The sequence below is a fragment of the Archangium sp. genome (genome assembly GCF_045802675.1).
Lineage (GTDB): Bacteria > Myxococcota > Myxococcia > Myxococcales > Myxococcaceae > Archangium.
Genome location: NZ_JBJMQO010000121.1, coordinates 1 through 56819, shown reverse-complemented (window position 1 = coordinate 56819; position 56819 = coordinate 1). Strand labels below are relative to the sequence as shown.

Genomic DNA, 56819 nt, shown 5'->3' with positions numbered 1-56819 from the left:
TCCGTGGCCTGGTGGTAGTTGGGGTTGCGGAAGTTGGCGGTGTCGGTGAGGAAGAGCGCCTCGTGGTCCTGCACCCAGAAGGAGGCGTGATCGCTGCGCATCAGGTTGCCCGTCAGGGGCCCGGTGCCGTCGCGCGGGGCGATCAGCGGGACGACCTTCATGAGCTTCAGCGCCTCGTTGAGCGCGTAGACCTCGGAGGCCCGCTGGCTGGAGGTGTCGTTGGCGATCACCGCGAGGAAGTCACCCGCCGGAGGCGTGGGCAGGCCCGGCAGCGAGGCCTGCGAGCCCGGCCGCGAGTCGTAGTAGCCGAGGCAGTCGAAGACCATGGTGGCCACGATGCGCTCGGGCAGGTTGCCCTCCGCCTGGACGTAGCGGGCGCTGCCGATCAGCCCGAACTCCTCATGATCGAAGCCGACGAAGCGCAGGGTGCGCTCGAACTTGTATTGGGAGAGGACCCGGGCCATCTCCACCAACGCCGCCACGCCCGTGGTGTTGTCGTCCGCGCCATCGTGGAAGGCGTCGTAGTGGGCGCCCACCAGGATGATCTCCTCGGGGTGCGTGCTGCCGGGGAGCTCCGCGACGATGTTGGAGGTGGAGAACGGCGTGCCAGCCGTCTCCTGGCGCCGCACGCGCAGGCCGAGCTGCTCCAGGCGCGTCTGCAGCAGCTCCCCGGACCTGTTCCGGCTGAGGGCGCAGTGTGCCCTGTCGTGGCGCTCCGCCTCGACCAGCTGCGGACAGTCGACGGTGTCCATGTGGTGCGCGTCCACGAGCTCCGTGACGAGCCCCTTGAGATTGTCCTGGTTCACCTGGGAGGCCACCTCCGCCAGTGCTTCCAGGCGGGCCCCCTCCAGCACGGGCTTGGAGCAGGACAGCAGCCCGAGCATCACGGCCCCGAGCACACAGCACTTCACGCCACGCAGGGTACTCATAGCTCCATCCCCAGCCGCAGCAGGCCGAGCTGCGTGCGGATCGTCGAACCGATCACCTTGGCGTTGGTGCCCACCTGCAGCTCCAGCGCGCTCACGACGACCCGCCCGAAGTGCAGCCGCACCGGCGCCAGGTTGAACGCCACGTAGGCCGGGCCGAACCGGCTGTCTTCCACGTCGCGCAGCTCCTTCGTGGGCTGGGTGGCGTTGGCGTCGAGCTTGGAGAAGCCGCTCATGCCCAGCTCGGGGCCCACCACCGCCTCCCAGAGGCCGATGCGCGCCGCGAGCTGCACCTGGACGAAGCCCTCCAGCGGGAAGTTGCTGCCCGCGGGCATTCCGGTCCGCAGCCCACCGCCCAGGCGCAGGGCACTCCAGGGGCCTTCGCCGGCCAGGCGCCGGTGGAACGCCGCCTCCACGGTCATGAACCCCGGAGTGGGCCGGTTGTACGAGAGGTAGGAGAACGTCGTGGCGCCCAGCGAGAGCTCGTTGCGGCTGGCGGACTGGGCCAACGCGGGCGGGGCGAGCAAGGCAAGGCCCACCACGAGTGCTGGGAGAAGACGAGGGGTCATGAAGAGGCCGAGGGGGTGGGCCCAACCGGGGCCCAGGTTTCAAGCTGCCGCGAATCTACCGCTCTTCATCATCTTTCGGATAGATGCCCGGAGCGTCCTTCCACTCCCGGTGCGGGCCAGCCGAGGGCGTGGGAGGGCCCCCGGTCCGGCGTGGCGCGTCATTGGTCCCCGGGCGGCGGATCGGCGAGCTGCTTGCGGATCTCCTCCTCGCCCAGTTGATCCAGCTGCGTCACCATCGACTCGAGCTCCCCCTCGTCCACCTGGTCCGAGCGCAGCTGCAGGAGGTTGAGGGCCAGCTCCGCCACCGTGGGCGCTTCGAAGAACTCGCTCCAGCAGCGTGGAGGAGGGGGAGACGGGCAGTGCGCCTGCCCCGATTTCGTGGACACACCCAATAAGTCGGCTACACGGGAGGTAGTGTCCATGGAGCGAAGAAAGAGGCGGAGTTTCACCCCGGAGTTCAAGGCCGAGGCAGTCCGGCTGGTGCGAGAGGGCAGCAAGAACCTGCCCCAGGTCGCCAAGGACTTGGACCTCACCGAGTCAGCTCTGCGCAACTGGGTGACCGAGGCCGAAGGTGGTGAGAGCAAGGGCTCAGCAGGTGTGCTCACCACGGCCGAGCGGGAGGAGCTGGTCCGGCTGCGCAAGGAGAACCGCCAGCTGCAGATGGAGCGAGACTTACTAAAAAAGCAGCGGCCTTCTTCGCCAAGGAGGGCTCGACGTGAAGTTCGAGTTCATCGAGGGGCAGAAGGCCCATTTCCCCGTGGACTTCATGTGCCAGCAGCTGGGCGTGTCCCGCCACGCTCAGCCTGGGCATGTGCTGCTACTCCACGGGGTGGGGACGTGGTACTGCGGGGGAGGCTGTGAGGGGTCTTGAAGTGGGTACTTCGGAGGGGTGCAGAAGTGGGTACCCAGCGCGGTTTCAAGGTGGGTACCGCGTGGGGTGGGTACCACGGGCGCTGCGGAAGCACAAAGCGGGGCGTAGGACAGTAAGCTGTTGAAATTGCTGACGCACGAGTGGCGGAACTGGCAGACGCAGCGGACTTAAAATCCGCTGGCCCGAAGGGGCCGTCCGGGTTCGATCCCCGGCTCGTGCATTCCTAAGTGGTTGAACTCACCGAGGATTCTCTCCCGTCCCGCGCCATGTGCCGTCAGTGTGCCCCTCGAGCGCGCGCACGGCGTTCTTTTTCACGTCCGGGCTCAGGTGCGCGTAGCGCATCGTCATCTTGGAGTTCAGCGGCCGGGTGAAGCTCACCGACTTCGGCGTGGCGTACTCGCGGATGGCCGGACGGGTGGAGACGCCCTCCAAGGTGCTGCGGGCGGACCTGGCCTATGCCGCCCCGGAGGGGATGTGAGCCTGCGCTCCTGGGCTAGGTTTGCGAACCGCTGGAAGCGTATTCCGGCCTGAGGGTGCTCCTCCTACCACCAGGGCACGCCTTGCTCTCGCCAGAGTGTGTCCAGGAGTTCTTCTGCCTCGGCGAGCGAGCCGAGCCAACTAAGGGCGAGCGGGTTGTCCGGGCGTTCGCGAAGGGCGGACAGGATCAGGTCCGTATCCTCGGGGCGGACGCTGACGAAGTCCTCGAAGCTGTTCGCGAAAGTATATCCCCAGGGCATGGCTTCGAGCATGACGCGGTGGGCGGATGCCTCATCCACGCGTCGCAGCATCCCTTCGAACACTTTTCGCGCGTCGTCATAACCATCATCCTCGTCAGCGGCGGGGTCCTTATTGCCCAGGTGGCCCGCGATGAAGAGCAGGTGTTCGGGTAGCCGTATGTGACGAGCCGCCACCCGCCACACATCACGGTCATGTGCCATGAGCCGGGCCAATCGTTTAGCCTGGGTTCCATTCCCGAAGCGGATGATGGCTTCGGCGACCATGAGCTTCCAGCCGACAAAGTGATGGATAAGGGGGAGGGCATCGAGAGCGGGAGGCGGTGACTCCAGCAGTTGCACGAGCTCTTCGAGCACGCTGTCGCCTCCTAGGTGAACCAGGGCCGCGGCCGCCTCGCTCCCGGCTTCGGGTGAGTGTGTGAGGAAGGTACGGAAGAAGGGGAGCTCTGACTTGGACGCGAAGCGCCTGTAGAGACGCAGGATGATTCCGAGGGTTCGTGGCGGGAGGTCGTGGTCGTCCAGAAGGGAGCGGCAACGGGCAGCATCTCCATCATCTCCCAGGACGGAGAGGAGCGAGAAGGCAATCTCCCTCACCTCTTCCTCCTGAGCACCTTCCGATGCACGTCGCGCCCAGTCCAGCACCTCGGGACGGTTCAGGGCCGCTCGGTGCCTCCACCGGCTATAGATGAATCCTTGGAGGTGCTCGATGGTCTGGCGCCGGAAGGTTTCTGGAGTGCCGGGCTCCAGCCACGGGAGCAGCGCGGCGACACCATCGAGCCGCTCCAACTGGGAGATCACCCGCCTTCGGACCTCCTTGGCGGCGTAGCCGGAGGCGATGGCGGACTCATGCACGTACTGGTACGGGTCTGGTTCCGGACGCAGCCTGTCGGCCAGGGCTTCCTCTCGAAGTCGTCTGGCGGCTTCGGATGCGTGAGGTGTTCCTCTCAAGAGTTCGACCGCGCTCTCCAACAGACGGCCTCCACGCACAATGAGCGCGAGCATATCGGACACCGGGAGGTGCTCTCGCAACAGGACCATCGCGAATGGCACCAGATCCACATCCGTGAGGCCGGTCAGTAGCAGGGATTGATGGTGGGGCCGGTAGAGCTGACGCAGGCGCTTGAGGAAGGGCTTGCGCTCGCGATCGGACACGGACTCGATCGGCTCTTCGAATTCATTGTCCTTGAGGGAAGTCTCGCGTGCCTTCTGCTCCCGGTGATAGGCGATCTGTTCTTCGATGGAGTGGGGCAGCCTGTGCGTGGACAGCGCTTTCCAGAGGGCCTCGAATGATTCGAGGTTCTCGAGCGCTCGCGACTTGAGTATGGGTCGATTCCAGCGATCCTCGGATGGCTGACGCTCGGCCTCGTGGCGAGCCTTGTACTCGGCCTGCCTTCGCTGCGTTTCCTGCTGTTCCTCCAGGGACTGACGGGCCAGCCGGGCAACCTCCGGATCGGCGTCCTCCACGTAGGGCGCGAGTATTTCCGCCTGGCGTTGAGAGTGAAGCCGTCTGGCGGCGAACCGACGCTGGCGAGGGCTCTTCGTCTCGAGCAACTCCAGGAAGAAGGAAGTGGGGGGATTTCCGTACCAGGAGGGGATGAGCTCTTCCACGACCTCACCGTGTGGACCATCCATCAGGTCGGCGAAGGCTCGATAGCCATACTCCTCGAGTCTGGAATGAACCGCTCTGATGAGCTTCCCGTGGGCGTTCTCTCCAAGCTTGCGTACGGCTTCCTCCCAGGGAGTCTCGATCGGCAGCCAGCGGGAGTTGGAGGAAGATTCCTCGGAGGGAGACGTTTTCTCGTGCGAGAGCACCGCCAGGAGCAATTCGAGAGGGGCCGTCTTGAACAGGCCTGTTGCCTCGAATGCAACCCAGCGTTCGTGTTCATCCAGCGAGACGAGTGAGAGCCAGGCCTCGGCCGGGTCGAAGGCGTGCCCTCCCTCCGAGAGCAGGGCGAGCGCCTGGATGCGCACAGGGCGGAATTCATCATGGAGCGCGGCGCGGAATCGCTCCGGGCAGGTGGAACTCTCGAGGTGCTGGAGTGCGACGAGCGCGCGCCAGCGGGCGGGGCCACAGGGATCCTCGATGAACTCCGCATACAAGGGGTCGAGGCACTGGGCGCGAGAGGACACTTCACCGACGAGGCCGCACCCCCAGAGCTGCTCCCACTGCCGCAACCACTGCTCGGACGAGAGCGCGGCGGTCTTCCTGGCGAAGGATGCCTTCACGACCCAGTCCCCTTCGTTGTCCCTCTCTCCCAGCTCCAGCGAGTTCAGCGCCGCACGCAGCAGGGCCTCGCGTTTCTGTTCCGGGCGACCGTTCTTCTCGACCGCAGCGAGGAGGGGGGCGAGGGTGCTGGGGGCGTGCCGCGACAGCGCGTCCAGGCGTTCGAGCAGTCGCTTCTCGTCAGCCCGCTGCGCCCAGACAGAGGCCGTGATGGGCTCGCTGCCTGGGTAGACCTCGTCACCAGCGTCCATCAGTGCTTCGAGTTCCGTGAGCCAGGGCCCCATGGGTCGGGACATCAGCACGGATGACCCTTTCTCCATTCGGGTGAAGACCACCAGAGGCACCTCCATGCCGAGCGTCAGGGCGAGGCGCTCCGCGAAGTCCATGGAGGGGCTCAATCGGCGGCCCACCTCGTACGGGGGCTCGAGTGGAGGGGGCGGCTCGCCGCGAAGGAAGCCGCGCATGGCGGGGGGGCAGGCCTCCACCAGCGTGTCGGCGTGCGGACGCAGTGCCTGGGCCCATCGCCCGAGCGCGAGCCACATCTCTCCATCGTCATCAAGTCCACCGGGCAGGGCGGGCCAGTGATGGTCGAAGTCGTGGCTTGCGAGGCGCACCCGCCGGACGAGCACTTCGAGGGCCACCTCGGTGTCCAGGCGCCCCGGCCCGTTCGCCACCAGCAGACGCGTGGCGAGTGCGAGTGACGACAGGGGCCGGTGCGGGTTGCTGGTGAGCTGCCGGATGAAGGCCGTCAGCCGCTCGGGGTCCTGGATCTGTGCGGCGAAGTGGCTGGCTACTGCCTCCGCGCCCGGTTCTCCTACCCGGGAGAGCAGTTCCGCTTCCGCCTCGGGTCTCTGGTGGAGGTGGATCGCTGCGCACAGCTCGGCGAGGCTCTTATGTGAGAACTGGTACAGCTCCGTGCCGACGCGCTGGACGAGGTCGCTGTTGTCGAGCACGTGGTAGACGGCGTCCACCACTTCAGAGGGCCCCTCCATCTTCGTGAGGTCCTCGAAAGTGAGCTCCGACTCGCCCCGGCGAATCATCGACCAGGCCGCCGCGCCCAGGATGCCCAATCCCTGGTGCACCACGCGCCAGCGTATCGGCTTGGAGATGCGTTCGGCTTCCTCCGCTCGCTCGAGCAGGGTACCGATGCTGCGCCGGAGTACTGTCGGCACATCGAGTTGCTCTCCGAGCTCGGCCTCGGGACGCATGGCCAGCAGCGAGACGCCCAGTGGGGTCGAGCACAGGTCGGCGAGCATCTCCTTTCGGCGATCACTCGGGCGGCGCGAGAGATGGTCATATGACTTCTCCGCTACCAGCTCCCAATGGCCTGGTTTGTTCTCCAGCTCGAACAGCCGCTGTTGCTGGGCCTCGGACAAGGAGGCAACCCGGACGTGCGGAGCACCGCGCACTTCGTTGGGAAGGGGGCGGGCTCCCGTGATGGAGGGGCCGGGCCAGCGCGCCACCAGCTCGCGGATCTTGCGGCGATTCTCTGCCTGGACCTCGTCGAGCCCGTCGACGAGCAACCAGACCCCGCCGTGGAGGCCAGGTGCTTGTGCCAGCTCCACGAGCTGGGTGCACGTATTGTCATCGAGAAGCGGGAGCCAGGATTCGCGCAGGGCCTGCGCGATGGAGAAGCCAGTCTGGACGAGGTGGCGCGCCTCCACCCGCAGGGCGGGGCCGAGCAGCGGGTTCTCCTTGAGCAGGTGCGCGCACAGACGGCGCAGCACGATGGATTTCCCGCTGCCTGGAGCACCCTCGATGCAGGCCGGGTACGCGCGCCCGGAATGCCAACCCCGGTGGACTTCGGCCAGAAACCCGGCTTCGTCCAAGGTGCTGTGCTCGGGTGCGCCATTCCCACTTGGAGCAACCCACTCGAGCCTGAGGTCCAGGGTCTGGGACACGTCGAGGATGGCCCCATTCCAACAGGGCACCTTCAGGGCCGCCTGTCGCAGCTTTTCGAAGAGTTGCGTTTCCTTGCGATGCGGTGTTGCGATTCCGAGCCGCACGAGCAGGTCGAGCGCTCCCCGAAATGGCTGGAGGAGCTCTTCTCGCCTGGGCTTGCTAAATCGGTAGGATTCTTTCTTCGGGGCAGGGAGTTTCTCAAAGATGAGGCGGGCCTGCCGCCACTGGGTGTCGGGAACGAAGAGACGGCCCTCGGGGTAGCACGAGAAGAATTGACGGATCTTCTCCTCGAGCTCTCCTACCGGGACGGCTAGGCCCTCCGTGTCGAGTTCCCCGGTGAATCCGAGCGCGGGAAATTCGTCCCGGTCGCGCCACCCCGGGACGAGGCGCATGGCCGCCTCCGGCCACTGCTCGAGCAGGGCTCGAACGAAGAGGGCCGCCATCATCGAGCGGCCCGAGGGGGGGCGCTTCAGGTCGAGGGCCCACCGGGGAGCCCCCACGCCCAGGAAGCGCTCAACGAGGAGGGCCGTGTCACGGGCGGGCTCGTCCTGGCTGGTGGGACCTGGCCAGGTCGTGTGGAACACCCGGGCAGGGGCTTCATTCGCCAGTGGAACCAACACTCTCGGCCGGGACAGCTTTCGTCGGAAGGAGGAGAGATTGATGTCTCGTGGGGGAAGCTGGGGGTGTCTGGAAGGCACCGTTTTTGGAGGCAGCTCGAGGCAGAGGAGCTCAGCTGCCTCCTGACACCCGGCTCCAAGCTGGGGGGTCCCGAACTCCTCCTGCTGAAGCTGATCGGGCGCGAGCGCCAGCCACAATTTGGTCAACCCCTGACGGGCGGATTCCAGGTCCGTTCCCTTCGTACAGCGGAGGGCCTCGGCGGCGAGCGGCAGGGCCTTCGCGAGTGCACGCCGATGCGGCGGCGGCCTGGGGAAGATGCTCTTGCCCTGGAGCACCTCGAGGGCGAGCGCCTGTGCTTCCTCCGGTTTCATTCGGAAACCTCCTTCATGCTCAGCACCACGACCAGTCGCGGTTCGTCCATAAGGCCCTCTCGGCGCAATCTCTCGCGCAGCTCCTCGATCGTTCCGAGACGGGCGATGACCGCCTGCTCCGAGGCACTTTGGATGGGAAGAGACCAGGTGGCGGTGCGTTCGCGAGTACCCAGGTGCAATTCCACGTTGCCTGCTGCTTTCCGACCGGGAGGAAGCGCTACCAGGAGGTGCAACACCTCGCCTTCGAAGTAGATGTCCACGGAGCGTCCCGCGAACAGCTCTTCCGAGGAGTCGCGTGCGCTGGAGGCCGCCACCTTCCTGAGCAGGAGGAGGGGAGGTGCCGCCGAGACATCCTCCTCGATACGGTCATTCCGCGTCCGTAACTTCTTGAGCAGTCGTTGCCGCGAGAGCGAATCAGGCGCGGGGACGGCGGGGGGCAGTGCTTCCACCACGGCCTGTCCGGCGGCCTCGGCAATCGTGTCCCAGAGCACCCGGATGCTCGCATCCCCAGGAAGGGCGGCGAGCCGGTTCTCGGCCAGCTCTCCCAGGGCCCCGACGCGCTCGGGAGCGAGTGAGACGTAGGCATCCGCCATCCGCACCAGTTCGTGGGCGGCATCGACACGTCCCTCCGCGTCATCCACCGTCGCCGCATCATCCACCGCGAGCAGCACGCCGAGCAGCTCGCCGAAGGGATCGTCGTCACCCGCCAGCAGCTCTTCCAACTGGAACAGCAGTTGCCGTGACTCGGGGCGGGCCGCCACGGGAGCGCACCGGGCCGCCAGCTCTTCTAGCCTTGGCGGCAGCTCCACCGTCAACCCGGTTGCTCGTGCCTGATCAAGACGGGCACACAACACGAGGAACCGGTAGGCGCTCTCCGGGTCGAGCTCGTGTTCCGCGTGCTCCTGCTCGAGTTCGAGCAGTTCCTCCTGGGCGGAGGCCAGCCATGGAAGCGGTGTGCTCATGGGGATTCCGAGTCCTTTTCGTCCTGTTCACTGCCGGCCCGCGGCGCCTTCTTGGCCAGGGAGGTCATGTCCCGCCAAAGGCGAACGGTCTCGCGGACGAATTCCACGGGTCGCCGCTGCCCTGGGTTGGACAGTTTCTGCCGGTAGGCGGAGACGACCCTGGGAGGACGGCCGTCACTTCCGTCGGTCGAGATGACAAGGACACCGTTGTCTCCGACATGGGCCCGCCGATCACTCGTCTCCCCGAGCGTGCCGACACGCCCCAGGAGGGAGGCGGTTCGCACTGAGTGCATGTAGGCAGGGCGGTAGTAGGCGTCGTGGTCGGACCGGAGGAGCTTCTGACACTCCAGTCCGACACGTTCGTATTGCGTGGAGCCAGCCTGTACACGGTCGATGAGCTCACACCCCGCTTGGAGGGCACGCTCGCGCAAGCGAGGCGGGAGGCCTGGCACGATGAGGTCCCAGCGCTGGGCCCAGCGGTACAGGTGCTTGAGCACATGCCTTTCCTGGGGCCACCCTCGTCGCATGGGCAGGATTTCCTGGGGGGGGACCTGATCTGGAGCCGTCATGTCTCCTCCGGTGACTCGGCGGGTATGCCGAGCGCACGTCGCAGCTTGGGGTAGGCCCGGTCAATGAGCTTGTTGGTGCGGTCGTACGCGGCCTTTTCAGAAGGGAAGACCAGCCGTGCGATCGCCTTTCGCTCGAGGATGTCGGTGGGCCGGGTCGGTGGGGGAGGCGGGTGGCGTCGGGCCAGAGCCTCCCAGTCCTCATGGGAGAGCCGATCGGGCGCATGCAGGAGCAGCAGTGCCGCTCTTTCTTCGAGCCGGAGCCCGCGCAGGACGTCCAAGATCCGTTGGAGCTGCTGGGCCTCGTCCAGTTGGGCATCAAGGTCGGGACTGGGGTGGGCGTGGGTTCGCTCGGCGAGGGTAGTGGCGATCTCCGGTCGACGGGTGACTGACCGTTGCTTGAGACGGCGCAGCGCGTCCCACAGGCGGCTCTTGAAGGTCACGCGGGCGAAGGCGCGAGGTTGCCGGGCTCGCAGCAGCGGCGGTGGCTCACCGATGAGGAGGTATTCGAGAACCTCCACTCGGATGTTTTCGACCTCGGCATGTCCGAGGGCCCGGACGACCCCCTGGGGAATGGGCAGCCAGCGCTCAAGCCAGCCAAGGCATTCGCTGAGCGCCTGCTCGTCTCCCGTCAGGTGCCAGTGCTCGATGGCTCGAAGGATGGCCTGGTCATCCATTCATGTGCCCCACTTTCCGCCGCAGTCGGAAATTCGTGCTTGGGCCTCCCATATACCAAGGAGACGCGGCAGCACGTCGGGCGCGGACACCCCCTGAGGCGAATGAGCCGCGTCAGCAGGTGCTGTCCCCGGGGCGCACGTTCCGGGGGGCGCTTGGTTGCATCCCGGCCGAGGCATCGTTGAGCAGCCCGGTGAGACACCGGCGCCGAACCTCCTCGTCAATCGACAGTCTCGCCAGATGCTGAAGCAGGGTCCTGCGGGTGAGGGGTGCCCAGCCGGTGGTCTTGTCGAGCATCTCCTTCAACCAGGTCCCCACGGCCAAGAGGGGGAGCTCCGGGATTTCCTCCGCGCTTCGCTCCACCTGCCAAGCCCCCTCCCAGAAGCGCGCGGAGGGCACATACGCGCGCTCGCTGGCTCGAATCAACAGGGGGCGCAGCAGTTCCGGGCGGAGCTCGCGTTCACGCAGGGCCTGGAGATCCAATCGCAGGAGTGCATCCACCAATCCCAGCCCCGTATCCCTCAGTCCGAGCTGATCCACGGCGGCGAGGACCCTGCCGCTTCCGTGCCTGCGTGCCAGCACCATCCAGAAGGCGGCGGTGTCGTCCTTGCCCATCAGCCCGAGCAGCTCCGGGCAAAGCGCGCGGTCCAGGAGCGCGTTGGCTCGCAAAGGGTGGTGCTCACTGAGCCGCAGCAGCGCGTAGCCGAGCCACCGCGCCGCCATGGTGGTGTGATGGTGGGAGGCCCGTGGTGCTTGTTCGAAGAGGAGTTGCAATGGAGCCGCGACATCGACTCCCTGTGCCGCGGCACAGGCGATGACGAAGGCTTTGGCTGGCAGCCCGGGCCAAGCTCGGGCCCACGGATCTCGTAGCCCGTCGCCCTCGGCGGATGGCTCCGAAAGCATGCGTCGCTCGAAGCAGGCCAGCAGCCGTTGGGCTTCGGTTCCGTGATTGACGGGCAGCGACACGAGATCGGACAGGCTCCCTCCCTCCAGGTGCGGTCTCCAGAGCTCGAACACGAGTCGGAGCCAGACTTGGAGCTCTCCATCTGGGATGAGGGGGTCCTCGAAGAAGTGAATGTCTCCCAGGCGGGCGTTCCGCTCGACGCGGGCATACAGCGCCTCGCGGCCCGCGGGCCGCGAGAAAACCAGTCCCCAGAGCTTCATGCTGAGCGGTTGGGTGATGCCCAGCAGCTTGCTCATGGGAGGATCGAAACGGGGTTGTTCCGAGGATGAATCCAGGCACGCATCCGCCAACACGGAGAGGGCACTGGCGTCACCTTCGGCAAGGAGCCATTTCAAGGCTTCGGGTGCCTGCTGGAAGGCCAGTTGCCAGGGGCCCGTGCTGAGCGCCTGCGCGTTCACGGCGAAGACGCCCACTGGCTCATGCCGGTAGGGCTCGGGTGCCTGCTCGCGCTCACGGAACTTCCGGACGCACCAGCGTGCGATGGGGGCATGAGGGGCTCCGGCGGCAATCAGCGTGCGCCACCCCAGAGCGGGTTTGTCCATCCACGCTTCGATGCGCTCCGTCCATTCCGAGGCCGTCAATCCGAGGAGCCGCAGGATGGCGACATTCGTCCGGAACGGCTCTCCTTTTTCGTCGCCTTCGGTTCGGGGCCAGACGGGAAGGTATGCCTCGCGTAGCGCATGCAGTGCTCGCGGTTTCATGCCGAGCACTTCCAGCCGTTTCAGGCACTCCACCAGCAGTAGGTCGCGGAGTGCCTCGGTTGCATCGTCGAGGCCGGCGAGACGCAAGACGGCTTCCACCCAGGCCCGGCAAGATGCTTCCAACTCCACGGAGGTGAGCTGTATCCAGGCTTGGAACCATTCCTGGAGCAGACCGGTCCGGTTGAGAAGATAGCCTGCGGGGTGTCCTCCCTCAGGGAGAGCCAGCATGCGCACCGACGCCGTGCTTCCCCCGCGCCGGAGGGCCGGGATGCCATGATTCCGCATCCAGTTCTCCAGGAACGGCTCCGCCACGAGCGCTCCCACGCGACTGCGAGGTGAGAACACAGCGGTGAAGAACGTCGCATCCAGCAGGCCCCGCCGGGCCGCTGGAAGTGGCGCGCACAAGGCGGCGATGACGGATGCCTCTTCTGGAGAGAGCCGGGACGGGAACTCCAGTGCGGAGAGCAGCGCCGCTAGTGGGCTCGGCGCCCGAGGATGCATGTCACGCTCGAAGCGCAGAGCCAGTCCCGCGTCGAGAATCCACGAGGCCTGAGCGAGGTCCAGAACACAGCGGAGCCAGCGCTCTCTGGGCAAGAACCAGGGGGAGTCTGGCTCGCTCTCTCCAATGTCGTTCGTGTGCCGTGGCGCGAAGGTGGCGAGTGCCGACACACAGAGGGCGTAGGCTCGTGCCATCTCCTCCGACGCAGCCGTGCGAGGGGGCGTCGCACCGAAGGCGGCACATGTGACCACCACCCGCTCGATCAGCCGGAGTGGATCCTGCTCCGTCAGCACATGGTTCGCCCAGGAGGCGAGATCATCCCCGGCGGAGATCGCCATCCAGGCGGCCTCGGCCCAGGAGTGGTCCCGCCCCACGCGTTCGCTGAGCCGGTCCGCCTCAACGGCATGATGAGCGAGGTGTCGGCCCACCAGCATCGCGGGGAGGTGGGCATCGGCGAAGCTGGGTCCCTCATCGGTCTTCCTCAGCCAGCCCGCCTCGATGCACAGGGCAGGGTACCGGTTGAGCAGCGGCACCAGACGGCGGAGCCGCTCCGTATCCGCCTGCGACACGCCAGTGTCGAGGCTGCGCAGCAGGATCTCCCTGACCTCCTCCTCCATGCCCTCGGACCGGTGCTCCAGTGGGCCCGATGTGCCCCGGCCCGCATCGAGCAACGCGAGCGCGTGCCGGGTCAGGAACTCCAATGCTTCGGCTTCGAGTGAGGCGATGGTTGCGTCGTAACGCTGTGCCCGTCCGTGGCGAAGCTTCTCGATTCCTTCCTGGAGGACTCGCGTGATCCATGCCTCTCCTTCTTGGCGGTGCGCCGGCTGGAACTCGGAGCTTCGCTCCGCCTCGGAGGTGGATGACTCCACGTCGCGCGGTTCCATCGCGAGCGAAGACAGCTGCTCCTCCAGGACCGGCAGGTGACCGGTGAGAAATTGGCGGATGGCACGAAATGCATTTTGCAATTCGCGGTGTGGAGCGAGCGCGGCTTCATGGGTGATGCGGTTACGCCACTTTCGGCACGTGTGAAGGTCCCGGGCTCTTGCCCGATCAAAGCGGGGGCGCGCGTGCTGTGCGATCCTGCGCAGCAACTTCTCGAAGGTGTCCTGGTCCACCTTCGTCAGAGCCTCCGGCGTCATGCGCTCCGCGCAAAACCGTTCCAGGCAATACTTGACGGCCCACTCCAACGCCCCCACGACCTCGACCCAGGCCGTGCGGCTCTCGGCCTCGTAGCCCTGGAAGTTCTGGGCCCGGACAGCCGCCAGGGCGCGCTCGAACGTGGCGCACCCCTGGTTGAAGCGCGTGATGGCTTCCTCGATATCCGGAACGTTCTCCATGGGCTCAGTGCTCCAGCAGGGAAGGGGACGCCGAGCACAGCACCTCTGGTGGCGGGTGGAAAAGTGAGGGGCACCTCATAAGCTGGGCTGATGTGCGGCCCCCTTGTGTTGCTTGAGGGGGTAGATACCGAGTCCCTGCACGAGAGGGCCAACAAGGACCGGAACTCGTGCGGAACCTTGTTGGAGGGCAGCCAGCACTCAGGCGGTGATGGAGCACCATTTCATGTGCCGCCAATGTGCCCCTCCAGCGCGGATTTCGGGGGGGCCAGGGGGGACAGCACGGCACGAGACGGGATGACGACCCGAGGAAAATCAAGGCGATAGCGGGTAAAGGCGCGTCCTGCTTGAGGTTTCCTACCGCCTTGCCGAGGGTTCGATCCCCGGCTCGTGCAACACGCCCGTCCGGCGAGGCATCAGGCAGGTATCCAACACTGCGGCCTCCATTTGGGGAAGGAGGTCCAGGCTGGGCGTTGTAGGAAGAAAGCGTGCTTGCTTCGGCGGAGGAAGTCGGTTACTTACCCACCCGCTGGCGCTGTCTGCGCGATTAGCTCAGCTGGATAGAGCGTTGGCCTCCGGAGCCAAAGGCCACAGGTTCGAATCCTGTATCGCGCGCACGGGCAAGGGCCTGGAATCCTTGGGGGAAACCCCGATGGTTCCAGGCCCTTTGTCTTGGGTGGCCAGGACCCGGCGAGGTACGTCGAGCCCCTTTCTCCAGGAGCTCCGTGGCTCGCGGTATCCGATACTCCGGGTTTAATCTGTTTAGCCAGGAAATCGAGTATAATGGAAATCTACTAGTCTCCTGGTGTACTCTTCTTTCCAGAGAGGGAGAGAGTACATGGTTTTCCAGGACCTGGATCATGTCGAGCTGTACGTGGAAGACCTGGAGCGTGCGGCGCTCTTCTACATCTCCACGTTCGGGTTCCGGGTCGTGGCCGAGGCGGGTCCGGAGACGGGCTTGTCCGGCCGGCGCGCGCTGCTGCTGCAGCAGGGCCGGGCGCGGGTACTGCTCACCTCGGCGCTGAGCGCGGACGACTTCGTGGCCGGCTTCGTGCGCGAGCACGGGGACGCGGTGCGGGACGTCGCGCTGCGCACGCCGGACGCGGCGGAGGCCTTCTGGGAGGCGGTACGGCGGGGCGCCCGGCCGGTGCGCGAGCCCGAGGTCTTCTCGCACGGCGACAGCCGGGTGGTGCGCGCCACGGTGGCGTCGGTGGGGGACCTCGTTCACTCCTTCATCCAGCGCGAGGGGCCGGACGCGGGCCTGTTCCCGGGTCTCTTCCAGCCGACGGATCGCTTCCCCCTGCCGGTGGTGGAGCCTTTCACCGCCGTGGATCACGTGGCCATCTGCCTGGCTCCGGGCACGTTGGAGAGCACGGTGCGCTTCTACGAGCAGGTGCTCGGCTTCCGCCAGTCGCACGTGGAGGACATCCGCACGGAGTACAGCGGGATGAACTCGCGGGTGGTGCAGGCCGCGGGCGGGCGCGTGGTCTTCCCGATGATGGAGCCCATCTCCGGCGTGCGGCGCGGGCAGATTGACGACTTCCTGGAGAACCACAGGGGCCCGGGCGTGCAGCACCTGGCCATGCTCACCGAGGACATGCCCACCGCGCTGCGTGCGCTGAAGGCCCGGAACGTGGAGGTGCTCAGCGTCCCCGCGGCCTATTACGAGGCGCTGGAGGGGCGGTTGGGGCGGTTGGATCTGGACCTCCCCACGCTGCGCTCGCTCAACGTGCTGGTGGATCGCGACGACAGCGGCGTGCTGCTGCAGGCCTTCACCCGCTCCCTGCACCCGCGGCGGACGCTCTTCTTCGAGGTCATCGAGCGGCAGCAGGCCAGCGGCTTCGGGGGAGCCAACATCCGCGCCCTCTTCGAGGCCGTGGAGCGCGAGCAGGCGAGGCGCTGAGGCCTCGGGCTATGATGACTCCCATGGAACTACCCCTCGCTTCCTGGGCCCGGCAGCTGCAGCCGTCGGCCATTCAGGACATGCTGCAGAACATCACGAAGCCCGGCATCCTCTCGCTGGCGTTGGGACTTCCGGCGGCCGAGCTGTTCCCCACCCAGGGAATGGCGGAGGCCGCGGCCCGCGTGCTGGCGGATCAGGCCTCGGCGCTCCAGTACGGCGCCTCGCTCCTGCCGCTGCGCGAGCAGGTGGTGGCGTTGATGGCCCGCCGGGGCGTGCGCTGTGAGCCGGATCAGATCTTCCTCACCACCGGTGGACAGCAGGGCATGAGCCTGCTGGCGCGGCTGATGTTGGAGCCCGGCCAGCCGGTGATGATGGAGGATCGCATCTACTCGGGTTTCCAGCAGGTGTTGGAGCCCTTCCAGCCGCGGCGGGTGGTGGTGCGCACGGATCCGCGCACGGGCATCGACGTGGACGCGGTGGAGGAGCGGCTGCGCGCGGGTGAGAAGCCGGCCTTCCTCTACGCGATGAGCGATGCGCACAACCCGCTCGGGGTGAGCCTGGCCCAGCGGCAGCGCGAGCGGCTGGCGGCGCTGGCGCGCGAGTACCGCATGCCCATCATCGAGGACGACGCCTACGGCTTCCTCCAGTACGAGGAGCAGTCGCTCGCTCCCATCCGGGGCCATGAGGACCGGTGGGTGTTCTACGTGGGCTCCTTCTCGAAGATCCTCGCCCCGGCGCTGCGGGTGGGGTGGCTGGTGGTGCCGAGGGAGATGATTCCGCGGCTGGCCACGATGAAGGAGTCGAGCGACATCGACACCACCACCTTCACCATGCGGATGATCAACGCCTTCCTGGCGTCCGGTCAGTTCGAGACGCACCTGGAGCGGCTGCGGGGCGCGTACCGCGAGCGCCGGGACGCGATGCTGCGCGCGCTCGAGGCCCACATGCCTCGCGGGACGGTGTGGGCGCGGCCCTCGGCGGGCATGTTCGTCTGGGTGGAGCTGCCCGAGGGCGCGGACACCCTGAAGCTGCTGGCGAAGTCGCTGGAGCTGGAGAAGGTGGCCTACCTGCCCGGCCAGGCCTTCTCGGTGCCCGGTGGGCGCTCGGCGGCGAACGGCATGCGGCTCAACTTCTCCAACTGCGAGCCGGCCCGCATCGAAGAGGGCGTGGCACGGTTGGGCCGGGTCCTGCAGCGCGGCTGAGCCATCCTCCGCCGTCTCAGCGCTCCGTGGCTTTTCCCTGCTGCGGCAGGTGGATGCGCACGGAGCGCACCCGGCGAGGGCTCGCGTCCAGCACCTCCAGCACCGTGCCGTCCTCCAGGGTGAGCTTCGTGCCCTTCTGGGGGATGGAGCCGGCCTTCACCGCGCACAGGCCGCCCATTGTGGACCAGCCCTGGCCTTCCTCCAGCTCCAGGCCCAGCGCGCGGTTCACGTCGCGGATGGCCGCCGTGCCCTGCACCACCGCCGTGGTGGGGCCCTCGCGCCGGATGAGCTCCTCGGTCTTCTCGAGCTCGCTGGCGATGTCCCCCACCAGCTCCTCGACCAGGTCCTCCACCGTCACCAGCCCCGCCACGCCTCCGCGCTCGTCCACGACGATGGCCAGCTGCATGCGCCGCCGCTGCAGCTCCTTCATCGCGTCGATGGCCCGCATGGACTCGAAGGCGAACCAGGCCGGCCGCATCACGTCCTCCAGCACGATGAGCGCGCCCTCCCAGGCCACCCCCAGCAAGTCCTTCGCGATGATGTAGCCGGCGATGTTGTCGATCGTCCCCTCGTACACCGGCATCCGCGAGTGCCCGTGCTCCAGCAGCACCTGTTTGATTTCCTCGGCGCTCGCGTGCCGGCGCAGCGCCACCATGCGGCTGCGCGGCACCATCACCGCGGACAGGGGGAGGTTGGCCATCTCGAAGGCCCGCGAGGCGATCTCCCCGGCCCTCGGATCCAACGTGCCCGCCTTCGCCGCCTCCTCCACCAGCTGCTGCAGCTCGTCCGGGGACAGACGCGACTCGGTGAAGGTGGTCCGGTCCCCGAAGAAGCGCAGCAGGACGTTGGAGCTGGCGGTGAGGAACCAGACCAGCGGCTGTATCAGCCAGGCAATGCCTTTCAGGGGACGGGCGATGAAGAGCGCATAGCCCTCGGAGTAGCGCAGGGCGAGCGACTTGGGCACCAGCTCGCCCAGCACGAGGGAGAGATAGGACACGAGCCCCACCACGCCCGCGAAGGCGAGCTGCTGGGCGAGCACGGCCTCCAGGCCCAGCCGGGTGAGGGGCCCCACGAGCCGCTGGGCGATGGAGGCGCCGCCGAAGGCCGCCGCGGTGGCGCCCACCACGGTGATGCCGATCTGCACGGTGGCGAGGAAGCGCTCGGGGTCGTCGCGCAGTGCCTGCACGGCGCGGGCGGAGCGGTTGCCCTCCTCGAGCAACTCCCGCAGGCGCGTCTTGCGCACCGACAGCAGCGCGAGCTCGGCCCCGGAGAAGACTCCGTTGGCCAGGATCAACAGCAGGATGATGACGAATTCCGTCGCGATGGCCGCTCTCCTCCGGTCATCGTCTTAGCAACGCGGGCGCCTCATGTGTGCAGGGATTGGAGCAGGAGCGAGAGCTGATCCCTGCTGGCGCCCTTGGGCAGGTAGTAGTGGGGACCGGTGCGCAGCGCGCCGCCCACGTCCTGGGCCGCCGCGGCGGTGAGGAACACCACGCGGGGAGGCGTCCCGTTGCGAGGCATCCGCTCGAGCACCTCGAAGCCACTCATGCCCGGCATGTTCAGGTCCAGGAGCATCACGCCGTAATTCCGCTGCGCCAGCGAGTCGAGGGCCTCCTGGCCATTGGCGGCCTCGATGGCCTCGTAGCCCAGGTCCTCCAGACACAGCTTGAGGAATTCCCTCCAATCCGCGTCGTCGTCGACGACCAGCACCTTGCGTCCGTCTTCGTCGGATGCCCTTCGCCCCAAGAGTCCTCCTTGTACGAGAGGACAACCCACCGTGAGCGGCGCGGCATTCACCCGGGGAACAAGGCCGGCTGGAGGGCGGGGGAGGGGGCGGCCCGCTCAGAAGAGCGACATGGCCAGCTGGCTGGCGAGGTACTGGAGGGCGGGCATGACGTTGGGGGCGGAGCGCTTGGGGGCCGGGGGCAGGGCCGTCTGCTGCCACTCTGGCTCACCCACCAGGCGTCCCGCGGCGTGCTGGAAGAGGCGGAAGCCGCCGAGCTCGATGGAGCTGCCCGAGTTGTAGATGCGCAGCCCGCGGCCCTGGAAGGAGCCCAGGTTGAATTCGCGCGGCATGTGGCGGTGGCCGTGGAGGATGAGATCGCACCGCCCCTGGACGCGGCGCACCAGCTCGGCGCCCAGCGCGAGCTCCGAGGCGTGCGGCCAGCCCATGCGCGTGGCGAAGCGCTCGGGGAAACTTTCCTCGGGCAGGGGCAGCACGTGGTGGTGCACCAGCACCGCGGTGAGCGCGCCCGTCGGAGCGGCGCTCAGGGCCGCGTCCACCTCGTCCACCACCGCCTGGCTCAGCTCGCCGTGGCAGGCGAAGTAGTTGCGGTTGTGCGGGCCCGTGGAGTCCACGCACACCAGGTAGAGGCCCTCGTGGTGCTCCACCCGCACCTTGCGGCCCTCCATCCACTGGCTGCCGGCGTCCTCGCCGGTGCGGTCATGGTTGCCGGGGATGAAGGTGAGCCGTCCGGCATCCAACAGGGGCGCGAAGAGCTGACGGAAGTGTTGGTACTCGAGCTGACTGCCCTGGTGCGTCAAATCTCCCGTCACCACCACGTGGTCCACGCGCTCGGCGAGGAGGGTCTGCACGAGAGCGGTGGCCGTGGCGTCGCTCTCGCGGGTGAGGTCCAGATGCAGGTCCGACAGGTGCGCCAGCTTTCGGATGAGCATGGTGCACTTCAAGTACTCACTCACCGAAACGCGGCCATGACCTCCGGGTAATTCCTGTGAAAGAGCCCGGTGACATGCCGGTGAACGGTCAGCCAGCGAGCAGCTCTTCTGTGCGCTCGGGCTCGCTCGTGGACATTCCCGCGGGCGGAGAGGACGGGGTGGCCGGCACGAGCCGGGAGCCGGGCAGGACGCGCAGCGTGGTGCCGCGCCAGTCCAGCGTGCGGGCGAAGAGTCCATTCGTCCACGCCACGAAGAGCAGCGCGTCCTTGAGCAGCACCGCGGGCAGCACCGTCCACGGCGTGGGCTGTCCGGGCCGGGACAGGTGGAACACCGTCACGTCGTGAACGAGCTTCACCAGCGCCACCCCGCCCACGACGCACAGCGCCAGGACGGAGGGAGACAGCAGCGCGCCGAGCAGCGCCCACGGCAGCGGGTTGAGCAGCGACTGCGCCAGGTACACCGGCGTGGGGATGCAGGTGTGGTGGATGATGCTCCAGCGCACGTAGCGCTTGAAGAAGGCGGAGACGCTCTTCTGACGCGACACGTTGTAGACGGGCGAGCGCGCCACCACGGCCCGCTTGCCGAGCCGCCGCGTCACCCACCGGCCGATGACGTAGTCCTCCGCGAGCACGTTGCGCACCGAGTAGAAGCCGCCCAGCGACTCCAGGTCCTCGCGGCGCAGCGCCATGGACTTGCCCACGACGATGTCCTGATCCGCGGCCTGCTTGGCGGCGATCTGCCCCGCGCCCGCCGAGGTGCTCTGGTACAGGTTGTCCATCAACGAGCCCAGCGTGCGCTCACCGATGCCGGCGATGGGGTGCGAGATGCAGCCCACCGTGGGGTCCTCGAAGGTGCGGGCGAGCTCCTCCAGGTAGTCCGCCCCGGCGCGCGTGTTGGAGTCGCTGATGAGCAGCAGCTCGTAGCGGGCCGCGCCGGCCAGGGTGATGAGCTGGTTCACCTTGGGGTTGAGGCCGGGCTCGCCGTTCTGCAGCACCAGCCGCATGACGTGCGGCCAGCGCGCCACCGCCGCCACCGCCACCGCGTAGGCCGGGTCCTGCGTCTCCTTCACCCCGAGCACCACCTCGTAACGCGGGTAGTCGAGCGTGGCGAACCACTCCAGGTTGGCCTCGAGCTCGTCATCCACGCCGCACAGGGGCTTGAGGATGGAGATGCCCGGGGTGGGCTGGGAGCCGGCGCCGCTCGCCCGGATTCCGGAGGTGCTCCAACGGTAGCGCAGCACGAAGAAGAGCTGCAGGCCCAGGGCGAAGACTCCAACGACGGCGGCGGCGAACAGGGTGAGGCTGAGCGCGTGGGTGGTGGGCATGGGCACCGGCGGTCTCCCGGACAGAGAGGCGCGTTCATCGCGCGTCCTGTCCGAAACCTTACGAGGCTCATGTTACGAGAATCTGAAGGCCCTGTGTCGCAGGGGAAAACTCGAGGCGGCGGTTCGGGGCAGCCAACCTGCCTGGTTGCTCAGGATGCGCTCGGCAGGTTGCGGCTGCGCGGGTGGCGGATGTCGGTGCCGCGCACCATGTAGATGACCATCTCCGCCACGTTGGTGGCGTGGTCGCCAATGCGCTCGAGGTGCTTGGCGATGAACATCAACGCCGTGGCGCGGCGGATGTTCTTCGAGTCCTCCATCATGTAGCCGAGCAGCTCGTTGAAAATCTTCAGGTAGAGGGAGTCCAGGTGCTCATCCGCCTTGAGCACCTCGTCGGCCTTCGCCGCGTCCGAGGAGACGAAGGCATCCAGCGCCTTCTTCACCTGCAACTGGGCCAGCTCGGCCAGCCGCGGCGTGTCCACGTAGGGCTTGAGGGGAGGAGCCTCGTTGAGGTCCTTCACGCGCTCGGCGATGTTCACCGCCAGGTCGCCGATGCGCTCCAGGTCGGTGACGATCTTCAGCGCTGTGGTGATGAGGCGCAAGTCGCTGGCGGCCGGCTGGCGCAGCGCGAGGATGCGGCGGCACGTCTCGTCGATCTGCACCTCGAGGCGGTTGACCTCCTGGTCCGCCTGGACGACGCGGTTGGCGAGCGCGGAGTCCCGCTCGGTGAGGGCGCGCACGCTGTCGGCGATGTGGGCCTCCACCTTGGCGCCCATGGCCAGCAGCTTCTCGCGCAAACCTCTCAGGTCCTGTTCGAAAGCCTTGTCCGTATGTGTCGACGGCATGTGCCCGCTCTCCCTCGCGCCTACCCGAACTTCCCGGTGACGTAGTCTTCGGTCCGCCGCTCGCGCGGGTTGGTGAAGATCTGCTCGGTGGGACCGCATTCCACCAATTCGCCCATGTAGAAGAAAGCCGTCCGGTCGCTCACCCGGGCCGCCTGCTGCATGTTGTGGGTGACGATGGCGATGGTGTAGCGCACCTTGAGCTCGTGGATGAGCTCCTCGATCTTCGCGGTGGCGATGGGATCCAGCGCGCTGGCGGGCTCGTCCATGAGGAGCACCTCGGGCTCCACGGCGAGGGCGCGCGCGATGCACAGGCGCTGCTGCTGGCCGCCGGACAGGCTCAGGGCGCTGTCGTTGAGCCTGTCCTTCACCTCGTCCCAGAGGGCCGCGTCCCGCAGCGATTTCTCCACGCGCGAGGCCAGCTCCGTCTTGTCCTTCAGCCCGCCCACGCGCAGGCCGTAGGCCACGTTCTCGAAGATGGACTTGGGGAAGGGGTTGGACTTCTGGAAGACCATGCCCACGCGGCGGCGCAGGTCCACCACGTCCAGGCCCCGGTCATGGATGCTCACGCCGTCCAGCAGCACGGTGCCCTGGTGGCTGGCGCCCGGGATGAGATCGTTCATCCGGTTGAGCGAGCGCAGGAAGGTGGACTTGCCGCAGCCGGAGGGGCCGATGAGGGCCGTCACCTGGTGCTCGGGCAGGGCGAGGCTCACCGCCTTCACGGCCGTCTTGGCGCCGTAGAGGAGGGAGAGCTCGCGCGCCTCCATCTTGATGCGCGAGGTAGCAGCGGGGGAGAGGGACATGGCTCGGTGTCAGTGGGCCGCGGAGGCGCGCCTGCGGGTGCGGGCGCGGATGAGCACCGCGACGAGGTTGAGGGCGAAGGTGAGCGCGAGCAGGACGAGCACCGTGGCGTACAACAGGGGCCGGGTGGCCTCCACATCCGGGGACTGCGTGGCGAGCACGTAGGTGTGGTAGCCCAGGTGCATGAACTGGGAGTTGAGCGTGTGGGGCAGGTCGGGGAGGAAGTAGGCCGCGCCGGTGAAGAGGATGGGGGCCACCTCGCCCGCGCCGCGGGAGATGGCGAGCACGGCGCCGGTGAGGATGCCCGGCAGGGCGCCCGGCAGCACCACCCGCGCCAGCGTCTGGGATTTGGTGGCGCCCAGCGCGAGGCTCGCCGTGCGGTGGTCCAGGGGCACCGCGCGCAGCGCCTCCTCGGTGGCGACGATGACGACGGGCAGGGTGAGCACCGCCAGGGTGAGCGAGGCCCAGAGGATGCCCGGCTGGGCCCAGTGCAGCTCCTGGTAGCCCATCAGCCGGTCCATGCTCCCGCCCACGAAGTGGATGAAGAAGCCCAGGCCGAAGAGCCCGAAGACGATGGAGGGCACGCCCGCCAGGTTGATCACGGCCACGCGCACCGCGCGCGCCAGCAGCGAGCCCGGGGGGGCGTACTCGTGCAGGTACACCGCCGTGAGCACGCCCACTGGCATCACCGCCAGCGTCATCAGCAGGGTGAGCGCCGCGGTGCCGTAGAGCGCGGGGAAGATGCCGCCGCCCATCATGCCGTCCGAGGGCGGCTGGGAGAGGAAGGTCCAGGTGACGTGCCCGGCCCCGCCCTTCAGGGCATCGAAGAGGATGATGGCCAGGAGCGCCACGATGAGCAGCGCTGCGAGCCCGGTGAGGGACGTGAGCGCTCCGCCCACGGCCCGGCGCAGGGTGTGCTTCATGCTCCGGCTCCCGACAACCGCTGGAGGACCTTCTTCGTCCACACGTTGGCCAGCATGTTGAGGACGAAGGTGAAGAGGAACAGCTCCACGCCGATGAAGAAGAGCAGCGAGTAGTGCGGGCTGCCCACCACCACCTCGCCCATCTCCGCGGCGATGGTGGCGGACATGGAGCGCACCGAGTCCGTCAGGCTCGCGGACGTGATGGCCGCGTTGCCCGAGGCCATCAGGACGATCATCGTCTCGCCGATGGCGCGGCCGAAGCCCAGCACGCACGCGGCGAGGATTCCGGGGGCGGCCGCCGGGAGCACCACCTTCCAGGCCGTCTCCCAGGGCGTGGCGCCCAGGGCCAGCGAGGCCTCGCGGTAGCTGCGCGGCACCGCGGTGAGCGCGTCTTCGGCCACGGTGAAGATGACGGGGACGATGGCCAGCGCCAGGCCCAGGCCCGCGACAATCGCGTTGAGCCGCGAGCCCAGCCCGAACGTGTCCTGCATGAAGCTGGCGAGCACCATCAGCGCGAAGAAGCCCAGCACCACCGAGGGAATACCGGCCAGCAGCTCGATGGTGGGCTTGAGGATTTCGCGCAGCCGCCGCGGGGCGAACTCGGCGGCGAAGAGCGCGCCGGCCACCCCCACCGGCACCGCCACCACCATGGACACCAGCGTCGTCTTCAGCGTGCCGATGAAGAGCGGAATCATGCTCACCTTCGGCACCGACGACACCGGCTGCCACACGAAGGCCGGCGGCCGGTTGGCGCGCACCACCTGCGGCAGGAACATCTTGGAGAGGCTCGCCTCCTGCCGCGCCTGGGCGTCCAGGAAGAGCTGCAGCGCCTCCTTCGCGACGAAGACGAGGATGAGGACCAGTGCGGCGATCCCCGTGAAGGCCACCGCAGTGATGAAGCCCGCGATGACCTTCTCGCGGAGCTGCCTGCGCCGGGCGGCGGAAGACAGGCGCGGCGCCACTGTCGTTGTCATTTCCACGAGCCCCTGACCCTGCATGCTGGTCTGTGTATCCATCTTGTGTCCGGGGCTGGGTGACAATCTGGTGACGCTCGCGCCTGGGGAATCCCTTACTTGACCGGGAAGTAGCCGACCTTGGTGACCAGGGCCTGGCCCTCGGGGGACAGGGCGAAGTCGATGAAGGCCTTGGCGTCGCCGGTGGGCTTGTTGCGCAGGTAGAAGTACAGGTCGCGCGAGAGCGGATACTTGCCGCTCTTGATGTTCTCCGCGCTGGGGGCGAGCGCCTCGTTGCCCTTCTTGAGCTTCAGCTCCTTGACGCCCTTGGCGTAGGCGGCGCCGCCGTAGCCGATGCCGTGCTTCTCCTTGGCCACCGCGTTCACCACCGCGGCGGTGCCGGGCAGCGTCTGGGCGGTGGAGGTGTAGTCGTCGCCGTTGAGCAGGTTGTCCTTCACGAACACGTAGGTGCCCGAGGAGTTCTCACGCGAGTAGACGACGATGGGCGCGTCCGGGCCGCCCACCTGCTTCCAGTTGGTGATGTCGCCCAGGTAGATGCCCTTGAGCTGGTCCATCGTCAGGGCGTCCACGGGGTTGCTCTCGTTGACGTAGAAGGTGACGCCGTCCTTGGCCACGGAGATCTCCGTGCCGGTGGTGTTGAAGCGGGTGCGCAGCTTCTCGCCCTCGGAGTCCTTCATGGGGCGGCTGGACATGGCGATGTCCGTGGTGCCGTTGATGAGCGCGGAGAGGCCGACGCCCGAGCCGCCGCCCGTCACCTGCAGCTTGATGGAGGGGTTCTTCTTCATGAGCTCCTCGGCCCAGCGCTGGCCGAGGATGACCATGGTGTCCGAGCCCTTGACGGTGACGGTGCCCGCGTGGGCGGCCACCGGGAGGACGAGCAGCAGCACCGCGGCGAGGGAAGCGATGAGGTTCTTCATGATGGTTCTCCTTGAGGAAAGAGTAGGGACGAGGCCTAGAAGCGGGCCTGCATCTGGACGGTGAGCAGGTTGTCGTGCGGGTCCTTGGCGAAGCCCTCGGCGGTGCCCGTCATGGGCAGCTCGTAGGTGAGCGAGACCTTCAGGTTCTCGCCGAAGTAGTGGATGGCCGTGGCGCCGAGGGTGCCGATGCCATTGGTGCCAGCCGGGCGATCCGAGCTGGGGGCCGCCACGCCATCCGGGATGCCGTTGGCCGGGTCGAAGTAGTCGTAGCGGATGGCCACGGCGTTCTCGAGGCCGAGGTTCTGCACCAGCAGCGCGTACCAGCCGCTGGCCACGCGATCCACCAGCTCGGTGGTGCCGCTCACGTACGTCTTGCCGCGGATGTACTCACCCTTGAGGGCGGTGGCGCCGAAGGGCAGCACGTCCAGGTACACCTGCAGGTCCGCGCCGAGGCGGCTGCGCTCGTGGGCCATGCGGAAGGCGTCGGAGGCGCCCTTGACGAGGGTGTGGCCGTACCAGCCGGAGATGCCGCCGGAGAGCCACTTCAGGTCGAAGCCCGCGCGGCCGACGAAGTCCTTCTCCTTGTCGTTGTCCACGCCGGTGAAGCCCGGGTAGCTGGTGCCCGTACCGTCGTAGAGGCCGGCGTTGAGGCGGAAGACGCTGTAGCTGCCGCTGTACTTCACGCCGCGGTCACGCTCGCCCGGGAGGAAGGCCCGGACGACGCGGGTACGCTCGGGGAACTCGCGGTCGCTCGAGGACTGCGGCACCTCGTAACCGAAGGGCCACTTCATCTGGCCCACCGTCAGCGCCATGTGCTGCCTGGTGCCGGGGATGAAGAGCGTGGCCTCGGCGTCCTTGAGCGTCACGCCGGTGGGCACCGCGTCGAGCTGCAACACGAACTGGGCGATGTCTCCCGTGTAGGTGGCCTTGAGGCGGCCACGGCGCACGGTGAAGCGGCTGAAGCCGCCCGTGCCATCCTCGCGCGCCTCCTCCCACTCGTACCGGCCCTGGATGTAGCCGGAGAACTTCAGCTTCGTGAGCGGGGAGAGCGCGCTCTTGAGCTCGGCGAGCTGCTCCTCGATGGAGGCGACCTTGCCCTCGGTGTTCGTCACCCGCTCGTCGGTGCTCCCCGTGGTGGTGGCGGTCTCGGGGGCGGCGGGAGGGGTCTCCTGGGCCAGGACTGCGCCAGAAGCGAAGGTGAGGACCGCGGCGATCAGGTTGCGCATGACGTAGAGGGGCTCCGGTGTTTTTCGCCCGCTGTCGGACAGCGGCGGAACACCCTCTACGGACCGTCTGTGGCTGTTTCAGGGAAGCCACGTGACAACCAGGCAAAAGACGCTCAGGCCGAGCCCGGCTCGACGATGCGGTAGCCCACGCCGCGCACCGTCTCGAGGTAGGCGCGCGCGGGCCCGAGCTTGTCGCGCAGGCGCATGACGTGGGTGTCGATGGTGCGCGTCTCCAGGTTGCTGGACAGGCCCCACACCTGCTCGAGGAGCTGCTCGCGCGACTGCACGCGGCCCACGCGGGCCAGGAGGTGCTCGAGCAGGCGGAACTCGAGCGTGGTGAGCGTCACCTCCTTGCCCTCCACGTAGAAGCGGTGGGCGGAGACGTCGAGCGTGAGCGGGCCGAGCTTGAGCGGGGCGGCGCTGTCCTGGCCCTGGCCGCTGCGGCGGAGGATGGCCTTGAGGCGCAGGACGAGCTCGCGCACGCTGAAGGGCTTGGTGACGTAGTCGTCGGCGCCCACCTCGAAGCCGCGCACGCGGTCGGCCTCCTCGCCCCGGGCGGTGAGCATGACGATGAGCACGTCACGGGTGTCGGTGGTGGCGCGCAGCTGCCGGCAGACCTCCACGCCGGGCATGTCCGGCAACATCAGGTCCAGCAGGACGACATCCGTGCGCTGCTCGCGAGCCGCGGAGATCGCCGACTCACCGGTGGGTGCCACGCGGGTGGAGAACCCGGCGGCGCGGAGATTGAAGTCGATGAGCTGGGCGAGATCGGGCTCGTCATCGACAATGAGGACGTGGGCCATGGCGGCCGCGCACTCTGGGGCCGACCGTTCGCGCCGTGGTGACCTATTTGCGACAACTGTGTGACTTTTGCTAATCGGACTGCAAATTCTCGGGGCGTAAGAGGGGGCGGCCCGGCGCGGCCATCCACGCGAAGGAGAAGTGTTTGCCCTCGGGGTGGAGGGCGAGCGCGGTGCCCTTGCGCAGCTTGCCGGGCAGGGTGTCCAGCTCGAGCGCGAGCTCGCCGGCGCGGGAGAGGGAGGGGTTGTGGCCCACCAGCATCCAGCCCGCGCCCAGCTCGCGCGCCAGGCGGAGGATGTGCTTGTGGGCGTGGGGGCCGGGCAGCAGGGCGGGGTGGACCTCCACGCGGCCCAGACCGAAGGCCTCGGCGAGGAGCTCCGCGGTCTGCACCGCGCGCAGCAGGGGACTGGTGACGATGCCCGCCATGGGCGTGAGACGCGCCAGCTTGCGCGCGTGGGTGCGGAAGGCGGCGCGGCCCTCGACGGTGAGGGCGCGGGCCTCGTCTCCGAGGGGGTGGACGTCCTCGGCCACGGCGTGGCGGACGAGCAGCAGGGGCATCTGGTGAGGCGACATTTCGGGCCGCGTCCCTAGGCTTCTGGCGCAGGAGAGGCAAGCAACGTCCCCGCGTCGTGCGTATCCTGCCGCCTTTCATCGCGGAGACGACAGATGGATACGACGAAGCGGCCCTATGTGATCTGCCACATGGTTCCCTCGGTCGACGGACGCATCGTGACCTCGGGCTGGGACATTCCTCGCACCTTGCTGACCGAGTACGAACGCACGGCCGCGACTTTCGACGCCGAGGCGTGGATCATCGGCCGGGTCTCCATGGAGCCCTATGCCGGCAAGTCCAAGGTTCCAGCGCGCAAGAAGGGGGAGCCGATCGCGCGCACGGACTTCATCGCGAGGCGCGACGCCGGGTCCTACGCGATCGCGCTCGACCCGTCCGGCAAGCTCACGTGGAAATCGAGCTCCATCGACGAGGAGCACGTCATCACGGTGCTGACCGAGCAGGTCTCGGATGACTACCTGGCCTTCCTCCGGGACCGGGGTGTCTCGTATCTCTTCGGCGGCAAGAAGGACCTGAACCTGAAGCGGGTGCTCCAGAAGCTCCGGAAGGAGTTCGGAATCAAGACGCTGCTGCTCGAGGGGGGCGGGAAGATCAACGGCTCCTTCCTGGCCACGGACCTCATCGACGAGCTGAGCGTGCTGATCGCGCCGGTGGCGGATGGTGCCATCGGCACTCCCTCGCTCTTCGATGCGAAGGAGGGCAGGGGGCCCGCGCGCACGCTCAAGCTGCTCTCCGTGGAGAAGCGCAAGGGCGACCTGCTCTGGCTGCGTTACAAGGTGAAGCGCTGAGTCGCCGGCTCAGTCGTCCATGTCCTGAACGGAGGACAGCGGGGGCGGCATGTCCTCGGTGGGCTCGTGGTGGCCCTCGTCGCCCACGGCCTGCTTGAGGAACGGAGGCACCACCACCGGCAGCTCCAGCGGCGTCGGCGTGTGGGGGATGTTGGCCCCCGGAGGCGGGCGCAGCACCGGGCCCGGAGGCGGCAGGCCCGAGTGGCGCCGCGCGGCCTCCATCAACGCCTTGTGGTGGCGGTAGCGCGCCTCGACGAGCTTGTGGATGAGCAGCGGCCCGCCGGGCACTCGCCGCGCGGTGAGCGCCTGGGTCGCCTTGCGCACCGGGTAGCGCACGCGGCGGATCTGCACCCGCCAGCCCTTGGGCGTGAAGGTGAAGACGCCGTAGGCGGGGCGCAGGTCTCCGTCGCGGGGAATGCCGGCGCTCGCCACGTCGGCGATCAGCAGCCGGCCCACGCGGCGCCGGTAGGGGAAGTGCAGGTGGCCGAACGCACACGCGGCCGCATCCAGGTTCTGGAAGTAGCGGCGCACCGTGTTCTCGTCCAGCGTCGGGTCCAGCGAGTCCTCGAGGTTGCGCGGGTTGGCGTGGCAGACGAACAGGTCCTGCCCCCGCCGCGGCGAGTAGCGCTGGGAGAAGGGCAGCGCCCCCAGCTTCTTGAGCCACGGCTCACCGAGCTGATCCCTCGTCCACTGGAGCAGCTCCGTCTTCCAGTGGTCCCGCTCGCGGTAGGCCCCGCCCAGGTAGTGGCCCGCCAGGTAGCAGTCGGTGTTGCCCATGAGGATCGCATCGCAGCGATCGAAGAGCAGCTCCACCGTCTCGCGCGGGTGCGCGCCCCGCAGCGCCAGGTCTCCCGCGGCCACGATGTAGTCGGGCGCGACGCGGGCGATGTCCTCGAGGACGGCCTCGCAGGCGGGGAGGTTCCCGTGAATGTCGGCGAGGATGGCAACCCGCATGGATGGCCCATCCTAACCCGCCGCCGCCTCCGAGGGCACCGCCGCTGGAAGGAAAATCGTGAAGGTGGAGCCCTCGTTCGGCTGGCTATCGACCCGGACCTCGCCGCCCATGGCGCTCATCAGGTGCTTGACGATGGACAGTCCCAGGCCCGTGCCCCCCATGTCCCGGCTCCGTCCCTTGTCCACCCGGTAGAAGCGCTCGAAGATGCGGGCCAGGTGCTTGGGCTCGATGCCCACCCCGGTGTCCTTCACGTGCACCACGCACCGCCCGTCCTCCTGCACGCCCGTCACCGTCACCCGGCCCCCCTCGGGCGTGTACTTCACCGCGTTGTCCAGCAGGTTGAGCAGCACCTGCTCCAGCCCCCGCTCGTCTCCCCGCCCCACCAGCCCCGTGGGCACGTGCAGCTCGACCGTAATGTTCTTGCGCCCGGCCTTGTGCCGCACCACCTCGGCGGCCCGGGCCGCGGCCACCGCCAGCGGCACGTCCGTCACCTGCAACTTCACTTCGCGTGACTCCAACCGCGACAGCTCGAGCAGATCCTCCACCAGCTCCGAGAGGCGCTCGGACTGGCGGTGGATGATGTCCACCATCTTGGGCGCCATGACGGTGTCCTGGAGGGCGCCGCCCTGGAGCGTCTCGGCGTAGCCGCGGATGGCGGTGATGGGGGTGCGCAGCTCGTGGGAGACGTTGGCGACGAAGTCCTTGCGCACCTTCTCCAGGTGGCGCAGCTCGGTGACGTCGTGGAAGACGGCGGCGCTGCCGGGGATGTCCCGGCCCACCGGCGTCACCCGGATGGCGAGCGTGCGAGGGAACAGGCCCTCCAGGGTCAGCTCGAGGCGGGTGGAGGCAGCCTCGCGGCAGGCGCGGGTGACGGCCTCGTTGAGCGCGTCGTTGCGCAGGAGGGCCAGGGGCCGCTGGCCGATGATGGGCCCCGTCGTCCGCAGCATGTCGCGCAGGGCGTCGTTGTGGTGCACCACGGTGCCCTCGGCGTCCGTCACCCAGAGGCCCTCGGCCATGCCGTCCAGCACGGCGGTGAGGGTGCGCGCCTCCTGGTTGAGGCCGGCGTTGCGCGCGGAGAGCTGCTGGTGCAGCGAGTCGATGGCGCCCTGGAGGTTGGCCACCTCCTCGAGCCGGTCCTTCTCGTCCTCCCGGGTGCCCGGGGCATTGCCCTCGGCGCGGGTGCGCACCTGACGGGCGAGCGTGAGCAGCTGCCGCTTGAGCGCATCCCGGGCCGCCAGCTGCGTCAGCGCGGAGCCGGTGAGGGTGGCGAGCGACACGAAGACGGCGTCCATCCTCCAGCCCAGCAGCAGGAAGAGGACGAGCGCCGCGAGCGCGGGGGCGAGCAGCGGAACCAGGAAGAGGCGCAGGGGCAGCGGCATGGAAGGGGAGGCTGGGGGTTACGCGGGGCTGAGCTTGTAGCCCACGCCGCGCACCGTCTCGATGATGTCGCCCGCGGGGCCGAGCTTCTCGCGCAGGCGCTTGATGTGCGTGTCCACCGTGCGGGTGTGGATTTCCGCCTGGATGCCCCAGACGTCGGAGAGGAGCACCTCGCGCGTCTGCACGCGATCCGAGCGCTCCAGCAGCGTGCGCAGCAGGCGGAACTCCAGCGCGGTGAGCACCACCTCCTGGCCCTTCACCCGCACCTGGTGGCGCGAGGTGTCGAGCTGGATGTCCCCGGAGGCCAGCACGGCCGCCGGGCCCTCCTCCGCGTCCGAGCGCCGCAGCACCGCCTTGACCCGCAGCAGCAGCTCGCGCACCGAGAAGGGCTTCACCACGTAGTCGTCCGCGCCCAGCTCCAGGCCCTGGATGCGGTCCGACTCCTGGCCCTTGGCGCTCACGATGATGACGGGCACCTTGCGCAGCTCGGTGTCGCTCTTGAGCATGCGCAACACCTCGCTGCCCGCCAGGTCCGGCAGCATCAGGTCCAACAGGATGAGGTCCGGCACCTGGGCGCGCGCCCGGGCCAGCCCGCTCGCGCCCGTGCCCGCGGCCTCCGCCTCGAATCCCGCCGCCCGGAGGTTGTACTCCACCAGTCCGGACAGGTCCTGCTCGTCCTCGATGATCAGGATGCGTGCCATCAGTCCTCCGCGCCCCCCGGTTTCACACCGCTGGCGTAGCAGATCGCCCATGGCGGCTGAATGACGAGCACGTGACGCCTGGGTGACAAGGCCCGCCCGGCCGCCCTGCGTTCAGGGGGCGAACGTCGGATCGCACTCGCCACCCGTGAGGGTGATGGGGGCGGCGATGAGCGCGTCGTTGCGGCTGGCGCTGACGGACTCGAGGTAGTTGCAGGAGCTGCCCAGGAAGCGCGGCGGGCTGGAGCGCGAGAGCGCCTCGATGATGACGACGTAGTCGCGGCCCACCGGGATGTCCACGGCCAGCTCCTGCGAGCCACCCGCCCCACCCGACAGCCCCGCCTCGAAGCGCAGCGCGCGCGCCTTCTTGCCGTCCGGGCCCTGGAGGAGGAGCGGCTCGTCCGCCTTCACCTGCTGGTTGAGGCAGGTGCGCTGTAGCTCGGCGCACACGCGCGACTGGCCCTCCGGCAGCACCACCACCTGGAAGGCGCCCAGCTCATCGGCCACGGCGCGATCGATGAGCACGTCCAGCCCGAGGCGGGTTCCGGACGAAGAGGGCTCGGCCCCGCAACCGGCGGCGAGGGTGGCGCCCAGCAGGACGAGGAGGGAAGTGCGCGGAGTCATGGATTGACGCGGATGGTGATGGGGACGCGGCCCCGCTCGTCGGAGGTGGCGTAGACGACGGCGCCCGCGGTGCCTCCCACGGCCACCGCGCCCACCGCCACCCAGAGCCACGGGCTCTTGTACCAGGGGCGCTCGCTGGACGTGGCCACCTCGCCCTTCTCGGGGGCCACCTGGAAGACGAGCGGCGTGAAGGCATCGCCCCGTCCGGCCAGCCGCCGCTGCGCCGCGTCCGTCACCTCGAAGTAGTACTCCACCTCGTAGGCCGAGGCGCCCGCGGGCAGCTCGTAGGCGGGGATGGTGGCGCTGTAGCGCTCCTTGTCCGTGCGCTCGCGCGCGAAGTCCACCGAGCTGTAGGCCTGGGCACCCGCGCGCCGGTAGAAGAGCCGCGCCCGCGCCCCGAGCGCCATGTCCCGGATGCGCGCTTCGGCCCTCGCCGGCTCGCCGCCCCGGGTGTCCGGCAGCGGCTCCACCTGGAGCGTCACGGGCCGCACGCGGCGGCTTTTGATGTCCTCCTTGATGCGCGCGTAGAGCTGGCGGATTTTCGGAGGCGCGGTGCGCGGCAGCTCGTAGTCGGGCCGGGCCTGCAGCAGCATCTCGTAGGCCTCGCGTGCCCGTGCCTCGTCGCCCAGGTACAGCGAGGTGAGCCCGAGCAGGCGGTAGAGCTCCACGAGCTGATCATCCGTGACGTCCGGCGCGTCGAGCCCGGCCTCCAACGTCTTCACGGCCTCCTCGAACTCGCCGTCCTCTATCTGCTGCTGCGCGCGGGCGATCTCCGGACGGGCCGGGGCCACCTGGAAGAGGAGGGGACGCGGGAAGAGGGGCCGGGCGAGCGAGGCGCCGGGGGACAGCAGGCTCGCCACCACGAGACTCGCCACCATGCGATGCGGCCGGACGGACATTGGCGGGCACCCTAGCAGACGGGCAGGCACCCCTCTAGCTCGTGGACGGCCGCGCAACGGCCACGGCCCGGTGACATCTATTGAGGTTCTGGCGCGTTGACTGCGGGGGGGACCCTCCCCATGATGCGCGCCCCTTTTTGGATAGGAAGTCAGTAGATGCTCGTAAAGATTGACCAAATTCGCGACGCGGGGCTCCACGTCGATGAGCAGATGAACCTGGAGCTGCTCGGAGCCACGCTCGAGGGCTCTGGCTTCCGGGCGACCGAGCCCCTGAAGGTCTCCGCGGACTTTCGCAAGGTGAGCGGCGGCGTGCTGCTCTCGGGCAAGTTCACCTCGCGCGTGGTGGCCGACTGCAAGCGCTGCCTCACCGAGGCGAAGCTGGAACTGCCCGTGTCCTTCACCATCAACCTCGTGCCCGAGTCGCTCGTCCGCGGCGAGGGCGTGCTCGACGAGGAGGAGCTGGAGGAGAAGGACCGGGGCCACGGCGAGAGCGGTGGCTCGTTCGCGATGGATGCCACGGACGAGGAGGTGTTCGACGGCAAGGTGATCGACCTCGAGCCGATCGTCCGGGAGCAGCTGCTGCTGGCCCTGCCGATGAGCGCCGTGTGCCGCGAGGACTGCGGCGGGCTGTGCACGAACTGCGGCCAGAACCTCAACGACAAGCAGTGCGGCTGCGAAACGAAGTTCGTGGACCCGCGCCTCGCGGCGCTCAAGAACATCAAGCTCCAGGGCTGACGCCGCTTCCTCCGCTCACTCGTAGTCGACTACGAGTGATGTGGGGCTGTGTGCTGCATCACTCGTAGTCGACTACGAGTGCTCAGCCCTGCTCGGGAAGGTGCCCGTACATCACGCACATGCCCCCGAGCAGCTGCAGCCCGGGCACCGAGAGGAGCGCCCGGTCGGTGCACCCGAGCACGTCCGCGACCAGCCGGCGCGGTTTCGAGGAGCGCTCGAAGTTGTTGTCGCGCAGGAAGAAGCGATCCATCCGGGACAGGAAGCTGAACCAGCGCAGCTCCAGCTGGGGCAGGTAACGCTGGATGAGGGCCAGCTCGGCCCGCTCGAGCGGCCGCTCGTTGGGCGTGGCATCCGTGTGGATGGGGAGGCGCTTGCGCAGCTTGCGCATCAACGGCGAGAGGCACACCGGCTCGGAGAACACGAAGAGGGCCCCGGGCCTGGCGCAGCTCACGAGCTTGCGCATCACCCCGTCCAGCTCGGGGATGAGGTGATGCAGCACGCCGTCTCCCCAGATGATGTCGAAGGAGCCCTCGAGCAGATCCGCCGTCTCCAGCGGGGAGCAGATGAAGCGGGTGGACTCCGCGACACCGTCGAGCTCCGCGCGGCGCTTGCACAGCTCGATGGAGCGGGGCGAGATGTCGAGGCCCGTCACCCGGGCGCCGAAGCGGGCCATCAGCATGGCGTTGCTGCCATCGCCGCAGCCCACGTCCAGCACGCGCTTGCCGCGCAAGTCGCCCATCACCCGGAAGCGGAACTCCTTGTTGAACCACGGCCGCCGCGTGGCCTGGTAGCGCTCGAGCGTGAGCGCATCCAACGGCAGGGCCGTCTGCTTCTCCGCCACCTGATCGAAGAAGTCCGACTCGGAGGCCCAGCGGGCCAGCGCCTCGGGAGGAAGCTCCGAGGAGAAGAGCTCCTCCTCGAATCCGGGCAGGGGCTCGTTCCGGGGCGCCCGGCGGCGCTCCACCGCCTCTGGGACCAAGGCCAGCACCGGGGGCGCTTCCTCCCTCTCCGCCTCGAACCGTCCGTCCAGGATTTCCTGCTCGTCCATGCCCGCTCTCCCCGGCGCCCTCGCGCCCCCAGATGACGCGGAGCGGAAACTAGGAATGCCGGGTAGGTGCGTGAAGCGCCGCAGCTCGGGCTTTCGCGACTTATTGTACGGAGCCCTCTCACCTGACGCCGCGAGTGCTCCGTATCCGACGGACGAGGGAGGCGTCAGGGCCGCCCGGTGTCCGAGGCCCGGTTGCGCGAGGGCCGGCGCCGGGCACGGGCCAGCGCTCCGCACAGGGTGAGCAGGCTCCCGGCGAGCACGAGCTGTCCGCCGCCCGCGTCACACGACAGCTCCCCGGGCCGGAGGAGGCCGGGCGCGGAGGTGCCGGTTTCCGGCCTCTCGAGGGGCGGAGGCATCGACGAGCCGGGGCCCTCCGAGGGCTCGTCGCCGAGGGGAGACTGGGAGTCGATGGGAGGCGGGGTTCCGGTGGAGTCCGGGGACTCGGTGCCGGTGGAGGGCGCGGGCACGTTGTCGGTGGTGCCCACCACGATGGCGTCGCCGTCGCGGTGGAAGGGGACGTCCACGCCGTTCCACACCACGCGGGTGGCGCGGGGCGCGTAGACGCGGGGCGAGCCGGTGACGTTTCCGGACAGCCGCAGCGTGTCGGAGGAGAGCCCGTCGGCCTCCAGGACTCGCGTGGGGTCCGCCTGGCTGATGAGCGTGCGCGAGGCATCGTCGAGGCTCGTGCCCCGGACGAGCAGGGCGCGGGTGGGCGAGGAGCCCTCGTAGCGGATGACGCCCGCGAGCCCCGCCAGCCGCAGGCCACTCGCGCTCCGGTTCTGCTCGGGCAGGTCGTTGAAGAGGGCGTAGACGGTGGAGGTGCCCTCGGTCAGCTTGAGCCCGGCGTCGGGCACGTTGGCATCGAGCGGCTTCACCACCGGACGCGAGGCCCACGTGGACTCCTGCGCCGGCACCAGGGCGGTGAGGAAGGTGACGTTGGCCGAGGCGCTGGTGGGCTTCACCTCGGCGTTGACGGCGAGGCCGGCGGCGTTGAGCTTCTGGATGTTGACGGGGCGCTGCTCGGTGAAGGTGGCGTCGAAGGACGGGGGGGCCACCACGGCGACCCCGAGCGCCTGGCCGTTCTCGCCGCGCCCGTGGAGCCAGGAGCTCTCGCGGGTGGCGCCGTTCATGAAGTGGCAGGACCAGCGGTAGACGTGGGACTTCGAGGCCTGCACCACGTCGCGCAGCACCACCCACTTGCGGTCCAGGAAGAGGGCATGGCGGTCCCAGCGGCGCAGCCCGAGGGTGGAGGCGTAGAGCGAGGAGCCGTCGCCGAGGGCGTAGCCGAAATGGTCGCTGGAGCCGAAGAAGGGGATGCCGCCCTTGCGGCCGAGGTACCAGCTGTAATTGGCGGCGGAGTCGCTCTTGTCGCGCACGCCCTCGCCGAGCTGGCCCGTGCCGTCGATGGTCAGCGAGTTGTGGAAGACGGTCTGGTTGGCCGAGGGCCCCGGCGAGCCCGTGTGGCCGATGTAGTAACCGGCCGCCTCGGGCGCGAGCCACGAGCCATTGCCGTAGAGGTAGAAGCCGTTGTCGTCGGCGTGGTCGTGGGCGAAGTTGAGGGTGCCGCGCGGCTCCATGCCGCTCTTGAGCCACTGCCACCCGGCCATGCCGCCGTAGGGGCCATTCTTGAGCGCGAAGAGCAGCGAGCCCTTGTCCCAACCGCTGCGGAACACCGCCGCCTGCTGGCTGTCGCCGTACCAGTCCAGGGGCAGGGCGCGCACGTCCGCGGAGCCCAGGGTCTCGTCGTAGTAGAGGAACTCGAAGACGCGGTGGTTGAGCTCGGGGGCCCAGGTGTTGGAGGGCGTGCCGCGCATCCACGTGTCCGCCATGCCCTGGGCCACCGGGTCGCGGTAGCGCTTCGCCGCGTAGCGCAGGGGCATCAACCCCATGTCCGGGCTGAAGCCGTAGAAGTTGCCGTGCAGCAGCACGGAGTGGCTCGGCCGCTCGGGGAGGTAGGTGGCGGCGACGGCCCGGGGCATCGCCCGCACCAGGCCCAGGTCGCCCACGTCGGCGCCGGTGGTCCGCTCGAGCGCGCTGACGAAGGGCAGGTACCAGCTCAGCCCGTACAGCACGTAGGCGAAGCCCTCGTGCCAGAGGCCGTCCGTCTCCAGGCCCATCACCTGCTGCACCTTGAGCGCGTTGCGGGTGGCCAGGTCCAGCCAGGGCTGGGTGGTGCTGTCGGGCAGCTCGCCCCGGGTGGCCAGCGCCGCGAGCCCGATGGCGGCATGGTTCACCCAGTTGTGGTTCTGCAGGTACTCGTCGGCCCACCACTCGCCGCCCTTGGAGGTCTGCGTCAGGGCGTTGGCGTTCTGCTGGAGGACGGCGCGGACGCGCGAGGCCTCGGCGGCGGAGAGCTTCGGGGCCACCAGGTCGTAGGCCACCGCGGCACCGCCGAGCAGGTGCCCCTGGATGAGGTCATGCGTGCCGTCGAGGTCGAGGTCTCCCCACGAGCACACCGTCAGCAGCCAGCTCCGGGCCAGGTCGAGGTGGCGGGCGTCGGTGGACAGCTGCGCCACGAAGGAGAACAGCACCAGCAGGTTGCCCACCTCGCGGCGGTCCAGCTGCAGCGTCTTGCCCGTCGTCTTCCAGGTGACGAGGCCCGACGGGGCGATGGACGTGTCCAGGTAGCCCGTCGTGGCCTTCAGCAGGGGCTGGTAGATGGCCGCATGGGACGTCTGGGCCTTCTGGCGCAGGCCCTGGACCTCGCTGGCCGCGAAGAAGAGGCTGGGGTGGGACGCGGCCCGGGCTGGGAGGGAGCTCACCAGCACCAGACAGAGCCACAGGGTTCGCCCACGCGTGAGGGAGTGCTTCATGCGGGCGAATGCCACCCGTTATTCCGCTCACTTCACACATCGGGACGGAGGAGGGCCCGGCCGCCAGGCTGGGGGTTGTCCTCCTCTCCCGGACGTGCTCCCCCGGCGTGCTTCAGCCCGCCTTGGCGGCGAGGACCTGCTGGGCGGTCTGCATGGGAACCGTGTAGCCGGAGGCGAGGAGGATCTCCGCGGCGGCGAGGCCGACGGCGTCCTGGGTGGGCGTGGCCAGCTGGGGCTTGCAGTACACGCCCACCGCCAGCACGGGTCCGAGCACGGTGAACTCCGCCACGTCGACGGCGGGGGCGGGCGTGGCCAGGACGTTGGGCACCACCTTCATGCGCTCCTCGAGGGCGCGGATCATCGTGGGCACGTCCGTGCCGTGCAGCACGGGCACCTTGACGACGATCTTCCGGTGCGGGTGGTGGGTGAGGTTGACGATGTTGCCGCCAAAGAGCTGGTTGTTGCCCACGGAGATGCGCACGTTCTCCGGGGTGTCGATCGTGGTGGTGAACAGGCCGATCTCCTGCACGATGCCCGCGACACCGGCGGCGTTGACCTCATCGCCCACGCGGAAGGGGCGCAGCACGAGCAGGAAGACGCCCGCGGCGAAGTTGGCCAGCAGGCCGGACCAGGCCGCGCCGATGGCGATGCCCGCGGCGGCCAGCAGCGCGGCGAACGAGGTGGTCTCCACCCCCATCATTCCCAGGAGGGCCAGCAGCAGCAGGATGGTGAGGGAGCCGGTGAAGAGCGACTCGATGTAGCGGATGAGCGTGGCGTCGAGCTGGCGCTTCTGCAGCGCCATGTTGAGCACGCGCCGGAAGCCGTTGATGACGGTGCGCCCCACGAACCACAGCACCAGTGCTCCCACCGCCTTGAGGATGAAGGGGAGGGCTTCGGTGAGGGCCAACGACTTCAGTTGATTGATGATGGCTTCCATTGATCTTCCCGGTGAGGACGAGCTCCGTTCGCGCGTGGCCCATTTGCACGGGCCACGCCAGAACGGCACCGAGCGTAAGTCCCCGGAGGCACGGGCCGCGAGGGGGGCTCGTGGAGTCACGGAATCGTGACGGAGCCGCGGTTGACGCGTCAGCCCGGGCCCTTGACGCGTCAATGCGCGGAGGAGCCCGGGATTCACGGTTGATTCCCCGGGCCGGTGGAGCCCTCCTGGGACTCGGATGCCCGGCTGGTGGGGGCACGGCTTCACTCACCGTCCGCGAGGATTCCTACCCTTGGTGGAAGAACGAGGGCTCCACGCATGGACCTGTACAGCGCCGCCAAGAGGATGAATCGGCCGTTCCGGTTCTCGAATCCGGGCTCTCACCGGGAGCTCTCCCTGGCCAGCCGCGGGCTGATTGGCGATGGGATTACGTGTGCCCTGGTCCGCCCCGACGGCATCATCGACTGGTTGTGCTTCCCGCGCTTCGACAGCCCGAGCGTCTTCGCGGGCATCCTCGACGACGAGCGCGGCGGCTACACCGGCATCACTCCGGCCGTCTGGCCCTTCGAGAGCCTCCAGCGCTACGACCCGGACACCAACGTCCTGGAGACGCTCTTCCGGGTGGAGCGCCAGGGCGTGGTGCGGATCATCGACTACATGCCGTGGACGAATGATCCACGCGCCACCATCCACGAGGTGCACCGGCGCATCGAGTGCGTGGAGGGCTCGCTCGAGCTCGACGTCGTCTTCGATCCGCGCTTCAAGTACGGGGAGTCCGAGACGCGGGTGGAGCGCGAGGAGCACGGGTTGGTGGCGAAGGGCTCGCTGGGCGAGCGGATGGTCGCGGTGCTCGATGGGGACGTGCAGTGGGCGCCCCGGGACACCGGGGGCCTCCGGGCGCGCATCAAGCTGGGCACGGGGGAGCGGCGGTGGATGGTGCTGGCGTGGGACTCGGATCGCCCCGAGCCCGTCGCCGCGTACCGTCCCTTCGAGCTGCTCCGGGCCACGCGCCAGGCCTGGCGGGACTGGTCCCGGCAGCTCCAGTACGAGGGGCCGTGGCGCCACCATGTGCTGCGCTCGGCGCTGGTGCTGAAGCTGCTCATGTACGCGCCCACCGGGGCCATGGTGGCCGCGGCCACCACCTCGCTGCCCGAGTGGATTGGGGGCCCGCGCAACTGGGACTACCGCTATAGCTGGGTGCGTGACGCGGCCATGGCCGTGCGCGCCACCAACGTCATCGGCTACCCCAACGAGTCCCGCGACTTCTTCTACTTCGTGCGCGACACGCTGAAGCACGGCGAGACGCTCCAGGTGATGTACTCGCTGGACGGGGGCCCGGTGCCCGAGGAGCGGCTGTTGCCCCATCTGGCCGGCTTCCAGGGCTCGAGCCCGGTGCGCATCGGCAACGACGCGAGGGATCAGCTCCAGTTCGACACCGCGGGCGCGCTGCTCGACGCGGCGTACCTCTACGAGCGGTTCGGCGGCCGCCTGCCGCTGCGCACCTGGGAGCTGCTCAAGCGGGTGCTGCTGACCACCGCCCGCCGCTGGCGCGAGCCGGACCATGGCATCTGGGAGCCACGCCGGGAGATGCGCCACAACGTGCACTCCAAGCTCATGTGCTGGCTGGGGCTGCACCGGGGCCAGCACCTGGCGCGGCTCTTCGCCGAGCCGGAGCTCCAGGAGGCGTGCGCCCGGGAGGCGGAGCTCATCCGCCAGGACATCCTCCGCCACGGCGTGGACCCCACGGGCCGGCACTTCGTGGGCTTCTACGGGGGCAACGAGCCGGATGCCTCGCTGCTGCTGCTGCCCATCGCCGGGTGTTTCCGGGCCTGCGAGCCGCTCGTCCAGGGGACCATCGACTGGCTGCGCGCCGAGCTGGGCGCGGGCCGGTTCCTCAAGCGCTACCGCATGGATGACGGGGTGGCGGGGCCGGAGGGGGGCTTCCTCCTGTGCGGCTTCTGGCTCGTCGAGGCGCTGGCCCTCTCCAACCGGCTCGAGGAGGCGGAGAACGTCTTCATGACCCACGCCGAGGCGGCCAACCACCTCGGGCTGCTCGCCGAGGAGATCCACCCGCTCACCCGCCAGCAGCTGGGCAACTTCCCCCAGGCCTTCAGCCACCTGGGGCTCATCAACGCCGCGACGCGGATCGACCTGGCGCTGCGGATGCGGGACGAGGGGGAGATAGCGCCCCCGCACCTGCTCGAGTCCGAGCCGCCCCCCATCCCGGGGAGCGACTGCGAGGACACGCGGGCCGCCCGGTGAGGCGAGGGGAGAGGGGACGCTCCAAAGCAGAAAGGCCGCCCCTCGGGAGAGGGAGCGGCCTTCGTGCCTTCCAGCGCGGAGCTGGAGTCAGTGCCTCACGCCTGGGCGCCCGGCACCGTCTCGCGGCCCTTGTAGAAGCCGCAGGCGGCGCAAGCGCGGTGCGGGAGCACCGGCTCCTTGCAGTTGGCACACTGAATCACCTGCACGGCGCTGCGCAGGTTGTTGTTCGCCGCCCGGCGGCGGTCACGACGCATCTTGGACGTACGCTTCTTGGGAACACCCACGGCTCACCTCTATATCGTCACGGCCCTGGACCCCGGGGTTTCCCACCGGTCCCGACCGGCAAAAGCTCGGAAGGCGGCGGACCCTAGCCGCTCGGAGCGTGTGAGTCAACGCGCGTGTGCGGGGGTCCACCGTGCCCTGTCCAACTGGAGCCGGGCCGGCCCCATTCTTACGCTCGGCCGGCCCGAGGTGTCCACCCGCCCGCTCTCCGTGCTCCCAGGCTCGGGGCGTCCATGGAAGGATGCGCCCGCGATGAGGCTCGTCCTGGATGCGATGGGGGGTGACCATGCCCCCGAGGCCCCCGTGCAGGGGGCCCTCTTGTTCGCGCGCGAGCACCCGGAGCACGAGGTGGTGCTCGTGGGTGACCTGGCGCGTCTGAGCGAGCCCCTGGCCCGCGCGGGGGGGGCTCCGGCCAACGTGCGCCTCCATCCCGCCTCGGAGGTGGTGGAGATGGAGGATCACGCCCTCTCCGCCATCCGCCGCAAGAAGGACTCCTCCCTCCGGGTGGGTTTCGAGCTGGTGCGCCGGGGGGAGGCGGAGGCCCTGGTGTCGGCGGGCCACTCGGGGGCGGTGATGGCGGGGGCGCTGCTGGTGCTCGGGCGCATCCCCGGGGTGGAGCGTCCGGCGATCGCCACGCTGCTGCCCACGGTGGAGGGGGGAGGGCGCTGCCTGCTGCTGGACGCGGGGGCGAACGTCGAGTGCCGGCCGGTGCACCTGGCCCAGTGGGCGGTGCTGGGCGAGGCGTACGTGCGCGCCCGCCTGGGCATCCCCCGTCCGCGCGTGGCGGTGCTCTCCAATGGCGAGGAGCCCTCCAAGGGCACCTCCCTCACCCGCGAGGCCTCCGCGCTGCTGCGTGCCTCGACGCTGGACTTCATCGGCTACGTGGAGGGGAAGGATCTCTTCTCCGGGAACGTGGAGGTCGTCGTCACCGATGGCTTCACGGGCAACGTGGTGCTCAAGGCGTCCGAGGGAGTGGCGGCGGCCGTCACGGGGCTGCTGCGCTCGGCCATCGAGCGGCGCGGGGGCCTGCCGGAGAAGCTGGGCGCGCTGCTGCTCCAGCCCACCTTCGCGGGCCTGAAGAAGATGATGGACTACGCGGAGTACGGAGGCGCGCCGCTGCTCGGCATCGAGGGCGTGGGCATCGTGGCCCATGGCCGCAGCTCGCCCCGGGCGTTGCAGCAGGCGCTCGAGGCCGCGCTTCAAACAGCCCGCGCCGGATTACGCGCCGAGTTGGCGCGGTGCGTTGCGGACTCCACCGCCTGGCTCCCCGCTCGCCAACGGGGAAAGGGGGCGACAGAGGAGGTCTTTTCCGATTAGAGAGCCCGCGCGGAGCGTTCGTGTCCGGTACACCCACAGGGGGCACCTTGGCACGCACGCAGATCATCGGTACCGGCTCGTACGCACCGGAGAAGGTCCTGACCAACGCCGACCTCGAAAAGATCGTCGACACGACGGACGCGTGGATTACCGAGCGCACCGGTATCCGCAAGCGTCGCGTGGCGGCGCCCGGCGAGACGACCAGCGACATGGCCGTGCAGGCGGCCCGGCGAGCGCTGGAGATGGCGGGAGTCCGGCCGGAGGAGCTGGGGCTCATCGTGGTGGGCACCGTCACGCCGGACATGCCCATGCCCTCCTGTGCTGCGGTGGTGCAGGCCAAGCTGGGGGCGAAGAACGCCTTCGCCTTCGATGTGTCGGCGGCGTGCTCCGGCTCGCTCTACGCCCTCAACGTAGCGGACCAGTTCATCCGCACCGGCCAGGTGAAGCGCGCGCTCGTCATCGGCGCGGAGATGCTCAGCCGCACGGTGAACTGGGAGGACCGCAACACCTGCGTGCTCTTCGGGGACGCGGCGGGCGCCATGGTGATCGCCCCCACCGAGGACGCCGGGCGCGGGCTGCTCTCCACGCACCTGTACACGGACGGCTCCCTCGCGGACATCCTCTGCATCCCGGGCGGCGGCTCGAGCAAGCCCGCGTGCGAGGAGGTGCTGAAGGAGAAGCTGCACACGCTGCACATGAATGGGCGCGAGGTCTTCAAGTTCGCGGTGCGCGCGCTGGCGGACTCGACGCACACGGCCCTCAAGGCCAACGGGCTGACGGTGCGGGACGTGGATCACGTCATTTCACATCAGGCCAACCTCCGCATCCTCGAAGCCGTGCTACAGAGGCTGGAGCTGCCCATCGATAAGTGTTGGCTCAACCTGCACGAATACGGCAATACGTCCTCCGCGTCCCTGCCCATGACGCTGGACGAGGCGAACCGGGCCGGCCGGCTGAAGCAGGGCGACGTGGTGGCGATGATGGCCATCGGCGCGGGGATGACGTGGGGCAGCGCGGTGATGCGCTGGTAGCCACTGGGAGTCATTCAGGGAGGGAGTAGGAAGCATGTCGAAGATCGCGTTCGTCTTCCCCGGGCAGGGCAGCCAGGCTGTCGGCATGGGGAAGGACCTGTACGAGAAGTTCCCCGAGGCCCGGGCCATCTTCGAGGCGGCCGACGAGGCGCTGGGCGAGAAGTTCTCCCAGATGCTGTTCGAGGGCCCCGAGTCGGCGCTCAAGCTGACGGCCAACACGCAGCCGGCCATCCTCACGGTGTCGGTGGCGGCGCATGCCGTCTTCTCCAAGCAGGGACTGGCGCCGGCCTTCGTGGCGGGACACTCGCTGGGGGAGTACTCGGCGCTGGTGGCGGCGGGCTCGCTGTCGCTGGCGGACGCGGTCCGGGCGGTGCGGGCCCGCGGCACCTTCATGCAGGAGGCGGTACCCGAGGGCGTGGGCGCCATGGCCGCCATCCTCGGCCTGCTGCCGGACAAGGTGAAGGCCGCGTGCGACGAGGCGGCCCAGGGCCAGGTGGTGTCGCCGGCCAACTACAACTCGCCGGAGCAGACCGTCATCGCCGGCCACGCGCAGGCGGTGGAGCGCGCTGGAGCGAAGTGCAAGGAGCTGGGCGCCAAGCGCGTCATGCCCCTGCCCGTGTCCGCTCCCTTCCACTGCGCGCTGATGGACCCGGTGAAGCCCCGCCTGGCCGAGGTGTTGGGCAAGGTGAAGGTGTCCGCTCCCTCCGTCCCGGTGGTGACGAACGTGGAGGCGAAGCCCAACGCGGACGCCTCCCGCGTGGTGCGGCTGCTGCTCGAGCAGGTCAGCTCGCCCGTGCGCTGGATTGAGTGCGTGGAGGCGCTGAAGGCCGAGGGCGTGACGCGCATCATCGAGCTGGGTCCCGGCAAGGTGCTGAGTGGACTCACCAAGCGCATCACCAAGGACATCGAGTCGTTCAACGTGGAAGACTCCGCGAGCCTGGAGAAGACCCTCGCGGCACTGGGAGCCTGAGATGAGCGCGTTCAAGGACAAGGTGGTGCTGGTGACGGGCGGCTCGCGCGGTATCGGCCGCTCCATCGCGGTGGCCTTCGCCAGGCAGGGCGCCACGGTGGTCATCAGCTACGCGGGCAACGAGGCCGCCGCCCAGGAGACCCTGGGCCTGCTCCAGGCCGCTGGCGCCAAGGGCGAGACGGTGCGCTTCGACGTGGCCGACAGCGCCGCGTGCGCTGGCGCCATCGAGAACGTGGTGAAGACGCACGGCCGCCTGGACGTGCTCGTCAACAACGCCGGCGTGGCCGTGGACGGCCTGGTCATGCGCGTGAAGGACGAGGACTGGGACAAGCAGCTGGACACCAACCTCAAGGGCGCCTTCGCGCTCATCCGCGCGGCCAGCCGCCCGATGATGAAGCAGCGGGGCGGGGCCATCATCAACCTGACCTCCGTGGTCGGGGAGATGGGCAACGGCGGACAGGCTGCCTACTCGGCCTCCAAAGCGGGCCTCATCGGCCTGACCAAGTCCGTGGCCCGCGAGCTGGCCAGCCGCAACATCCGCGTCAACGCCGTCTCTCCGGGCTTCATCGGCACGGACATGACCTCCCATCTCGAAGGCGAGACGCGCGAGAAGATGCTCTCCGCCATTCCCCTGGGCCGTCTCGGCTCTCCGGAGGACGTCGCCAACGCCGTCCTCTTCCTCGCCAGCGATTCCGCCGCCTACATCACCGGAGAAGTCCTCAAGGTGAACGGCGGCATGTACATGTAGCCAACGGTTGGATTGGGGGCGGGCGTGGAGTATACCGCGCCCCCGTTTACCAGGTCCGGGGAGTAGGACGGACCGCCACGCGGTTTCTGGAGGGTTCAATACCTATGTCGACTTCTGCTATCGAGGCCAAGGTCAAGAACATCATCGCCGACCAGCTGGGCGTGGGGGAGGACGAGATCAAGCCGGAGTCCTCCTTCATCGAGGACCTGGGCGCGGACAGCCTCGACATCGTGGAGCTCGTGATGGCGATGGAGGAGGAGTTCGAGGTCGAGATCCCCGACGAGGAGGCCGAGAACATCAAGACCGTCGGCGACGCCATCAACTACATCAACACCCACAAGAAGTAGGCAGCACGTAGGGCCGGGGAGCGCTGGTCCCGCCCAGCGTTCCATGGCAGCCGCAGCGCGCTTTTGAGTGGAGAGTCACGTGTCAAACCGTCGAGTCGTCGTCACCGGGACCGGAATCATCACGGCACTGGGTACCGGGACCGAGAAGAACTGGCAGGCGATGCTCGCCGGCAAGTCGGGCATCGGTCCCATCACCCGCTTCGATACGAAGAAGATCGATACGAACTTCGCGGGCGAGGCGAAGGACTTCGAGCCGGAGCAGTTCATCGACAAGCGCGAAGTGCGCCGGATGGACCTGTTCTCGCAGTTCGCCCTCGCCGCGGCCGACATGGCCGTCAAGGAGAGCGGTCTGCCGGTCGGGCCGGATGTGCCCCACGGCTACGCGCCCGAGAAGGTGGGCGTCATCGTCGGCTCGGGAATCGGCGGCATCTCCTCGCTCGAGGAGCAGCACCGCAAGGGGCTGGAGAAGGGGTTCGACCGCCTGTCTCCCTTCTTCATCATCCAGATGATCATCAACATGGCGCCTGGCCTCATCTCCATGCGCTACAACTGCAAGGGGCCCAACTGGGCGCCGGTGTCCGCATGCGCCACGAGCGCCCACGCCATCGGTGAGGCCTGGAAGTCCATCCGCCTGGGCGAGACGGACGCCGTCATCGCCGGTGGCTCCGAGGCCGCCATCACCCCGCTGGGCATGGGTGGCTTCTCGGTGATGAAGGCGCTCTCCAGCCGCAACGACAACCCCTCCGCCGCCAGCCGGCCCTTCGACAAGGACCGCGACGGCTTCGTGATGGGCGAGGGCGCGGGCATCGTCGTGCTCGAGGAGCTGGAGCACGCGAAGAAGCGCGGCGCCAACATCCTGGCGGAGCTGGTGGGCTACGGGGCCAACTCGGACGCGCACCACGTGACGCAGCCGGCCCCCGAGGGCGAGGGCGCGGCGCGCTGCATGCGTCTGGCGCTGGCCTCCGCGGGGATGAACCCGTCGGACGTGGGCTACATCAACGCGCACGGCACCTCGACGCCGTTCAACGACGCCAACGAGACGAAGGCCATCAAGGCCGTCTTCGGCGACCACGCCCGCAAGCTGGCGGTGTCGTCCACCAAGTCCATGACCGGCCACATGCTGGGCGCGGCCGGTGGCGCCGAGGCCGTCATCAGCGTGATGACGCTCCAGCGCGGCGTGATTGCCCCGACCATCAACTACACCACGCCGGATCCGGACTGCGATCTGGACTACGTGCCGAACCAGGCGCGCGAGCAGCGCGTGGACGCGGTGATGAGCAACTCGTTCGGTTTCGGCGGCACCAACGCGGTGCTGCTGTTCAAGCGCTTCAAGTAGTCAACCCCTCCCTCTCCCGCCGGGAGGGGGTCGGGGTGAGGGTCGCGAGGACCGGGGGCCCACCCCCGTGTCCGCCCCGTGTCCGAGAGGAAGAGGGAGGGCTCACGTGAAGGTGATCATCGCGTCGGATCATGCGGGCCTGGAGCTGCGCCGGGAGCTCGTGAGCGTGCTGAAGGAACTGCGCGCCGAGGTCGACGACGTCGGCCCCACCACGAACGCCTCGGTGGACTATCCGGACTTCGCCCGGCAGGTGTGCCGGGGCGTGGCGGCGGGCGACTACACCTTGGGCGTGCTGGTGTGTGGCACCGGCATCGGCATGAGCATCACGGCCAACAAGTACCGCGGCATCCGCGCGGCCCTGTGCACGAGCGAGTTCGAGGCGCGCATGACGCGGGCCCACAACGACGCCAACGTGCTGTGTCTGGGGCAGCGGGTGGTGGGCGCGGGCCTGGCCCGGAGCATCCTGGAGGCCTTCCTGGCCACGCCTTTCGAGGGCGGCCGGCACCAGAAGCGCCTGGACAAGATTCGCGAGGCCGAGTCCGAGAGCGGACGCTGAAGCCCGCATTCCCCACCTGAGGAGAGCGTGTCCATGGAGAACACCCGTAGGTTGGCCGAGGTCGATCCGGAGATTGCCAGGGTCGTCCACGAGGAGACGCGGCGCCAGGAAGAAGGCCTGGAGCTCATCGCCTCGGAGAATTTCGTGAGCCCCGCCGTGCTGGAGGCGATGGGCTCGGTGCTGACGAACAAGTACGCCGAGGGCTACCCGGGCAAGCGCTACTATGGCGGTTGCGAGGTGGTGGACGTGGCGGAGAACCTCGCCATCAACCGCGCCAAGGAGCTGTTCAGCGCGGACTACGTCAACGTCCAGCCGCACTCGGGCAGCCAGGCCAACATGGGCGCCTACATGGCGCTGATGAAGACCGGCGACACCCTCCTCTCGCTGGATTTGAACTCGGGCGGCCACCTCACGCACGGCGCCGCGTTCAACTTCTCCGGCAAGCTCTACAAGGTCGTCCACTACGGGCTCACCCGGGACACCGAGACGCTGGACTACGCGCAGGCCGCGGCGCTGGCCAAGGAGCACAAGCCGAAGGTGGTGGTGGTGGGCGCCTCGGCGTACCCGCGCACCATCGACTTCGCGAAGTTCCGGGAGATCGCCGACAGCGTGGGCGCGGCGATGATGGTGGACATGGCGCACATCGCCGGCCTGGTGGCCGCGGGCGTGCACCCCTCGCCGGTGCCCATGGCGGACATCGTCACCTCCACCACGCACAAGACGCTGCGAGGCCCGCGTGGCGGCCTCGTGCTGGCGAAGGAGCAGTACGGCAAGACGCTCAACAGCCAGATCTTCCCGGGCATCCAGGGCGGCCCGCTGATGCACGTCATCGCCGCCAAGGCCGTGGCCTTCCGCGAGGCGCTCACCCCCGAGTTCAAGGCCTACCAGCGGCAGATCGTCGCCAACGCCCAGGCGCTCGCCGAGGCGCTCAAGCGCGGCGGGCTGCGGCTGTGCTCGGGCGGCACGGACAACCACCTGATGCTGGTGGACCTGCGCCCCAAGAACCTCGTCGGCAAGGTGGCCGAGGAGGTGCTGGGCAAGGCGGGCATCACGGTGAACAAGAACATGATTCCGTTCGACCCGGAGAAGCCCACGGTGACCTCGGGCGTGCGGATTGGCACGCCGGCCGTCACCTCGCGCGGGATGAAGGAGGCGGAGATGGCCACCATCGGCGCCTTCGTGGTGGAGGCGCTGGACCACGCCTCGGACGAGAAGCGGCTGGCCAACGTCCGCGCGCGCATCCAGGAGTTCACCCAGGGCTTCCCGCTCTACGCCTCGCGGCTGAAGTAACCCCGGGGCGGGGGTTCTTCCCTCGCTCCCGATTCCCGATTCCATGCGCTGCCCCTTCTGCCAGGACCCCGAGAACAAGGTCATCGACTCGCGCGAGTCGCACGAGGGCTCTGTCATCCGCCGGCGGCGCGAGTGCCTGCAGTGCAAGCGGCGCTTCACCACGTACGAGCGGGTGGAGGAGCTCTACCCGCTCATCGTGAAGAAGGATGGGCGGCGCGAGACGTTCGACCGGGACAAGCTGCTGGCGGGGCTGAAGAAGGCCTGCGAGAAGCGGCCGGTGTCGGCGGATCAGCTCGAGGAGACGGTGGTCGCCATCGAGCGGCTGCTGCAGGGGATGGGGGAGAAGGAGGTGCCCTCGTCGGTCATCGGCGAGGAGGTGATGCGCCGGCTGCATGCGCTGGACGAGGTGGCCTATGTCCGCTTCGCCTCGGTGTACCGGAGCTTCCGTGACATCTCCGAGTTCATGGAGGAGCTGAAGGACCTGCTGTCGGACCGGACGCGGGAGCGCAAGCCATCGCGGCCGGCGGGCAAGGATGGTTGACGGGCGATGCGGCTCTTGACGCGAGCGCGGTTGCAGGCACGGCGAGCCCCTCGGGCCAAGCGCGCGGCGGACTTCGACCGGGCGGTGGCGGAGTTCTTCATGCGCCTGGCGCTGGAGGAGGCCGCGAAGGGCCTGGGGCGCACCAGTCCCAATCCGGTGGTGGGCGCGGTGCTGGTGAAGGGCGGCCGCATCATCGCCCGGGGCTACCACCGGCGGGCCGGCACGGCGCACGCCGAGGTGGTGGCGCTGGAGACCGCGGGCATCAAGGCGCGTGGCGCGGACCTCTACACGACGCTCGAGCCGTGCGACCACTACGGGCGCACCCCTCCGTGCAGCCAGGCCATTCTCGATGCGGGCGTGCGCCGGGTGTTCACCGGCTCGTCGGACCCCAACCCGAAGGTGAATGGCAAGGGCGTGGCGCGGCTGCGGCGCGCGGGCGTGGAGGTGGTCACCGGCGTGTTGAAGGACGAGGCGGACCTGCTCAACCGGCCCTTCTTCAAGGCCATGAGCACCGGCCTGCCCTACGTCACGCTCAAGGCGGCGGTGACGCTGGATGGCAAGCTGGCCACCGCCACGGGGGACTCGCGCTGGGTGACGGGCGAGCAGGCCCGTGCGCGGGTGCACCAGCTGAGGGACCAGGTGGACGTCATCCTCGTGGGGGCCAACACCGTCCGGAAGGACAACCCCCAGCTCACCACGCGGCTGCCCGACGGCGGGGGGAAGGATCCGGTGCGCGTGGTGGTGGACTCGCACCTGGGCCTGTCCCCGAAGCTGACCGTCTTCACGCAGCGCTCCCCGGCGCGCACCGTGGTGGCCACGCTGGAGGACCCCGCGGGCCGCAAGGCGAAGCGCCTGCTCGCGGCCGGTGCCGAGGTCTGGCAGATGCCCGCGAAGGGCGAGCGGGTGGACCTCGCGGCGCTCATGCGCCGCATCGCGAAGGAAGGCCTCAACCACGTGCTGGTGGAGGGGGGGGCGGAGATGTACGGCTCGTTCCTGCGCGAGGAGCTCGCGGACGAGCTGCTGCTCTTCGTCGCCCCCAAGCTGATTGGCAGCGAGGGCCTGTCGTGGACGGGCTCGCTGGGCGTGAAGCAGATGGCCCGGGCGCTCACCGTGGGCAAGCTGTCCTACGAACAGGTGGGAGAAGATCTGCTCATCCGCGCCCGCCTCTCCGACTCGAAGTGAAGATGCGGTGTCCACCCGATGTGCGCCTGCTCGCCAGGCGGGGGAGGGCACGTCCACTTGCTGACGTTTCCTGTATTCCCGGAGCCTGTTACCCGGCCTTGGAGCTTGGGACTCCAGAGTGTAGGCTCCGGGGGCTCGCTCCAGAGGTTCAGACCCGCCTATGCGTCCTCTTTCGCCAGAAGCCGAAGACATTTTCAAACGGCTCTTCAAGACGATCCAGAACTACTCCACGCTGGGAACGCCCGTGCTGGTGTACCTGCTGGTGCTCATCTGTGGTCTCGACGCATCGCAGGGCAAGACGGTCGCGCTCTGGGTCGTGCCGGTGTTGATCCCCCTCACGGGCGTCATCCTGCCGCGCATGGTCATCAAGTATCTGGTCGGCCGGGCCATCGACGCGGGGCCCGAGGTGCCGCCAGAGCAACGGCTGCAGTGGCTGCTCCAGCTTCCCAGTCAGCTGGCGCTGTTCATGTTCATGACCTCGGTGGTCGGTGGCGTGAGCTTCGCCAGTGTCTCCGTGCTGCTCTACAGCAAGAGCCCGTGGATCATCCCCTGGGCGGTCACCGGGCTGGGTCTGTCGATGCTCATGGTGGTCATCCTGGAGCGGCTCGCCTTCGAGGACATCCTGCGTCCCTTCGCGGTGGCGTTCTTCCACCAGGCGCCCGACCGGATGCCGAAGGGACGGGGCATCTCCTGGGCGCGGCAGTCCTGGATGCTGCCCACCGCCTTCGCCATCTTCGTGCTCTCCACCCTGGTCACCACGCTCACCATCCTCGGCCGGCAGGGGTATGAGGCCTTCATCTCCCTGCGCACCCAGCTCGTCTCGATCACCTCGGGCGAGCAGGCCGCTCAGTTGCTGAGCGAGACCGTCGGCAAGATGGCTGGCTCCCTGTTGCTCCCCGTGACGCTGGTGGGCACCTACGTGCTCTCCATCGCCGCCTACACCGCCTGGCGCATGGCCCGTCACCAGACGGAGGGCGCCCGGAGCATCGCCCAGTCGCTGGAGGGCCTGGCCCAGGGCAAGCCCTCGCTGCCCAAGTGGGTCTCCACGGATGAGATCGGCGACCTGGCCGCCGCCACCGCCGGCGTCTTCGAGCAGCTGCGCTCCTTCTCGTTGTCGCTCAAGGACTCCGCCCTCTCGCTGCAGGATTCGGCCAAGCAACTCGGCTCGTCCACCTTCAAGCAGACGGAGATGCTCTCCATCCAGGCCTCCGCCCTTCAGGAGACCCAGGTCACCGCGCAGGAGATCAAGACCACCTCGCTGGTGGCCTCGCAGAAGGCCGGCACCATCCTCACCCAGGCCGAGCGCGCCGATGAGATCAGCCGCACGGGCGAGCTCGCCCTGCAGCAGGGTCTGGCCGGCATCGAGGAGATTGGCTCCCAGGTGCGCGAGATGGCCATGAGCATCAAGTCCCTGGACGAGCGGGCGCGGCAGGTGGCGCGCATCACCTCCATCGTGAAGGACCTGGCCGACCAGTCGAACATGCTCGCCCTCAATGCCGCCATCGAGGCGGTGCGCTCGGGCGAGAGCGGCCTGGGGTTCGGCGTGGTGGCCAAGGAAATCCGCTCGCTGGCCGATCAGTCCATCCGCGCCACCGCCAACATCCGCAGCATCCTGCAGGACATCAGCAACGCCATCGCCACGGCCAACTCCCTCACGCTCAAGGGCAGCCAGCGCGTCGAGGCCAGCCTCCGGCAGATCCGTGAGTTCAGCGATCAGGCCCAGCAGGTGTCCGCCATCGTCCGGGACAACGCCTCCTCGGTGCGGCAGATCACCGCCGCCGTCACCCAGCAGGATGCTGGCATCGCGCAGATCACCCAGGCCGTGCAGCAGCTCACCACCGTGATGGAGCAGACGATGGCGCAGATGCACGCCTCGAACGAAGCCATCTCCGTGGTGCGCAACGTGGCCGAGCAGGTGTCCGACGTCGTCACCAGCTACGGCTGGTCGCAGAAGGCGGAGTCACAGGCCGCGAGCGTCCCCAACACACCCCGCGTCACGGGTTGAGCGCCTCCGGCGGGTGCCCACCCCTCCCGAGGGGATGGGCATCCCGCCGCATGCCGCTCCTCCAGGCGCGGCGCGACAGGGCGGGGTGGCCCCGTCGCCGCCGCCCCGCTCTCACTTCTGGCGGAAGAACGGATCCCGCTTGCTGTAGGTCTCGATGATCGCCGTGATGGCCTTGAGGAACGGCGCGGTGTCGATGCCCTGCACGCCGGTGAGCAGCTCCCGGCAGGTGTTGAGGTTCTCGAACGCCTTCTGCCGGGTCTTCTCGAAGAGCGGCTGCAGCGTGGGAAGCACGGCCTGGTACTGCGCCTCGCTCTCCAGCTTGCGCTCGACGCCGGGCATGCCGGACTCCATGGCGCGGATGCGGATGATGTTGAGGTTGTCCTCGTCCACCAGCTCCCGCTTGAGCGAGCCCATGTCCGAGGCGAACTTGATGGCCAGTCCGAGCTGCTCGTACCCCAGCCGCATGCGGCGGTAGGTGGCGGGCTCGAGCGTCTGGTCCGCGAAGAGGCAGTCCAGGTCGAAGAAGTGTTTGATGCCCGCGGTGACCGTCGAGTACTTGCTGTACTCCTCCGAGTTGGCCGCCCACCTCTCCTTGTTGATGCAGTACTCGAAACAGAAGCCCGTCATCAGCTCCCAGAAGTCGAAGTAGAAGAGCTCGCGCAGGGGCGCTTTGGCCGCGTCCTGGGGCAGCCGGGAGAGGATCGCATCGAGCGTGCTGGCTCCGGCGGTGGCCCCCGGGAGCGCTCCCGGCTCTCCGCGTGAGCGCCGCAGCAGCAGCTGGATGCTCGAGTCCAGGTGGTGCCGGGTGCCCTCCGCCCGGTCCATCTCGTCGTCCACGACGATGTTCCACAGGCTGTAGAAGCTCTTGAGCAACACCACGGTGCGCAGCCGCTCCGCGGGGACGAGCGGCAGCGTGAGGCTGGCGGAAACGTGGCTGATCTGCTCGAAGTACTGCCGCGGGTTGCCGCGCTCGAAGTGGATGCCGTGGGAGCGGATGAACTCCGCGATCTCGTCCCCAATGGACGAGGCGTCAGAAGGGCTGAGCATGGCGGGACCATACCACGCGGGCAGAGCCGGACGGCCCTGCCCGGTGGGGGTGCGCCGCTCACGCCGTGCGCTGCGTGGGCCCTTCCGAGAAGCCCTCCAGGCCGAGCGCCTTCGCGCAGAGGATCTGCGCGGTGAGCACCGAGGCGCGGATCACCAGCAGCGGGCGGTACAGCCCCTTGCCGATCCACAGGTGCGGATGGAGGTCATCGGACTCCGTGCCGTCGTACTGCTCGAGGAACGCGAGGCCGTCTTGGAGGACGGCCGGGTCCACCGGCAGCCCCTTGAGCTGGCAGATGGCCAGCGCGTAGAGGGCGTAGGCCGTCTCCTCCGCCGAGCTGCGATTGAACCAGCCCCACCCCCCATCGGGGCGCTGCGTCTCCTGCAGCCACCGCACGGAGGGCTGGACGCTCGCGGCATCCCAGCGCAGCAGGGGGATCACGGTATGGCTGGTGACGTAATACGGGGAGGCGTGCCACTTGTCCGTCCAGTAGGCCCCCTCGATGCGCCGCTCCAGCAGGAAGCGCGCGACCTTGTCCGTGGTGGCCGTGCCGCCCGGGTGGGGGCGGCCGACGATGGCCTCCAGCACGTGGGCGTTCGCGCTCACCGACAGGCCGCGCTCGGCCAGGAAGCCGACGAAGCCATGCGGCCGCTCGTACTGGTTGAGCAGCGACCAGTCCACGGAGTAGCCGGTGTCGTGCAGCAGCATCAGGCCCACCGCGGTGTCGTCCGAGTCACCGTAGAGCACCTCCGTGGACCACCCCAGGCCGTGCGGACCGACCTGTTTGGCGACGAAATCCAGGTGCGGCTTCAGCTCGGCGCGCAGCTCGGGGAAGAGCCCCGCCAGCTCGAAGTGGTACAGCAGCCAGATGGCGGTCCACAGCTGCGACGGCATGTTGCAGGGCGTGCGCTTGGGGCCCCACGTCTTCGCCATCTCCTGGCAGAAGCGGAACGCCGTCTCATTGCCCGCCTGCCGGGCGAAGTAGGCCGTGGAGGCCACGCTCCCGCTCATGGAGCCGTTGGGCGCCAGCAGCGCCACCGCCTTCTCCTTGTCCACGGTGTCGCCCATGAACTCGATCGTGTAGCCCAGGTTGAAGGTGGGCGCGTACTTGAGCTTCTCGGGCACCTTCGACAGCTTCTCGTCGCGCAGGGCCGAGGTCTCCGCGCGCTGCGCATTCAGCTCGAAGCCGCGCTTGCAGCACTCCTCGATGAGCGAGGCGGCCACCAGCTCGAAGCCAATGGTCAGATCCGGCTCCTGCTTGAGCCGGTGCCAGTTGTCGCGCACGAAGGCCGCGCCCCGCTCGGCCTTCCTCCGGGCCTCGGGGCCGTTGTCGAACTCGATGACCGCGAGGATGGAGGCGAGCGTGGCCAGGATGCGCGCCGACATGTAGTCCACCGTGGGCGCCCAGCCCCCGTCCTTCGGATCCTGGCCGCGGCGCACCTCCTTCACGAACTCCGGGAAGGCGGGCTCGCGGGTCCCGGGTTTCGGGACGCGTGCCATCCAGGCCGCGTCATATTCCGAGTGCCCCATGTCATCCCAGTTGCCATGGGTGAGGAGATCACGCGCACGAGCCAGGATCTGGGCTCGGGAGAGCGGACGGACAGCGGTCTTGGACATTCCGTGGACTCCTTGGACAGCCCGGTTCCGGGCCGCGGCAAGCAGGGGTTCTCATCCCAGCAGGGGATTGGGGGTGCCGAGCGGGACGCACGGGTGCGGCCCGGGAGCGGCGGTCGTTCCAAGGCTCATCGGCCTCTCGACAACCGCGGTCCCGCGTGCGCCCATGGCGCCCGCAAGTTGAACATGGCCTCTCGGATTGCACAAGCCGACCCACCCCGTGCTTCCGCGCCGTCCACGGACAGTGTTGGCGCCTGCCGCCGCGCGTGGAGGGAGGGGGCCGCGCCACCCGCGCGAGGCGGTGTCACCACCGCACGGGCAGGGAGTCGAAGCCCCGGGAGAGCAGTCCCTGCACCTTGCGCTTGGGCGGCTGCTCCTCGTCATGGCGCAGGCCGGGCAGACTCTGCAGCAGCATCTCGACGGCGACAGTCAGCTCGCGGCGCGCCAGACCCGCGCCCAGGCAGTGGTGGGGCCCGAAGGCGAAGCTCAGGTGCTTCTGCTGGTAGCTGTCGCGGGTGATGTCGAAGCGGTCCGGGTCGGGGAAGATGTCGGGATCGCGGTTGGCGGCCGCCAGCCCCATGTGCACGATCTGCCCCTTCTTGATGGTGCGCCCACGCAGCTGGAAATCCTCGATGGCCACGCGGTTCATGAAGGTGACCGCCGGAGTGTAGCGCAGCCCCTCTTCCAGGGCCGACTTCAACAGGCTCGGGTCCTCCCGCAGCTTGTGGAACTCCTGGGGGTGACTCAACAGATCGTGCACGAGGTTGCTGATCTGATCGGTGGTGGTCAGGTGCCCGGCGGTGACGAGCAGGATGGCGTTGGCCACCACCTCGTCCGTGCTCATCTTGCCCGCCTGCTCGACCTGGATCATGCCGCTGAGCATGTCGGCGCCCGGCTGGGTACGGCGCTCCTCGACGAGCCTGGCGAGGTACTCGCTCATGCCCACCAGGGCGTCGTTGGCCCGGCGGCCCACGGCGGCCAGCTCGGCGGCGGTGGTCGCCGTGCCGCTGGAGAAGTCGGCGATGGGCTGGCCCCAGGCCCGGAAGCGCTCGCGATCCTCGTCGGGAATGCCGAAGAGCTCGGTGATGACGGTGGGCGGCAGGTTGTAGGAGATGTGCCGGGCCACGTCCATCCGGCCCTCGTTGCGCACCTGATCCAGCAGCATCGAACTGCTGCGGCGGATGGCGGGCAGCCAGCTGTCGAGCGCCTGGGGCGAGAAGCTCGGGCTGGCCTGCCGGCGCAGGCGGACGTGGGCCGAGCCATCCTTCATGATCATCTGCCGCCGGGTGATCTGCACCAGATCCTTGATGATTTCCGGGCCGGCTTCCCGGAACTGGTACTCGAAG

At 68.6% G+C, this 56819-nt stretch carries 47 protein-coding genes, 2 tRNA genes and 1 pseudogene (1 of these 50 running past the window's edge); 19 read left to right on the top strand and 31 right to left on the bottom strand.

What is annotated here, in order from left to right; translation table 11 throughout:
- The 3 genes from ACJ8AN_RS33650 to ACJ8AN_RS33640 form a co-directional block, all read right to left on the bottom strand.
- On the bottom strand, positions 1-929 hold the 5' portion of the coding sequence (locus ACJ8AN_RS33650; RefSeq protein WP_407759647.1) for a M28 family metallopeptidase. 94 nt of this gene lie to the left of the window's left edge; the window shows 929 of its 1023 coding nt (coding positions 1-929); the start codon lies at positions 927-929; its stop codon lies off the left edge, out of view.
- Positions 926-1453 (bottom strand): hypothetical protein, encoded by a 528-nt coding sequence (locus ACJ8AN_RS33645; protein ID WP_407759646.1) that lies wholly within the window; start codon positions 1451-1453, stop codon positions 926-928. Before ACJ8AN_RS33645 ends, ACJ8AN_RS33650 begins: the two co-directional genes overlap by 4 nt.
- Positions 1454-1653: 200 nt before the next feature.
- Positions 1654-1881 (bottom strand): hypothetical protein, encoded by a 228-nt coding sequence (locus tag ACJ8AN_RS33640; protein WP_407759645.1) that lies wholly within the window; start codon positions 1879-1881, stop codon positions 1654-1656.
- 34 nt (positions 1882-1915) lie between these two features.
- On the opposite strand from ACJ8AN_RS33640, the pseudogene ACJ8AN_RS33635 reads away from it, so the two are divergent.
- Positions 1916-2288 (top strand): annotated as a pseudogene (locus ACJ8AN_RS33635) (transposase); the annotation flags it as partial.
- A gap of 212 nt (positions 2289-2500) precedes the next feature.
- Positions 2501-2586 (top strand) — tRNA-Leu (locus ACJ8AN_RS33630).
- A gap of 322 nt (positions 2587-2908) precedes the next feature.
- Here ACJ8AN_RS33630 and ACJ8AN_RS33625 read toward each other — a convergent pair.
- From ACJ8AN_RS33625 to ACJ8AN_RS33610, 4 genes are all read right to left on the bottom strand, one after another.
- Positions 2909-8215 (bottom strand): hypothetical protein, encoded by a 5307-nt coding sequence (locus tag ACJ8AN_RS33625; protein WP_407759644.1) that lies wholly within the window; start codon positions 8213-8215, stop codon positions 2909-2911.
- Positions 8212-9177, bottom strand: a complete 966-nt coding sequence (locus tag ACJ8AN_RS33620) for a hypothetical protein (RefSeq protein ID WP_407759643.1) — start codon at positions 9175-9177, stop codon at positions 8212-8214. The genes ACJ8AN_RS33625 and ACJ8AN_RS33620 overlap by 4 nt, the downstream gene beginning before the upstream one ends.
- Positions 9178-9742: 565 nt before the next feature.
- The gene (locus tag ACJ8AN_RS33615; protein ID WP_407759642.1) at positions 9743-10420 is read right to left on the bottom strand and encodes a hypothetical protein; all 678 of its coding nucleotides are present in this window, start codon (positions 10418-10420) and stop codon (positions 9743-9745) included.
- 112 nt (positions 10421-10532) lie between these two features.
- Positions 10533-13919, bottom strand: coding sequence for a hypothetical protein (locus tag ACJ8AN_RS33610; protein ID WP_407759641.1), 3387 nt, complete (start codon positions 13917-13919; stop codon positions 10533-10535).
- Between the two features lie 538 nt (positions 13920-14457).
- On the opposite strand from ACJ8AN_RS33610, the gene ACJ8AN_RS33605 reads away from it, so the two are divergent.
- The 3 genes from ACJ8AN_RS33605 (at position 14458) to ACJ8AN_RS33595 (ending at position 17021) form a co-directional block, all read left to right on the top strand.
- Positions 14458-14531, top strand: a tRNA-Arg gene (locus ACJ8AN_RS33605).
- A gap of 223 nt (positions 14532-14754) precedes the next feature.
- A complete protein-coding gene (gene hppD / locus ACJ8AN_RS33600; RefSeq protein WP_407759640.1) occupies positions 14755-15819 on the top strand; it encodes a 4-hydroxyphenylpyruvate dioxygenase in 1065 nt (354 codons plus the stop codon).
- Between the two features lie 23 nt (positions 15820-15842).
- Positions 15843-17021, top strand: coding sequence for a PLP-dependent aminotransferase family protein (locus ACJ8AN_RS33595; RefSeq protein WP_407759639.1), 1179 nt, complete (start codon positions 15843-15845; stop codon positions 17019-17021).
- Between the two features lie 16 nt (positions 17022-17037).
- On the opposite strand, the gene ACJ8AN_RS33590 is transcribed toward ACJ8AN_RS33595, so the two are convergent.
- From ACJ8AN_RS33590 to ACJ8AN_RS33535, 12 genes are all read right to left on the bottom strand, one after another.
- Complete coding sequence (locus ACJ8AN_RS33590) at positions 17038-18318, bottom strand: hemolysin family protein (RefSeq protein ID WP_407759655.1); 1281 nt, start codon at positions 18316-18318, stop codon at positions 17038-17040.
- A 68-nt stretch (positions 18319-18386) separates the two neighbouring features.
- Positions 18387-18767 carry a response regulator gene (locus ACJ8AN_RS33585; RefSeq protein ID WP_407759638.1) on the bottom strand — a complete coding sequence of 127 codons (381 nt, stop codon included), beginning with the start codon at positions 18765-18767 and terminating at the stop codon, positions 18387-18389.
- Positions 18768-18863: 96 nt separating this feature from the next.
- Complete coding sequence (locus ACJ8AN_RS33580) at positions 18864-19697, bottom strand: metallophosphoesterase family protein (protein WP_407759637.1); 834 nt, start codon at positions 19695-19697, stop codon at positions 18864-18866.
- 88 nt (positions 19698-19785) lie between these two features.
- Complete coding sequence (locus ACJ8AN_RS33575; protein WP_407759636.1) at positions 19786-21021, bottom strand: glycosyltransferase; 1236 nt, start codon at positions 21019-21021, stop codon at positions 19786-19788.
- 149 nt (positions 21022-21170) lie between these two features.
- Positions 21171-21863, bottom strand: a complete 693-nt coding sequence (gene phoU / locus ACJ8AN_RS33570) for a phosphate signaling complex protein PhoU (protein ID WP_407759635.1) — start codon at positions 21861-21863, stop codon at positions 21171-21173.
- Between the two features lie 20 nt (positions 21864-21883).
- The gene (pstB, locus tag ACJ8AN_RS33565) at positions 21884-22627 is read right to left on the bottom strand and encodes a phosphate ABC transporter ATP-binding protein PstB (RefSeq protein ID WP_407759654.1); all 744 of its coding nucleotides are present in this window, start codon (positions 22625-22627) and stop codon (positions 21884-21886) included.
- A 45-nt stretch (positions 22628-22672) separates the two neighbouring features.
- Positions 22673-23584 carry a phosphate ABC transporter permease PstA gene (pstA, locus tag ACJ8AN_RS33560; protein WP_407759634.1) on the bottom strand — a complete coding sequence of 304 codons (912 nt, stop codon included), beginning with the start codon at positions 23582-23584 and terminating at the stop codon, positions 22673-22675.
- Positions 23581-24558 (bottom strand): phosphate ABC transporter permease subunit PstC, encoded by a 978-nt coding sequence (gene pstC, locus ACJ8AN_RS33555; protein WP_407759633.1) that lies wholly within the window; start codon positions 24556-24558, stop codon positions 23581-23583. The genes pstA and pstC overlap by 4 nt, the downstream gene beginning before the upstream one ends.
- A gap of 95 nt (positions 24559-24653) precedes the next feature.
- Positions 24654-25475 (bottom strand): phosphate ABC transporter substrate-binding protein, encoded by an 822-nt coding sequence (locus tag ACJ8AN_RS33550; protein ID WP_407759632.1) that lies wholly within the window; start codon positions 25473-25475, stop codon positions 24654-24656.
- Positions 25476-25510: 35 nt separating this feature from the next.
- The gene (locus ACJ8AN_RS33545; protein ID WP_407759631.1) at positions 25511-26701 is read right to left on the bottom strand and encodes a porin; all 1191 of its coding nucleotides are present in this window, start codon (positions 26699-26701) and stop codon (positions 25511-25513) included.
- 113 nt (positions 26702-26814) lie between these two features.
- Positions 26815-27504 carry a response regulator gene (locus ACJ8AN_RS33540; protein WP_407759630.1) on the bottom strand — a complete coding sequence of 230 codons (690 nt, stop codon included), beginning with the start codon at positions 27502-27504 and terminating at the stop codon, positions 26815-26817.
- A gap of 70 nt (positions 27505-27574) precedes the next feature.
- A complete protein-coding gene (locus ACJ8AN_RS33535) occupies positions 27575-28075 on the bottom strand; it encodes a SixA phosphatase family protein (RefSeq protein ID WP_407759629.1) in 501 nt (166 codons plus the stop codon).
- A 93-nt stretch (positions 28076-28168) separates the two neighbouring features.
- On the opposite strand from ACJ8AN_RS33535, the gene ACJ8AN_RS33530 reads away from it, so the two are divergent.
- Positions 28169-28861 carry a RibD family protein gene (locus ACJ8AN_RS33530; protein ID WP_407759628.1) on the top strand — a complete coding sequence of 231 codons (693 nt, stop codon included), beginning with the start codon at positions 28169-28171 and terminating at the stop codon, positions 28859-28861.
- Between the two features lie 9 nt (positions 28862-28870).
- Here ACJ8AN_RS33530 and ACJ8AN_RS33525 read toward each other — a convergent pair whose 3' ends face one another.
- The 5 genes from ACJ8AN_RS33525 to ACJ8AN_RS33505 form a co-directional block, all read right to left on the bottom strand.
- Positions 28871-29815, bottom strand: coding sequence for a metallophosphoesterase family protein (locus tag ACJ8AN_RS33525; protein WP_407759627.1), 945 nt, complete (start codon positions 29813-29815; stop codon positions 28871-28873).
- 12 nt (positions 29816-29827) lie between these two features.
- A complete protein-coding gene (locus ACJ8AN_RS33520) occupies positions 29828-31189 on the bottom strand; it encodes a sensor histidine kinase (RefSeq protein ID WP_407759653.1) in 1362 nt (453 codons plus the stop codon).
- Between the two features lie 24 nt (positions 31190-31213).
- Positions 31214-31894: a response regulator gene (locus ACJ8AN_RS33515; RefSeq protein ID WP_407759626.1), complete on the bottom strand. Its 681-nt coding sequence runs from the start codon at positions 31892-31894 to the stop codon at positions 31214-31216.
- A gap of 111 nt (positions 31895-32005) precedes the next feature.
- Positions 32006-32515 carry a hypothetical protein gene (locus ACJ8AN_RS33510; RefSeq protein WP_407759625.1) on the bottom strand — a complete coding sequence of 170 codons (510 nt, stop codon included), beginning with the start codon at positions 32513-32515 and terminating at the stop codon, positions 32006-32008.
- Positions 32512-33414: a hypothetical protein gene (locus tag ACJ8AN_RS33505; RefSeq protein WP_407759624.1), complete on the bottom strand. Its 903-nt coding sequence runs from the start codon at positions 33412-33414 to the stop codon at positions 32512-32514. Before ACJ8AN_RS33505 ends, ACJ8AN_RS33510 begins: the two co-directional genes overlap by 4 nt.
- A 156-nt stretch (positions 33415-33570) precedes the next feature.
- Here ACJ8AN_RS33505 and ACJ8AN_RS33500 point away from each other — a divergent pair, with 156 nt between their 5' ends.
- The gene (locus ACJ8AN_RS33500; protein ID WP_407759623.1) at positions 33571-34149 is read left to right on the top strand and encodes a YceD family protein; all 579 of its coding nucleotides are present in this window, start codon (positions 33571-33573) and stop codon (positions 34147-34149) included.
- An 82-nt stretch (positions 34150-34231) separates the two neighbouring features.
- Here ACJ8AN_RS33500 and ACJ8AN_RS33495 read toward each other — a convergent pair whose 3' ends face one another.
- From ACJ8AN_RS33495 to ACJ8AN_RS33485, 3 genes are all read right to left on the bottom strand, one after another.
- On the bottom strand, positions 34232-35197 hold the full coding sequence (locus ACJ8AN_RS33495; protein WP_407759622.1) for a methyltransferase domain-containing protein: 966 nt from the start codon (positions 35195-35197) through the stop codon (positions 34232-34234).
- Positions 35198-35361: 164 nt separating this feature from the next.
- The gene (locus ACJ8AN_RS33490; RefSeq protein WP_407759621.1) at positions 35362-38010 is read right to left on the bottom strand and encodes a DUF4962 domain-containing protein; all 2649 of its coding nucleotides are present in this window, start codon (positions 38008-38010) and stop codon (positions 35362-35364) included.
- Positions 38011-38122: 112 nt separating this feature from the next.
- Complete coding sequence (locus ACJ8AN_RS33485) at positions 38123-38947, bottom strand: mechanosensitive ion channel family protein (RefSeq protein ID WP_407759620.1); 825 nt, start codon at positions 38945-38947, stop codon at positions 38123-38125.
- Between the two features lie 318 nt (positions 38948-39265).
- On the opposite strand from ACJ8AN_RS33485, the gene ACJ8AN_RS33480 reads away from it, so the two are divergent.
- Positions 39266-41209 (top strand): glycoside hydrolase family 15 protein, encoded by a 1944-nt coding sequence (locus tag ACJ8AN_RS33480; RefSeq protein ID WP_407759619.1) that lies wholly within the window; start codon positions 39266-39268, stop codon positions 41207-41209.
- Between the two features lie 95 nt (positions 41210-41304).
- Here the strand turns inward: ACJ8AN_RS33480 and rpmF are convergent, their stop codons facing one another.
- Positions 41305-41493 (bottom strand): 50S ribosomal protein L32, encoded by a 189-nt coding sequence (gene rpmF / locus ACJ8AN_RS33475; RefSeq protein ID WP_204227368.1) that lies wholly within the window; start codon positions 41491-41493, stop codon positions 41305-41307.
- A gap of 250 nt (positions 41494-41743) precedes the next feature.
- Here rpmF and plsX point away from each other — a divergent pair, with 250 nt between their 5' ends.
- The 11 genes from plsX (at position 41744) to ACJ8AN_RS33420 (ending at position 52814) form a co-directional block, all read left to right on the top strand.
- Entirely contained in the window at positions 41744-42808 is a 1065-nt protein-coding gene (plsX, locus tag ACJ8AN_RS33470; protein WP_407759618.1) for a phosphate acyltransferase PlsX, read from the top strand.
- A 47-nt stretch (positions 42809-42855) separates the two neighbouring features.
- Positions 42856-43839 carry a beta-ketoacyl-ACP synthase III gene (locus ACJ8AN_RS33465; RefSeq protein WP_407759617.1) on the top strand — a complete coding sequence of 328 codons (984 nt, stop codon included), beginning with the start codon at positions 42856-42858 and terminating at the stop codon, positions 43837-43839.
- A 34-nt stretch (positions 43840-43873) separates the two neighbouring features.
- Positions 43874-44809: an ACP S-malonyltransferase gene (fabD, locus tag ACJ8AN_RS33460; RefSeq protein ID WP_407759616.1), complete on the top strand. Its 936-nt coding sequence runs from the start codon at positions 43874-43876 to the stop codon at positions 44807-44809.
- Position 44810: 1 nt separating this feature from the next.
- On the top strand, positions 44811-45557 hold the full coding sequence (fabG, locus tag ACJ8AN_RS33455) for a 3-oxoacyl-[acyl-carrier-protein] reductase (protein ID WP_407759615.1): 747 nt from the start codon (positions 44811-44813) through the stop codon (positions 45555-45557).
- Between the two features lie 104 nt (positions 45558-45661).
- Positions 45662-45904 carry an acyl carrier protein gene (acpP, locus tag ACJ8AN_RS33450; protein ID WP_375772602.1) on the top strand — a complete coding sequence of 81 codons (243 nt, stop codon included), beginning with the start codon at positions 45662-45664 and terminating at the stop codon, positions 45902-45904.
- A gap of 79 nt (positions 45905-45983) precedes the next feature.
- Positions 45984-47240 carry a beta-ketoacyl-ACP synthase II gene (gene fabF / locus ACJ8AN_RS33445; RefSeq protein ID WP_407759614.1) on the top strand — a complete coding sequence of 419 codons (1257 nt, stop codon included), beginning with the start codon at positions 45984-45986 and terminating at the stop codon, positions 47238-47240.
- Positions 47241-47346: 106 nt separating this feature from the next.
- A complete protein-coding gene (gene rpiB / locus ACJ8AN_RS33440; protein ID WP_407759613.1) occupies positions 47347-47796 on the top strand; it encodes a ribose 5-phosphate isomerase B in 450 nt (149 codons plus the stop codon).
- Between the two features lie 33 nt (positions 47797-47829).
- Entirely contained in the window at positions 47830-49086 is a 1257-nt protein-coding gene (glyA, locus tag ACJ8AN_RS33435) for a serine hydroxymethyltransferase (RefSeq protein WP_407759612.1), read from the top strand.
- Between the two features lie 43 nt (positions 49087-49129).
- Entirely contained in the window at positions 49130-49627 is a 498-nt protein-coding gene (nrdR, locus tag ACJ8AN_RS33430) for a transcriptional regulator NrdR (protein ID WP_407759611.1), read from the top strand.
- Positions 49628-49633: 6 nt separating this feature from the next.
- Positions 49634-50809, top strand: coding sequence for a bifunctional diaminohydroxyphosphoribosylaminopyrimidine deaminase/5-amino-6-(5-phosphoribosylamino)uracil reductase RibD (gene ribD / locus ACJ8AN_RS33425; RefSeq protein WP_407759610.1), 1176 nt, complete (start codon positions 49634-49636; stop codon positions 50807-50809).
- Positions 50810-50969: 160 nt separating this feature from the next.
- Positions 50970-52814 (top strand): methyl-accepting chemotaxis protein, encoded by a 1845-nt coding sequence (locus tag ACJ8AN_RS33420; protein ID WP_407759609.1) that lies wholly within the window; start codon positions 50970-50972, stop codon positions 52812-52814.
- Between the two features lie 111 nt (positions 52815-52925).
- On the opposite strand, the gene ACJ8AN_RS33415 is transcribed toward ACJ8AN_RS33420, so the two are convergent.
- The 3 genes from ACJ8AN_RS33415 to ACJ8AN_RS33405 all read right to left on the bottom strand — a co-directional run.
- On the bottom strand, positions 52926-53861 hold the full coding sequence (locus tag ACJ8AN_RS33415; RefSeq protein ID WP_407759608.1) for a terpene synthase family protein: 936 nt from the start codon (positions 53859-53861) through the stop codon (positions 52926-52928).
- A 58-nt stretch (positions 53862-53919) separates the two neighbouring features.
- Positions 53920-55476, bottom strand: a complete 1557-nt coding sequence (locus ACJ8AN_RS33410) for a hypothetical protein (RefSeq protein ID WP_407759607.1) — start codon at positions 55474-55476, stop codon at positions 53920-53922.
- A 301-nt stretch (positions 55477-55777) separates the two neighbouring features.
- Positions 55778-56819: cytochrome P450 (locus ACJ8AN_RS33405; RefSeq protein ID WP_407759606.1), on the bottom strand; the 1042-nt coding region annotated here is incomplete at its 5' end.

Bases quoted from the DNA above. Each gene is read 5' to 3' on its own strand.
- ACJ8AN_RS33505 (WP_407759624.1), bottom strand. From the start codon at position 33,414: ATGTCCGTCCGGCCGCATCGCATGGTGGCGAGTCTCGTGGTGGCGAGC.
- phoU (WP_407759635.1), bottom strand. From the start codon at position 21,863: ATGCCGTCGACACATACGGACAAGGCTTTCGAACAGGACCTGAGAGGT.
- ACJ8AN_RS33495 (WP_407759622.1), bottom strand. From the start codon at position 35,197: ATGGACGAGCAGGAAATCCTGGACGGACGGTTCGAGGCGGAGAGGGAG.
- fabG (WP_407759615.1), top strand. From the start codon at position 44,811: ATGAGCGCGTTCAAGGACAAGGTGGTGCTGGTGACGGGCGGCTCGCGC.
- ACJ8AN_RS33540 (WP_407759630.1), bottom strand. From the start codon at position 27,504: ATGGCCCACGTCCTCATTGTCGATGACGAGCCCGATCTCGCCCAGCTC.
- nrdR (WP_407759611.1), top strand. From the start codon at position 49,130: ATGCGCTGCCCCTTCTGCCAGGACCCCGAGAACAAGGTCATCGACTCG.
- ACJ8AN_RS33485 (WP_407759620.1), bottom strand. From the start codon at position 38,947: ATGGAAGCCATCATCAATCAACTGAAGTCGTTGGCCCTCACCGAAGCC.
- ACJ8AN_RS33515 (WP_407759626.1), bottom strand. From the start codon at position 31,894: ATGGCACGCATCCTGATCATCGAGGACGAGCAGGACCTGTCCGGACTG.
- ribD (WP_407759610.1), top strand. From the start codon at position 49,634: ATGCGGCTCTTGACGCGAGCGCGGTTGCAGGCACGGCGAGCCCCTCGG.
- ACJ8AN_RS33595 (WP_407759639.1), top strand. From the start codon at position 15,843: ATGGAACTACCCCTCGCTTCCTGGGCCCGGCAGCTGCAGCCGTCGGCC.
- ACJ8AN_RS33620 (WP_407759643.1), bottom strand. From the start codon at position 9,177: ATGAGCACACCGCTTCCATGGCTGGCCTCCGCCCAGGAGGAACTGCTC.
- ACJ8AN_RS33580 (WP_407759637.1), bottom strand. From the start codon at position 19,697: ATGCTCATCCGAAAGCTGGCGCACCTGTCGGACCTGCATCTGGACCTC.
- ACJ8AN_RS33525 (WP_407759627.1), bottom strand. From the start codon at position 29,815: ATGCGGGTTGCCATCCTCGCCGACATTCACGGGAACCTCCCCGCCTGC.
- pstB (WP_407759654.1), bottom strand. From the start codon at position 22,627: ATGGAGGCGCGCGAGCTCTCCCTCCTCTACGGCGCCAAGACGGCCGTG.
- ACJ8AN_RS33575 (WP_407759636.1), bottom strand. From the start codon at position 21,021: ATGCCCACCACCCACGCGCTCAGCCTCACCCTGTTCGCCGCCGCCGTC.
- ACJ8AN_RS33480 (WP_407759619.1), top strand. From the start codon at position 39,266: ATGGACCTGTACAGCGCCGCCAAGAGGATGAATCGGCCGTTCCGGTTC.
- hppD (WP_407759640.1), top strand. From the start codon at position 14,755: ATGGTTTTCCAGGACCTGGATCATGTCGAGCTGTACGTGGAAGACCTG.
- ACJ8AN_RS33530 (WP_407759628.1), top strand. From the start codon at position 28,169: ATGGATACGACGAAGCGGCCCTATGTGATCTGCCACATGGTTCCCTCG.
- ACJ8AN_RS33550 (WP_407759632.1), bottom strand. From the start codon at position 25,475: ATGAAGAACCTCATCGCTTCCCTCGCCGCGGTGCTGCTGCTCGTCCTC.
- ACJ8AN_RS33535 (WP_407759629.1), bottom strand. From the start codon at position 28,075: ATGTCGCCTCACCAGATGCCCCTGCTGCTCGTCCGCCACGCCGTGGCC.
- glyA (WP_407759612.1), top strand. From the start codon at position 47,830: ATGGAGAACACCCGTAGGTTGGCCGAGGTCGATCCGGAGATTGCCAGG.
- ACJ8AN_RS33420 (WP_407759609.1), top strand. From the start codon at position 50,970: ATGCGTCCTCTTTCGCCAGAAGCCGAAGACATTTTCAAACGGCTCTTC.
- ACJ8AN_RS33415 (WP_407759608.1), bottom strand. From the start codon at position 53,861: ATGCTCAGCCCTTCTGACGCCTCGTCCATTGGGGACGAGATCGCGGAG.
- ACJ8AN_RS33625 (WP_407759644.1), bottom strand. From the start codon at position 8,215: ATGAAACCGGAGGAAGCACAGGCGCTCGCCCTCGAGGTGCTCCAGGGC.
- ACJ8AN_RS33610 (WP_407759641.1), bottom strand. From the start codon at position 13,919: ATGGAGAACGTTCCGGATATCGAGGAAGCCATCACGCGCTTCAACCAG.
- ACJ8AN_RS33615 (WP_407759642.1), bottom strand. From the start codon at position 10,420: ATGGATGACCAGGCCATCCTTCGAGCCATCGAGCACTGGCACCTGACG.
- ACJ8AN_RS33545 (WP_407759631.1), bottom strand. From the start codon at position 26,701: ATGCGCAACCTGATCGCCGCGGTCCTCACCTTCGCTTCTGGCGCAGTC.
- ACJ8AN_RS33490 (WP_407759621.1), bottom strand. From the start codon at position 38,010: ATGAAGCACTCCCTCACGCGTGGGCGAACCCTGTGGCTCTGTCTGGTG.
- ACJ8AN_RS33510 (WP_407759625.1), bottom strand. From the start codon at position 32,515: ATGACTCCGCGCACTTCCCTCCTCGTCCTGCTGGGCGCCACCCTCGCC.
- plsX (WP_407759618.1), top strand. From the start codon at position 41,744: ATGAGGCTCGTCCTGGATGCGATGGGGGGTGACCATGCCCCCGAGGCC.
- pstA (WP_407759634.1), bottom strand. From the start codon at position 23,584: ATGAAGCACACCCTGCGCCGGGCCGTGGGCGGAGCGCTCACGTCCCTC.
- pstC (WP_407759633.1), bottom strand. From the start codon at position 24,558: ATGACAACGACAGTGGCGCCGCGCCTGTCTTCCGCCGCCCGGCGCAGG.
- fabD (WP_407759616.1), top strand. From the start codon at position 43,874: ATGTCGAAGATCGCGTTCGTCTTCCCCGGGCAGGGCAGCCAGGCTGTC.
- acpP (WP_375772602.1), top strand. From the start codon at position 45,662: ATGTCGACTTCTGCTATCGAGGCCAAGGTCAAGAACATCATCGCCGAC.
- ACJ8AN_RS33500 (WP_407759623.1), top strand. From the start codon at position 33,571: ATGCTCGTAAAGATTGACCAAATTCGCGACGCGGGGCTCCACGTCGAT.
- ACJ8AN_RS33410 (WP_407759607.1), bottom strand. From the start codon at position 55,476: ATGTCCAAGACCGCTGTCCGTCCGCTCTCCCGAGCCCAGATCCTGGCT.